The following is a 53,958-nucleotide window of genomic DNA, read 5'->3' as shown; positions in this document are numbered from 1 at the left end:
CCCGCTGGAGATCGGCGACCTTGTGCGCGGCGATGGCGAAGACGAAGGCCTCGAAGGGCCGGCCGGTGTCGCGGTAGCGGGGCAGGGCCATCAGGACGGCGACGCAGACTTCCTGCGCGAGGTCCTCGACGAAGTGCCGGGCGTCGCCGGGCAGCCGGGAGAGCCGGGTGCGGCAGTAGCGCAGGGCCAGCGGGTGCACATGGGCGAGCAGGTCGTGGGTGGCCTGCTCGTCGCCCTCCACCGCGCGGCGGACGAGCGCGCCGACGCCGCCGGCGGAGCCGCTCTTGGCGGCGCCGGTGGTGCCTGCGGCCGCGGGGGACCCCAGGGCTTCGTCGTCGCGCATCAATCCATGGTGCCTCGCCGCCGGAGCGTTCGCGGCATCGTGGCCGGTGTTGTGCATCGAAGCGTTATGAGCGGGCGCGCCGGAACCCATCATCTGCGCCCTCCCCTCCCGCTCGCCGGATGGTCCCCGAGGAACCCACATCTCCAAGAATGCGGCACACCTCAAGGATGCGGCATCGCGCACGAAGCGACACGTCCCCCGGATTGTGCCCCGCCAACCCCCCGGTGCGCACCGGGTACGGCGGGTACAGCGGAACCCGAGTGCGCGTCCACCGGTGGGCGGGCGGCCGCACCGCCGCCCCGTCCGTCGCGTCCGGACGGGACCGCCCCGGCCGGACCGCCCACGTCACCCGTCCGGACCAGCCGCCCGGCCCCGTCGCACGGCCACCTGCCCGGGCGACGGGCGGTCCGCCGTCAGCGGACCAGGCCCCAGCGGAACCCGAGGGCCACGGCGTGCGCCCGGTCGGAGGCGCCCAGCTTCTTGAACAGCCGGCGCGCGTGCGTCTTGACCGTGTCCTCGGAGAGGAAGAGCTCGCGCCCGATCTCCGCGTTGGAGCGGCCGTGGCTCATGCCCTCCAGCACCTGGATCTCGCGCGCGGTGAGGGTGGGCGCGGCGCCCATCTCGGCCGAGCGGAGCCGGCGCGGGGCCAGGCGCCAGGTCGGGTCGGCCAGGGCCTGGGTGACCGTGGCCCGCAGTTCGGCGCGCGAGGCGTCCTTGTGCAGATAGCCCCGGGCCCCGGCGGCGACCGCGAGGGCCACCCCGTCCAGGTCCTCGGCGACCGTCAGCATGATGATGCGGGCGCCGGGGTCGGCCGAGAGCAGCCGGCGGACGGTCTCGACACCCCCCAGACCCGGCATCCGTACATCCATCAGAATCAGGTCGGAGCGGTCGGCACCCCAGCGGCGGAGGACTTCCTCGCCGTTGGCAGCCGTCGTCACACGCTCGACGCCGGGCACGGTGGCCACCGCGCGGCGGAGCGCCTCTCGGGCAAGCGGGGAGTCGTCGCAGACGAGGACGGAAGTCATGACCGCCCTCCGCAGCTGCTGATGCGCGTCACCTTGAGCCTCCAGGCTGGTACGTATCGTCACCTGTGCGGTCGATGCTCTCGGACATCTGTCCGGGAACTTCTTCGTTCAACCGCCTTCGCACTCTCAACGATGGTCACTCGAAAGAGTTACGGGTCGGACGGACACCTTCGGCACTCTACGTGAGGAAGCCGTCACGGCGTGGGCAACACAAGCCACATGTCCTCCATCTGGAGCTATGCCCTATTTGGCGGCTTTCCTTCCGTTTGCCATGTGTCTGAGGCTAGATTCACATCAGTCATATTTACGTCTGATCTGATCGTAGATGTGGCCGCATGGACCGTATCCGCCTCAGTACCGGCTGAACGAGGACTAGCAATGGCAGATTTCTCCCGCCTCCCCGGACCGAACGCCGACCTCTGGGACTGGCAGCTCCTCGCCGCCTGCCGCGGGGTCGACAGCTCCCTCTTCTTCCACCCGGAGGGCGAGCGGGGCGCGGCCCGGAGCGCGCGCGAGGCCTCGGCTAAAGAGGTCTGCATGCGATGCCCGGTGCGCGCGGAGTGCGCCGCGCACGCTCTCGCCGTCCGTGAGCCCTACGGCGTATGGGGAGGCCTCACCGAGGACGAACGCGAGGAGCTCATGGGCCGCGCCCGCCACCGCCTGATCCCGGCGACCAGTGTGAGCAGGAACGAGTGACCCCCACCGGCCGGCCGCTCCACCGGCCGACCGCTCCACCCGCCGATCCACCCACCGATCCACCCGAGAACTGACCGCCCCACCGACAGAAGGAACGTTTCCTCGAATCCGGCGCGACCGGCCCGCCGCCACCCGGGCGGAGGGCCGGCGCGCGGGGGTCAGCGCGCGGCGGCCCGCTCCAGCTGCGCCAGCGTGGCGGCCACCGCCGGTACGCGCGCCAGGTCCGGCAGGGTCAGCGCCACGACCTCGCGCTCCACGGCGGGCCGGACCGCCAGCGTGCTCACGCCCTTGGCCCGTACGGACTCCACCGCGAGCTCGGGCAGCACCGCCACCCCCAGGCCCGCCCCGACCAGCCCGACCACGGCCGGGTAGTCGTCCGTCGCGAAGTCGATGCGCGGGGTGAACCCGGCGCGCTCGCACACCTCGACCAGATGGCGGCGGCAGCGCGGGCAGCCCGCGATCCACGGCTCGCCGGCCAGCTCCGCCATGCCCACCTCGGCGGCGCCGGCCAGCCGGTGCCCCTCGGGGACCAGCCCGACGAGCCGGTCGGTGAGCAGCGGGCGTACGACGAAGTCCTCCCAGCCCTCCCCCTCCGCGCCGGCGGACGGGGGCCCGGCGTAGCGGAAGGCGAGCGCCACGTCGCAGTCGCCCTCGCGCAGCATCTCCACCGAGCGCGGCGGCTCCGCCTCGACCAGCGAGACGCGGGTACCGGGATGGGCGGCGCGCAGCGCGGCGAGCGCGGTGGGCACGAGCGTGGAACTGCCGCTGGGGAAGGAGACCAGCCGGACCCGGCCGGCCCGCAGGCCCGCGATGGCGGCGACCTCCTCCTCGGCGGCCGTCAGCCCCGCCAGGATCCCGGCGGCATGGCGCACCAGGGCCTCACCCGCCTGGGTCAGCCGCATCTCGCGGCCGGTGCGGATGAGCAGCGGGGTACCGGCGGACTGCTCCAGCGCCTTCATCTGCTGGGAGACGGCCGGCTGGGTGCAGCCCAGTTCGCGGGCGGCGGCGGAGAAAGACCCGGTGCCGGCCACGGCGCGCAGGACCCGGAGATGACGTGCCTCGATCACCCTATGATCATAAGGGCGACTTTGACGATCGCGCCAATATCGCCGGGATCCTTTGGGGCCCCGCGGGTTAGCGTGGCCGTATGAGCATCCGCACCGGCAAGGTCCTCTCCGTCAACGTCGGCCGTGCGACGGCCGTGCCGTACACCGACAGCGAGGGCGGCATGACGGGCATCGGCAAGCGGCCCGTGACCGGCCCGGTCCAGGTCTCCGTCCCCGGCCCCAAGGGCACCGCGGGCGGCGGCGTCGAGGGCGACGCGATCTGCGACCTGCGCTTCCACGGCGGCCCCGACCGGGCCGTCTACGCGTACGCGCGCGAGGAGCTCGACCACTGGGAGCGCGTGCTGGACCGGCCGCTGGCCAACGGCCTGTTCGGGGAGAACCTCACCACCCTCGGGCTGGACGTGGAGGGCGCGCTGGTCGGCGAGCGCTGGCGGGTGGGCGGCGCGCTGCTGGAGGTCACCGGCTGCCGGATCCCGTGCCGGACCTTCGCCGGCGCGGTCGGCGAGCCGTCCTGGGTGCGCCGGTTCACGCAGCGGGGCGCGTCGGGCGCGCTGCTGCGGGTGATCGAGCCGGGCGCCTTCGCGGCCGGGGACGCGGTCACCGTCGAACACCGCCCCGGCCACGACATCAGCGTCTCGCTGCTGTTCCGGGCCGCCACGCTGGAGCGCGGGCTGCTGCCGCGCACGCTGGCGGCGGCCGACTGGATGGAGTCGGACCTGCTGGGGGTGGCCCGCGCGTACACCGCCAAGTACGGCGACGCCCCGGGGCATTAGGTTGCGCACATGACGACTGCGCTGATCACAGGATCCACGGCGGGCATCGGCGCCGCCTTCGCCCGGCGGCTGGCCGCCCAGGGACACAACCTGGTGCTGGTGGCCCGCGACACCAAGCGGCTCGGCGAACAGGCCACCGAGCTCCACGACCGGCACGGCATCGAGGCCGAGGTGCTGACGGCGGACCTGTCGACCGACGAGGGCATCGGTGCCGTCGAGCAGCGCCTGAGCGACCGTACGCACCCGGTGGACCTGCTGGTCAACAACGCGGGCTTCGGCAACAAGGGCCGCTACCTGGACGTCCCGATGGCCGACGAGCTGACCATGCTCAAGGTGCACATCGAGGCCGTGCTGCGGCTGACCTCGGCGGCCACGGAGTCCATGCGCTCGCGCGGCCGGGGCGGCGTGATCAACGTGGCGTCGGTGGCCGCGTTCCTGCCGCGCGGGACGTACGGGGCGAGCAAGGCCTGGGTCGTGCAGTTCACGCAGGGCGCGGCGAAGGACCTGGCGGACTCGGGCGTCCGGCTGATGGCGCTGTGCCCCGGCTTCGTGCGGACGGAGTTCCACGAGCGGGCCGGCATGGGCACCGACAACATCCCCAACTGGATGTGGCTGGACGCCGACAAGCTGGTCGCCGCGGCCCTCGCCGACCTCGGGCGGGGCAGGACGGTCTCGATCCCGGACCCGCGGTACAAGGCGCTGATGGGCGTCGTGAAGCTGACGCCGCGCGGCCTGCTGGGCGGGGTGTCGTCCCGCACGGGGCGGAAGTACGGACCCCAGTAGCGGACATTCCGGAATAAACTGGGCACGTCTCATCCATCCGGGAGGACCGCCATGACATTCGTACAGATAATCGATTACAAGACTCGCCGGTACGACGACCTGTCCGACCTCATGGACCGGTACGTCGCCCAGAGCCAGGGCCGCAGGACCGTCGTCCACAGCCTGATCGGAAAGGACCGCGACGACGCGGACCACTACGTCGACGTCGTCGAGTTCCCGTCGTACGAAGACGCCATGCGCAACTCCAATCTCCCGGAGACGGACAAGATGTTCCAGGAGATGATGGCCCTCTGCGACGGGATGCCGAAGTTCACCAACCTGGACGTGGTCCGGGACGAGCAGCTCAACAAGCACCTGGTGAACCGGGTGTTCGAGGACGTCATCATGAACGGCAACATGGCCGTCCTCGAGGAGTGCGTCGCGACGAACTACATCGACCACGACGCCAGCAAGGTGGAGTCCACCGTCATCGGGCGCGAGAGCATGCGCTCCGACATCGAGGGCTGGCGCGGCGGCTTCGACATGACCTTCGAGCCGATGGCCCAGATCGCCGAGGGCGACTTCGTCACCACGGTGTGGAAGTGGCACGGCAAGCACACGGGCCAGTTCATGGGCGCGGCCCCGACCGGCAAGACGTACGAGATGTCGGGCACCACCACGTTCCGCTGCGAGAACGGTGAGATCACCGAGGGCTGGTGGCACTACAACATCGGTGAGCTGCAACGCCAGATGGGCGTCACCGGCTCGCCGTACGAGTCGTGATCCGGCCCCTACGACACGGGAAGGCCCCGTTCCGCAGCTGCGGAACGGGGCCTTCCGAACGCCGGGGGCGATCCGTGGCGCTACGGGTCAGTGGCTGTGGCCGTGACCGTGGCCGTGACCGTGGGCGTCGGCCTCCTCCTCGGCCGGCTTCTCGACGACCAGGGTCTCGGTCGTGAGCAGCAGGGAGGCGATGGAGGCGGCGTTCTCCAGGGCGGAACGGGTGACCTTCACCGGGTCGATGACGCCGGCCTTGACCAGGTCGCCGTACTCGCCGGTGGCGGCGTTGAAGCCCTGGCCCTTGTCGAGCTCGGCGACCTTCGAGGTGATGACGTAGCCCTCGAGGCCGGCGTTCTCGGCGATCCAGCGCAGCGGCTCGACGACGGCGCGGCGGACGACCGCGACACCGGTGGCCTCGTCGCCCTCCTTGCCGAGGTTGCCCTCGAGCACCTTGGCGGCGTGGACCAGAGCGGAGCCACCACCGGAGACGATGCCCTCCTCGACCGCGGCGCGGGTCGCGGAGATGGCGTCCTCCAGACGGTGCTTCTTCTCCTTCAGCTCCACCTCGGTGGCGGCGCCGACCTTGATCACGCACACGCCGCCGGCGAGCTTCGCGAGGCGCTCCTGGAGCTTCTCGCGGTCCCAGTCGGAGTCCGTGGCCTCGATCTCGGCCTTGATCTGGTTGACGCGGCCGAGGACGTCCTCGGAGGAGCCGGCGCCGTCCACGATCGTGGTGTCGTCCTTGGAGACGGTCACGCGGCGGGCGGTGCCCAGCACGTCCAGACCAGCCTGGTCGAGCTTGAGGCCGACCTCCTCGGAGATGACGGTGGCACCGGTGAGGGTGGCCATGTCCTGGAGCATCGCCTTGCGACGGTCACCGAAGCCCGGGGCCTTGACGGCGACCGCGTTGAAGGTGCCGCGGATCTTGTTGACGACGAGGGTGGAGAGGGCCTCGCCCTCGACGTCCTCGGCGATGATCAGCAGCGGCTTGGAGCCACCCGCCTGGATGACCTTCTCCAGCAGCGGCAGGAGGTCCTGGATGGAGGAGATCTTGCCCTGGTTGATCAGGATGTACGGGTCGTCGAGGACGGCCTCCATGCGCTCCTGGTCGGAGACCATGTACGGCGAGAGGTAGCCCTTGTCGAAGGCCATGCCCTCGGTGAACTCCAGCTCCAGGCCGAAGGCGTTGGACTCCTCGACGGTGATGACACCGTCCTTGCCGACCTTGTCCATCGCCTCGGCGATGAGCTCGCCGACCTGCTGGTCCTGCGCGGAGAGCGCGGCCACGGCGGCGATGTCGGACTTGTCCTCGATCGGGCGGGCGGTCGCCAGGAGCTCGTCGGACACGGCCTTGACCGCGGCGTCGATGCCCTTCTTCAGGGAGGCCGGGGAGGCGCCGGCGGCGACGTTGCGCAGGCCCTCGCGGACCAGCGCCTGGGCCAGCACGGTGGCGGTGGTGGTGCCGTCACCCGCGATGTCGTTGGTCTTGGTCGCCACCTCCTTCACGAGCTGGGCGCCCAGGTTCTCGTACGGGTCGTCGATCTCGACCTCACGGGCGATCGTGACACCGTCGTTGGTGATGGTGGGCGCACCGAACTTCTTGTCGATGACGACGTTGCGGCCCTTGGGGCCGATCGTCACCTTGACCGTGTCGGCAAGCTTGTTGACGCCGCGCTCGAGGGCGCGACGGGCGTCCTCGTCGAACTTCAGGATCTTCGCCATGGGAGCGGTTCAGCCCTCTCGGAAACTCGGGTTCAACGAACCGCGCCCCTCGCCGCCCGGCAATCAGCGGGGTGACCAGGGGCGCAGCTCAAAAGCAAAACTTCAGAGGTGATTACTTCTCGACGATCGCGAGCACGTCGCGAGCCGAGAGGACGAGGTACTCCTCGCCGCTGTACTTCACCTCGGTGCCGCCGTACTTGCTGTACAGCACGATGTCGCCGACCTGGACGTCCAGCGGGAGACGCTGGCCGTCCTCGAAGCGACCCGGGCCCACGGCGAGGACGACGCCCTCCTGGGGCTTCTCCTTCGCGGTGTCCGGGATGACCAGGCCGGAAGCCGTGGTCTGCTCGGCGTCGAGCGGCTGGACCACGATGCGGTCCTCGAGCGGCTTGATGGCAACCTTGGAGCTGGCGGTCGTCACGATCCGACCTCCCCCTTCGGAGATCTCACGGGGTTAACTGTCTGAGTGTGGCGACCAGGTCGATCCGTCGTCGCGGGTGCCGGACCTGCCCGTCGCTGTGTTGGCACTCACCAGCGGCGAGTGCCAGGCCCGAGACTATTCCGGCGATTAGCACTCGGTCAAGCGGAGTGCCAATTCACGCCCGGTCGCGTCTGATGCATGGTGCCGGGCGGGGTGTTGGGCGCCGATAAGTTCCCGATCATGGACAGCTCATGCAGCGGCGGGTGAGGGCCCGCGGCGGCGGGCCGGTGGGTGATTGTGGCCGGTATGTGACAGTTGAGCGGTGCGCATCCTCGTGGTCGAAGACGAAGAAGGCCTCGCCGAGTCCCTCCGGCGGGGCCTGTCGGCGCAGGGCCACTGGGTCGAGACCGCGTACGACGGCCACCGCGGCCTGGAGCTCGCGCTCAGCGGCGGCCCGTACGACGCCGTCCTGCTCGACCTGATGCTCCCCGGCCCGGGCGGGCACGAGATCTGCCGAAGGATGCGCGCCCACGGCGACCCCACCCCGGTCCTGATGCTCACCGCCAAGGACGGCGAGTACGACGAGGCCGACGGCCTGGACTCCGGCGCCGACGACTATCTGACGAAGCCCTTCTCGTTCGTCGTGCTCGGCGCCCGGCTGCGCGCGCTCGCCCGCCGCGCCGGCACCGCCGCCCGGCCGAGCACGCTCCAGGCCGGCGACCTCACCCTGGACCCCGGCGCCCGGCGCTGCCGGCGCGGCGAGCGGGAGGTCGAGCTCACCGCCCGCGAGGTGGGCGTGCTCGCCTGCCTGATGGAGCAGCCGGGCCGGGCGGTCGCCAAGCGGGACATCCTCGACGAGGTGTGGGACTCCCCCGACGCCGTCGATCCCAACATCGTCGAGGTCTACGTCTCCTCGCTGCGCAGGAAGATCGACACCCCCTTCGGCCGCCGGTCCATCGTCACCGTGCACGGCGCCGGCTACCGGCTGGCCCCGGACGGCGGGTGACGGCGGTGGCGAGCACCCTGCGCGCGCGGGCGGCGGTCGCCGGCGCCCTCGCCATGACGGCCGTCCTGGCCGCCGGGGGGCTCTGGCTGCACACCCTGCTGCGCGCCAACCTGCTGGAGAACACAGGCGGCCGCGCCGAACTCGCCGCCCGCAAGGTCGCCGCGCAGATCGACGGGCACGCCCTGCCGCCGGGCGGCCGGCTGCCCGCGCCGGAGGGCGGGGTCGACCTGGTCCTCGTACGCGACGCGCGGGGCAGGACGGTGGCGACGAGCGGGGCCGGGAACGAGGACGGGAACGGGAGCGGAAACGGAGACGGGGCGGGCGGGGCGACGCTGCCGGAGCCGGCGGGCGGCGACGCCCGCTCGGCCGTGCTGCCGCCGGCCCGCCCCGGCGGCGAGCGGCGCCTGGTGGTGGCCGTGGCGGCGCCGGGCCCGCCGGAGGCCCACGATCCGCACACCGTGTACGCCATGACGGTGCTCGGTGACGTCGACGACGCCACCCGTGCCGTCGCGGTCGGCCTGCTCGCCGGCGCGCCCCCGCTGATCGCCTTCGCGGCGGTACTGGCGTGGTGGGTGACCGGGCAGGCGCTGCGCCCGGTCACCGCGATCCGTACCGCGCTGGCGGCGGTCACCGCCAGCGCACTGGACCGGCGGGTTCCCGACCCGGGCGGCGCCGACGAGATCGCCCGGCTCGCCCGGACCGTCAACGCGACCCTCGACCGGCTGGAGGCCGCCGACGCCCGGCAGCGCCGGTTCACCGCGGACGCCTCGCACGAGCTGCGCAATCCGCTGGCCACCGTCCGCTCCCGGCTGGAGGTGGCCCTGGACCGCCCCGACCGCGCCTCGGTCGCGGCCGCGCTCGCCGACACCGAACGGCTCCAGCGGATCGCGGCCGACCTGCTGCTCCTGGCCCGCCTCGACGGCCGGCCGGCGCCGCCGCGCGCCGAGCCGGTCGACCTCGCGCTGCTGGCCGCCGAGGACGCGGCGCGGCGGCGGGCGCCGCGGGTGCGGCTGCGCGTGGCGGCGCCCGCGCCGGTCCCGGCCGCCGGGGATCCGGCCGGCCTGGAGCGGGCGCTGGCGAACCTGGTCGACAACGCCCTGCGGCACGCCCGCACCGAGGTCGCCGTCCGGGCGTACGCGCAGCCGGGGCGGGCGGTGCTCGTGGTCACGGACGACGGCCCCGGGATCCCGGCGGCCGACCGCGACCGGGTCTTCGAACGGTTCGTACGGCTGGACGCCGGCCGCGGCCGCGCGAGCGGCGGCACCGGGCTGGGCCTGGCGATCGCCCGCGAGATCGCGCGGGCGCACGGGGGCGAGGTGACGGCGCAGGCGGCGGGGGCGGCCGAGGGCGGCGGCGCCCGCTTCGTGCTGCACCTGCCGGTGGCGTAGGACGGCGCAAGAGCATCCCCCGCTGAAGGGGCTTTCAGGATCTTCAGGTTTCCCTCAGCGGCCGCGGCCCAGCATCGACTGCCATGAGCGCGCACCGGAGGAAGACGACGAGCAACCGGCGCCGGCCCCGGTCCGGGCGGCGGTCCGCACCGCCGACCAGGCGGCAGCGGCTCGGCCGCACGCTGCTGGCCACGGGCTGCGTGCTGACCGTACTCGTGGGTGGCACCGCCTGGTACGTGTACGACGACCTGGCCTCCAGCATCGGCAGCTCGAAGGCGCTGCGCGGCGGCGAGAAGTCGCGGCACGGCGACCTCAACATCCTGCTGATGGGGCTGGACAGCCGCCGCGACCAGAACGGCGAGCCGCTGCCCGAGGAGGTCCTGGACAAGCTGCACGCCGGCAGCTCCGACATCGGCGGCTACAACACCAACACGCTGATCCTGCTCCACGTACCCGGCGACGGCGGCAAGGCGCGGGCGTTCTCGGTGCCGCGCGACGACTTCGTGGAACTGAAGGGCGTCCCCGGCTTCTCCGGCAAGGACAAGATCAAGAAGGCGTACGGGCTGGCGAAGGCGCGGCGCGAGGAGGAGCTGTCCGCGCGGGGCGTCGAGGACAAGCGGGAGCTGGAGCGGGAGGGGCGGGAGGCGGGCCGCAAGGCGGAGATCGAGACCGTCCGCGCCTTCCTCGGCGTGCCGATCGACCACTTCGCCGAGCTGAACCTGGCCGGTTTCTACCACCTGGCCGACGCGCTGGGCGGCGTACCGGTGTGCCTGAACAAGCCGGTGAAGGACAAGAACTCGGGCGCCGACTTCCCGGCCGGGCGGCAGACGCTCGACGGGCAGCAGTCGCTGGCGTTCGTGCGGCAGCGGAACGGGCTGGAGATGGGGGACCTGGACCGGACGAAGCGGCAGCAGGCGTTCCTGGCGGGGGCGACGTACAAGCTGAACCAGGCCGGGACCTTCACCGATCCGGTCAAGCTGCTGCGGCTGATCGACGCGGCGAAGCAGGACGTGGTGACGGACGAGGGGTGGGACCTGCTGTCGTTCGTCAAGCAGGCCAGGAACCTGTCGGGCGGCAAGGTGGAGTTCACGACCCTGCCGGTGGAGCGGTTCGGAAGGAACCATGGGGAGGACATCAACGTCGTAGATGATATGAAGATAAAGCGCCTCATTGCCGAGCAGATCGGACCCGAAGCCGCTGCGACCCCCACCGCACCGGGCGCCGCACCCTCATCCCCCGCATCACCGTCATCTCCCGCGTCACCCCCGCCCTCACCCCCCGCCTCCCCCCACCGGAGCAACAGCGGAACCGCCATCGACGGTGGCGGTATCCCGTGCGTGGACTGAGGCCCCTGACGGCGGCGGGCGCCCGCCGCCGTACGGAAGCACTGCTGCTCCTCTTCGTCGTCGCGATCACCGTCTTCGGGCACGCGAGCGCGAGCCTGGCGATGAACGGCGAGCTGCCGACCGACCTCACCGGCTTCACGATCAGCATGACGCTGCTGTCGCTGGTGGCCCACCTGGGCGTACGCCGCTTCGCCGCGTACGCGGACCCGCTGGTCCTGCCGCTGGCGATGCTGCTGACCGGCCTGGGGCTGGTGCTGCTGCACCGGCTGGACCAGGGGTACATCGAGCGGTACGGCTCGGAGGCGAACGCGCCCGGGCAGCTGCTGTGGACGGTCATCGGCGTGGCGGCGTGCGTCCTGACGGTCGCGCTGCTGCGGGACCACCGCTATCTGCAGCGGTTCATGTACCTGACGATGGCCGTCGCGCTGGTGCTGCTGATCGCGCCGGCGTTCATGCCCGCCGACACGTACGGCGCGAAGCGCTGGATCTACATCGGCCCGTTCTCGGTGCAGCCCGGCGAGTTCGTGAAGATCATGATCGCGATCTTCTTCGCCGGCTACCTGGTCCAGCACCGCGACTCGCTGGCCCTGACGGGACGCAGGTTCCTCGGGATGCGGCTGCCGCCGATGCGCCAGCTCGGTCCGATCATCACGGTGTGGATCCTGGCGATGCTGGTGCTGATCTTCGAGCGCGACCTCGGCACGTCGCTGATCTTCTTCGGTGTGTTCGTGGTCCTGCTGTACGTCGCCACGGAGCGGACGTCGTGGATCGTGTGCGGCCTGGCCATGGCGGCGGTCGGGGCGTTCGCCGTCGGCTCGACCCAGCCGCACGTGAAGAACCGGGTCCAGGCGTGGCTGAACCCGATGGCCATCTACTGGCCGGAGGAGACCCGGCCCAAGGGGCTGACGTCCGAACAGTCGGCGCAGGCCCTGTTCAGCTTCGGCACCGGCGGGATGTCGGGCACGGGGCTGGGACTGGGGCACCCGGAGCTGATCAAGTTCGCGGGCCGGTCCGACTTCATCCTGACGACGGTCGGCGAGGAGCTCGGCCTCGCCGGGGTCATGGCCGTCCTGGTGATCTACGCCCTCCTGGTCCAGCGCGGCCTGCGCATGGCCCTGGGCGCCCGCGACCCCTTCGGCAAGCTCCTGGCCGTGGGCCTCGCCACGGCGCTGGCGCTCCAGGTCTTCGTGGTGGCGGGCGGCGTCACGGGCCTGATCCCGCTGACCGGCAAGGCCCTGCCCTTCCTGGCCAAGGGCGGCTCGTCCCTCCTGGCCAACTGGATCATGATCGCCCTCCTCCTGCGCATCAGCGACAGCGCGGAACGCCAACGGGAGGCGGACGCGCGGGACCCGGCGGAGCCCCCACCGACGGCGGTGGGGGTGAGAGCGGGGGTGTGACGGGGCCGGTGTGGCCGTTTCTTCGGCGTCGGCCGCTTCGTTAGGCCCTCCAGTGGGGCCGGGGGGCCAGGGGGCAGGAGAGCGGGCATGCGCTGGGAGTGGATTCCCGTTTGCCCCATGTGTGAACGGAGACGTCTCTGTGCGAATCACCGATATCCAGCGCTGCGAGATCCGGCCGGGGCTGCTCGTCGAGTGGGCGCTCGACCCGGCGACCGTCGCGGCGGCGCGCGGCCTGCCGGAGGACTCCCGGCCGCCGGCGTACGTCCAGGAGGCGCACATCCGTACGGCGCGGACCGTGCGCCAGGACGGGCTGTTCGTCCCGACCTGGGTCGGCGCGGCCTTCGACCTGCCGGGCCCGGTCGATCTCGACGTCCTGCAGGACGTCCTGCGCAGCTGGACGCTCCGGCACGAGACGCTGCGCAGCGGCTTCCGCTGGGACGGCGACGAGATGCGCCGGTTCACGCTCGACGCCGGGGACGTGGCGCTGCGGCGCGACGTGATCGGTGAGTTCCCCGACGCGGCGGAGCTGGTGGAGCACCTCCAGGACCGCTTCGACGTCGTGGCCGACGCGCTGTGCTGGCCGAACTTCCTGTACACGGCCGTCGTTCGGGACGACTGCACGAGCGTGTACATGGCCTTCGACCACAGCAACGTCGACGCGTACTCCGTGCAGCGCATCCCCGCCGAGATCCACGAGCTGTACGCGGCGGGCATCGAGGGCCGCGTCCTCGATGCCCCGGCGGTGAGCAGCTACGTCGACTTCTGCGGGATCGAGCGCGCGGAGGCGGACGGGATCGACGGGACACACGAGATCATCGGCCGCTGGCGGGAGTTCATCCGGCGCTGCGACGGCCGGCTGCCCGGCTTCCCCGTCGATCTGGGCCTGGGGGGCGGCGAGGGGCTGCCGCCCCAGAAGCTCATGCAGGAGATGCTGGTCGGTCCCGAGGATGCGGCCGCGTTCGAGGCGTACTGCCGTCCCTTCGGCGGGAGCATGACCGGCATCCTCGCGGCGACGAGCCTGATCGTGCACGAGCTGGGCGGGCAGCCCGTCTACCGCACGGTCGTGCCCTTCCACACCCGGGTGAAGTCCCAGTGGCGGGACTCCGTGGGCTGGTACGTCGGCGGCGCGCCGATCGAGATCCACACGGCGCAGGCGCCCGACTTCCGCAGCGTGCTGGAGATGGTGCGCGCCGCGCTGCGCGCCAACCGGTCGCTGGCCCGCATGCCCATCGCCCGGGTCCTGCGCCTGCTCGGCGCGGACTTCCGCCCGACGTCGCCGGACCTGTACTCGATCGTCTCGTTCGTCGACGCCCGCGTCGTGCCGGGCTCCGCCGACTGGACCGCCCAGAAGGCGTACGGCCTGCTGAGGGTCTCCTACGGCGACCAGGTCTGCGTCTGGATCAACCGCCTCGACGAGGGCCTCCAACTGGCCAGCCGCTACCCGGACACGGACGTCGCGTACAAGAACATGCGCCTGTACGTGGAACAACTCCGCGACCTGATCCTCGCGGTCTCCCGCCGGCCCGCCGGTCCGGGCGGGTCGGCGGCGGGGGCTTACACGTAGTCCTCCAGGCGGCCTATCCGGAAGCCCTGGTCCTGGATGTGCCGGAGCATGCGCGTCGTCATCTGGATCTCCGTCGAACCCTTGAGTTCGGAGCGGCCCCGGAAGTGGGCCAGGATGATGTCGCCCGGCTTGAGGGCGTTGCCCTCGGCGTACTGGAAGTTGTTGATCTGCATCGACACCCGCCACAGGACCAGCGACGAGACGCCGCATTCGGACGCCGCGCGCAGGGTGTCGTCGTTGTAGTTGCCGTACGGCGGGCGGAACAGGCGGGGGCGCTCGCCGAAGCGCTGCTGGAGGTGGTCCTGCTGGCCGCAGATCTCGCGCTTCTGCGCGGCGTACGGCAGGGTCCGCAGGTTGGGGTGGGACAGCGTGTGGTTGTTGATCACACTGCCGTTGCCCATGTCACGCAGCTTCTGGAAGTAGCCGTAGTCCGCCGACGCGATGTTGTCCGTGAGGAACATGCTGATCGGCAGTTTGAGGTCGGCCGCCATCTTCAGGAACTCGGGGTCCTTCTCTGCGCCGTCGTCGAAGGTCAGGAAGACGACCTTCTCGCCGGCCGGCACGGGTATTCGGTCCACCACCGCGACCTTGCCCGCGGGTGCGGCCGGCAGTTTGGGCTTCTCCGCCGGCTTCGGGGCGAACTCCAGGGGGCGGCTCAGCCCCCACTTGCGGTACGCCTCGTCGGACGCGCCGCCCGAGGGCGGGGGCGAGGCCGGGGCCGAGGGAGCCGCCGAGGCGCCCGGCCCCGGCGCTCCGGACGCCTCGTCCTGGACCTCCTGGGTCGTCTTGCGGCCCAGCCGTTCGATGGGTTCGACGCTCTCCCCGCACCCCGCCAGGGAGAGCGCGAGCGCGCCGGCCGCCAGCGTTCCGGCCACCGACCGGCGCGCGTACCTCACAGGTAGTCCTCCAAGCGGGCCACGGCGTATCCCTTGTCCGTGACGGTCTTCATGACCTGACGGATCATGTCAGGCATGGTTCCCTTCCAGTCCTCCCGGCCCCGGAAGTGGGTCAGGATGATGTCCCCGGGGTGCAGGTCGCGGTCCCACTCCCGGTAGTCCATCTTGTCCGGGAAGGCTTCGGCGTTCCAGAGCGGGGCGTACTTGATGCCGCAGGACTTCGCCGCCTTCAGGGTGTCCTCGTTGTAGTTGCCGTACGGCGGCCGGAAGACGGTCGGCGCCTTGCCGAACTCCTTGTGGATGGTGTTCTGCTGGCCGCAGATCTCCTGGCGCTGTTTCTCGTACGACAGGGCCGGCATGTACCGGTGGTTGAGGGTGTGGTTGTTGATGGTGACGCCGGAGGCCTGCATCTCCTTGAAGTACGCGTAGTTGTCGCGGATGACGTAGTCGCTGACGAACGCCGTGTACGGGATCTTCAGCTCCTTCATCATCTTCAGGAACTCGGGATCCTTCTCCGCACCGTCGTCGATGGTGAGGAAGACGACCTTCTCCTCGGTCGGAATGGTCGTGAAGACCGGGGGCAGGCCCAGCTCCTCGTGGTCCTCCACCTCGAAGCCGTCGCGGGTGGTGATCTCCGGCTTGGCCGTGGGTGCGGCGGGCGCGGTGAGCGGCACCTTGGCCAGGCGCCACTTCTTGGTGGCGGCGACGAGGGCCTGCCGCTGCTGCTGGGGGGTCAGGGCGGGGGCGCCGCCCTGGGCGCCGCTGCCGGTCTTGGGTTTCTCGGGCTTGGTGGCGGGCCTTCCGCCCTCGCCCGAGCCGCAGGCGGTGCCGAGGGCGGCGACCATGAGCGCGGCCAGCGCCACCCCGTACCGGCCGCGCGTGCGTGCGGGAGGGCGGGCAGTTTTTCCTGATTGTCCTACTAGCTTCATAGTTGCGGATGGTGGCAGGCGGAAGCCGCGCCGCTACGCCGACACCGCGACCGGACGGTCCACTTCCACCGAGTGGCCCACACTGGCCGACAATGAACCGGTGAACCACGACGACTTCGCCGCCCTCCTGACCCCCGAGGGCCAGGCCCTGCTCGCCGGCCTGCGCGACTACGACCCCGCCAGGGAACTCGCCACCGCCACCCGGCTGCGCCGCGAGCACCCGGCCGCGCTGGTCTCCGCCGCCCTCGGCCAGGCCCGGCTGCGCGGGCGCGCGGTGGCGAAGTTCGGCGAGCGGGACGCGTACCGGATGTACTTCACGCCGGGCGGCGGCGAAATGGCCACCCGCGCCTCGGTGGCGGCGTACCGCGCCGAGCGGATCGCCGCGCTCGGCGTCCGCAGCCTGGCCGACCTGTGCTGCGGCATCGGTGGCGACGCGATCGCGCTCGCCCGCGCCGGCATCCGCGTCCTGGCGGTGGACCGGGACCCGCTGACCGCGGCCGTGGCGCGGGCCAACGCCGAGGCGCTGGGGCTGTCGGAGCTGATCGAGGTCCGTGAGGCGGACGTGACGGAGGTGGACACGAGCGGGTACGACGCCGTGTTCCTGGACCCCGCCCGCCGGGGCGGCCGGGGGCGGATCTTCGACCCCGAGGCCTATTCGCCGCCGCTGTCCTGGGCCGTGGAGACCGCCCGGGCGGCGCGGTACGCCGCCATCAAGATCGCCCCGGGTATCCCGCACGAGGCGGTCCCCGCCGAGGCCGAGGCCGAGTGGATCTCGGACGCCGGCGACGTGAAGGAGGCGGTGCTGTGGTTCGCCGCCGCACCGGAACCGGCCCCCGGCGCCGGCACCGCCACCGCCACCACCCCCGCCGTCACCCCCGGCGCCGTGCGCGCCACCCTGCTGCCCGGGCCGCACTCCCTGCGGACCACCGATCCGCTGCCCGACCCCGGGACCGGCCCGGTGGGGCGCTACCTCTACGAGCCCGACGGCGCGGTGATCCGCGCGCACCTGGTGGCCGAGGTCGCGGCCGACCTCGGCGGCCGGCTGATCGACCCGACCATCGCGTACGTCACGGCCGACGAGCTGCGCGCGACGCCGTACGCCACGGCGTACGAGATCACCGACGTGCTGCCCTTCGGCCTGAAGAAGCTCAAGGCGCTGCTGCGCGAGCGCGAGGTGGGCGTGCTGACGGTCAAGAAGCGGGGTTCGGCGATCGAGCCGGAGGAACTGCGCAAGAAGGTGAAGCCGCAGGGGAAGAACGCGGCGACCGTCTTCCTCACCCGTGTGGCGGGAGCCCCGTCGATGCTGATCGGCTTCCCCGCCCCGGCGCCCGCCCCGGCTACCGGCCCGGCTGCCGTCCCGCCGGCCGCCCCGGCGCCGTGAGCACGCGCAGCGCCCAGCGGTAGTGGGCGGCGGCCTTGCCGACGCCCAGCAGCCCCGTGATCCACAGGATCATGCCCAGGCCCATGTAGTACGCGACCTCGCCGTACGTCTCGCTGCCCGGCCGGGCCGTCGCCGCCGCACCGAAGGTCACCCACAGACCCAGCGCGCACAGCCCCAGCGAGGGCAATAGCCAGCCCAGGCTCAGCCCGGGCGCCCGCAGCCGGGCGTCGGCCACCGGGTCCGGTTCGAACTCGACCCATGCGTACAGCAGTTGACGTACCTGCCGGTCCCGCCGGGCGCCCCACGCCAGCCAGAATCCGGCGGGCACCAGCACACCGGCGCCCAGGGCCGCGTACACGGCGCCGAAGAGGTCCTCCAGGGCCCGGTCCTGCTCGAAGGACATCAGGGCCATGCCGACGAACGACCAGCCGAACGCGAAGACGGCCGCGATGGCCCAGAGCAGCAGCAACCGCCCCGGGCCCAGGCTGCGCCGCCCGAGGTCCGCCAGGAACCGGGCGCGGTCGGCCCGTACGACGCTGTCGTCGAGCCAGGCGCGCAGGTGCGCGGGCGGCGGCAGGGGCGGCAGGTCGCGACGAGGCATGGCCATGACGATAGCGCCAGCCGGGCGACCCCGACCGCCCGCCCCGGGGCCGTCGCTAGGGTTTCCCGACTGTTCCCCGGAGCGTTCCCCCGGCCGCGCCCTCGACCGACTCGAAACGCCAGCGGTGTACCGGACGGGTGATCAGATCGGCTGCGGGCTCGGGGAGTTCGGGCAGATCGGCCGAGAGGGCCGGGGCGTGCCACCAGGTGATGACGAGCACGCGGTCCTGCGGGGCGCGCAACACCTCGCGGTGCACCGGCTCGTGGGCGAGGACCTGCGAACGGGCCCACTCCAGGAGCTCGTCCCCCCGCCCGGCGGTCGCCCGCGCCTCCCACATCAACGCGACGGTGAGGCTCATGAGTAGAGGTTGTCCTTGCTGAGCTCGTGCACGTGGTCGTGGTCGTGCGCGTGGCCGTGGCCGTGTCCACCGCCGTTCCCGTGGCCGTGCCCCTCGCCGTGCTCGTGCTCGTGACCGGCGCCCGGCACGTGCGGGTCCGTCACCGGCAGCGAGGAGTCCGCCGACAGGTCCCAGTCCGAGGCCGCCCGGTTCCGCTTGACCATCTCCGCGCCCAGCGCCGCCACCATCGCGCCGTTGTCGGTGCACAGCTTCGGCCGCGGCACCCGCAGGATGATCCCCGCGTCGTCGCAGCGCTCCTGCGCCAGCGCCCGCAGCCGGGAGTTGGCGGCCACGCCGCCGCCGATCATCAGGTGGTCGACGCCCTCGTCCTTGCACGCGCGGATCGCCTTGCGGGTGAGCACGTCGACCACGGCCTCCTGGAAGGACGCGGCCACGTCGCGCACCGGCACCTCCTCCCCCGCGTTCCGCTTCGCCTCGATCCAGCGCGCCACGGCGGTCTTGAGCCCGGAGAAGGAGAAGTCGTACGCCGGGTCACGCGGCCCGGTCAGCCCGCGCGGGAAGTGGATCGCCGTCGGGTCGCCCTCCTTGGCGAGCCGGTCGATCACCGGGCCGCCCGGGAAGCCCAGGTGCAGCACCCGCGCGATCTTGTCGAAGGCCTCGCCCGCCGCGTCGTCGATGGTCGCGCCCAGCGGCCGGACGTCGGAGGTGATGTCGGGGGCGAGCAGGAGCGAGGAGTGCCCGCCGGACACCAGCAGCGCCATGGTCGGCTCCGGCAGCGGCCCGTGCTCGAGCTGGTCCACGCAGATGTGCGAGGCCAGGTGGTTCACGCCGTAGAGCGGCTTGCCGAGCGCGTACGCGTACGCCTTCGCCGCCGATACGCCGACCAGCAGGGCGCCGGCCAGGCCGGGCCCGGCGGTGACCGCGATGCCGTCGAGGTCCTTGGCGCTGACGCCGGCCTCCTTCAGGGCCCGCTCGATGGTGGGGACCATCGCCTCCAGATGGGCGCGGGAGGCCACCTCGGGCACGACGCCGCCGAAGCGCGCGTGCTCGTCGACGCTGGAGGCGACCGCGTCCGCGAGCAGCGTGGTGCCGCGGACGACGCCGACGCCGGTCTCGTCGCAGGAGGTCTCGATGCCGAGGACGAGGGGTTCGTCAGCCATGGGTGTCAGATCCTTGTACGGAGCGTGCGGGGTCGGAAAGGCGCATGACGAGCGCGTCGACGTTGCCGGGCTGGTAGTAGCCGCGCCGGAAGCCGATGGGCTCGAAGCCGAAGCGCTCGTAGAGCTTCTGGGCGCGGGTGTTGTCCACCCGTACCTCCAGCAGCACCTCGGCGCACTCGAACGCGGTAGCGGCGCTCAGCAGGTCGGTGAGCAGCCGGGCACCGAGCCCGGTGCCCCACTGGTCGCGGGCGGCCGCGATGGTCTGTACGTCGCCCAGGTCGCCGGCGGCGGCCAGGCCCGCGTAGCCCACGACCCGGCCGCTGCCGGGGTCCTCCGCCACGATGTAGCGGCGGGTGGCGTGCGGGCCGCGCGCGTGGGCGAGCTCGGACCAGAACATGCCGGCGGACCAGGCGTCCTCGGGGAACAGCTCGTGCTCCAGTTCCAGCACGGGCTCGATGTCCCACCAGCGCATGTCGCGCAAGACGGCCGTCGTCACTTCGGAGTGACCACCTTGTAGTTCTTGGGGACCTGCGCGTCGGGGCGGCGCAGGTACAGCGGTGTCGGAGGCAGGAACTCCGCCCCCGCCGCCAGCCGTTCCGCCGCCAGGGAGGCCAGGGCCGCCGCCGACTGGTGCTCGGGGCCGCGGGCGCCGGGGAAGACCTCGGGGTAGAGCAGCGCGCCGGCGCCCACCGCGGGCAGTCCCGCGACCTGGTCGGCGATGTCGGCCGGCCGGTCCACGGCCGGCTCGCCGGCCCGCGTGCGCGGGTCCTCGTAGCGGGCCCAGTAGACCTCCTTGCGGCGCGCGTCGGTGGCGACCACGAAGGGGCCCTCGATCCCGGCGGTCCCGGCGGCGTACGCGAGGCCGTCGAGGGTGCACAGGCCGTGCACCGGGACACCGAGGACGGCGGCGAAGGTGGAGGCGGTCACGAGGCCGACGCGCAGTCCGGTGTACGGGCCGGGGCCGACGCCCACGACGATGCCGGTCACGGCGTCGAGCCGGAGCCCCGCCTCGGCGAGCACCTTGTCCACCGAGGGCAGCAGCAGCTCCCCGTGGCGGCGGGCGTCGACCTGGTGGGACTCGGCGACGACGGAGTCGCCGTCGTGCAGGGCGACGGTGACGGCGGGCGTGGCGGTATCTACAGCGAGCAAGAGCACGCGAACAGCCTACGACTCCTGGCACCGGGCCCGGTGCGGACCGATCGTCACCGCCCCGGCTGCTACCTTCGATCACGTATCCAGGGTCAGGAGCCGGGGGAAGCCCGGGGAAGGCGGCGCAAGGTGGCACGCAGCAGCTCGGGAATCGTGGCCGGGCTCACCGCCGCGGCACTCGCCATGGTCGGGTTCCTCGCGTACCAGGCGTCCGCGACCGCGCCCGCCCGTCCCGCCGCCGGGGCGAAGGCCGAGCCGTCGCCGGCCGCCAGCCAGCCCCAGCAGCCCGCCGCGCCGCAGGGCGGCCCCGCCAAGCCGGGGCCGCTGCCGGCTGACTCCGGGACCGGAACCCGGGTGGTCTACTCGGTGGGCCAGAAGCGGGTGTGGCTGGTGGGTGAGCCGGGCAAGCCCGAGCCGCGCACCTTCGCCGTGATGCCGAGCACCGTGCAGCCCAAGGCGGGCAACTACGTGGTCAACTCGCGCTCGGGCGCGGTGACCGGCTCGGACGGCGTGCCGGTCGAGCACGTGGTGCGGTTCGCCACGTCGGACGGTGTGGTGGTCGGCTTCAGCGCCCGGCTGGACGGCGCGCTGCCGGAGCCGGACCCGAAGAAGAAGACCGGCGGCATCCGCATGTCGCGCGCGGACGGCGACGCGATGTGGAACTTCGCGACGATCAACACGAAGGTGGTCGTCGTCCCGTAGTCACCCGAACGGGTCAGCCGCCGCCGCGGCGCGGCGTGGACTCAGGCCGCTCCGGACGCTGGACTCAGGCCGCCTCGGACTCCGGAGCGGCCTGTCCGCGTACGGCGGCCGGCCCGCGCGCCGGGCCCTGTCCCAGCCCGTGCCCCGGCCCCTGCTCCCGGTCCCGCGCCGGCTCGCGGCGCGGCGGGGTGGAGACGGCGGTCGCGGCCGCGCACGAGGCGAGCAGCGCCTGCATGGACGGCCCGGACGACGGCACGGCGTAGGGGCGACGGGGTGCGTCTTCGCGCTCTGCTGCCGACATGGCTGCCCTCCTGAGGACCCGGGACGCCGGACCGAGGCCTGACTTAGGTAGACCTAACCGACTCTCGGTACCATGTCATCACGCACCCCACCGTGGGCGCAATATCTTCCCGACGGGTTGTCGGTACGTTTACGCGAGCTTCGCCAGCTCGGCCGCGTCCCAGCGGCCGCCGATGCCCGTCACCGACACCTCGCGCACGTCGTCGAGGACCTCCTCGTGGCCCACCGCCCGCGCGATCACCACGTGCAGCCGGTCGTCCGAGAGCTCCTCCACCTTGCCGTCGCCCCACTCCACGACGACCACGGACTCGGGCAGCGAGACGTCGAGGTCCAGGTCCTCCATCTCGTCCAGGCCGCCGCCCAGCCGGTACGCGTCCACGTGGACCAGCGGCGGGCCGTCCACCAGCGAGGGGTGCACCCGGGCGATCACGAAGGTCGGCGAGGTCACGGCCCCGCGCACGCCCAGGCCCTCGCCCAGGCCCCGGGTCAGGGTGGTCTTGCCCGCGCCGAGCTCGCCGGTCAGCAGGACGAGGTCGCCGGGGCGCAGCAGGGCGGCGATCCGCCGGCCCAGGTCCTGCATCCGCTCGGGCGAATCGACGGTGATGACGGCCGAGGCCTCAGTCCCGGCCACGGTGGTGCGGGGGTGCGCTGCGTGCGGTGCTTCCATACGCGCCAACGTTAGCCGCTGCGGGCACCGCGCCCGTGCGGGCCAGCAGGTCGGTCAGCAGCCCGGTGACGGTCTCGGGGTGCTCCAGCATCATCAGGTGTCCGGCGCTCTCCAGCACCGTCAGCTCGGCGGCCGGGAGTTCGGCCTTGATGGCCACGCTGTGCCCGGGCGGGGTGATCATGTCGTGGTCCCCGGCGATCACGGTGACCGGGATGTCCGCGAACCGCTGGAGGGCGGCGGTCTTGTCGTGGGTCTGGAAGGCCGGGTAGAACTCCGCGACCACGTCGATCGGGGTGGCCTCGATCAGGCGCTCCGCGAACCGGGCGACGGCCGGGTCCACGTCGCGCGAGGCGAACGAGTACCGCTTGACGGTCCCGGCGAACAGGTCGGCGGTGGCCCGCCGGCCCCGCTCCACCAGCTCCGCCTGCGAGCCCAGCGCCTTCAGCACGCCCGGCAGCACCCGGCGCACCGCGCTCACCCCGGCGGCCGGCAGCCCGAACGTGACCTCGTCCATGCGGCCGCTGGAGGTCCCGATGAGGGCGACGCCGACGACGCGGTCGCGCACCAGCTCGGGGAACCGCTCGGCGAGCGCCATGATCGTCATGCCGCCCATGGAGTGCCCGACGAGGATCAGCGGGCCCTCGGGGGCGGCGGCGTCGATGACCGCCTTGAGGTCGCGGCCGAGCTGGTCGATGGTGACGGGCTCGCCGTCGGCCTGGGCCAGGCCCCGGTCGGAGCGGCCGTGGCTGCGCTGGTCCCAGTAGACGGCGCGGACCAGGCCGCGCAGCGCGGCCCGCTGGAAGTGCCAGGCGTCCTGGGCCAGGCAGTAGCCGTGGCAGAACACGACGGTGGCGGGCGGGGCGGCCTTGCGGCGCAGCCGGCGGCGCTTGGGGGTGCCCTCCTCGCCGATCTCGTCGACCTCGTAGTGGAGCGCGGTCCCGTCCTCGGCCCGGCAGGTGCCCTCGCGGCCGCGCAGGGAGCCGAACGGGCCGGCGGCGTCGAGGGCCAGGCGGGCCCTCATCCGCATGCCGCGGCCGACGGTGAGCCGCTCGACCGCGACGCCGGCCGCCGCGCCGGCGGCCAGCACGCCGATGGCGGCGCCGGCCCAGCCGGCCCGCCGCCAGTTCCCGGCGGCACCGGGGTTCCCCAGCCCCGTCGGGTCAGACATGGAGGTGGACCCGGGGCACGCGGCCCCCGATGCGCGTGACGATCTCGTAGGCGATCGTCCCGGCGGCCTGGGCCCAGTCCTCGGCGGTGGGCTCGCCGTGGTCACCGGGGCCGAAGATCACGACCTCGTCGCCGGGGCGTACGGCGGCGTCGTCGCCGAGGTCGACGACGAACTGGTCCATCGCGACCCGCCCGGCGACCGTCCGGACGGAGCCGCCGACCAGGACCGGCCCGCGCCCGGAGGCGTGCCGCGGGATGCCGTCGGCGTACCCGGCGGGGATCAGCGCGAGCCGGGTCGCGCCGGGCGTGACGTAGTGGTGGCCGTAGCTGACGCCGTGGCCGGCGGGCACGTCCTTGACCAGCGCGACGGAGGCCTTCAGCGTCATGGCGGGCCGCAGGCCGAGCTGCTGGGCGGTGCCGAGCTCGGGGGCGGGCGACACGCCGTAGACCGCGAGGCCGGTCCGTACGAGGTCGAAGTGGCTCTCGGGGAGGGTGAGCGTCGCCGGGGAGTTGGCGATGTGCCGGACCTCGGGCTCGACGCCCTCCTTCTCGGCGTACGCGAGCATCTCCCGGAAGGCGGTGAGCTGCGGCTGGATGGAGGGGTGGCCGGGCTCGTCGGCGCAGGCGAAGTGCGACCAGATGCCGGTGACCCGGACGGTGCCCTCGGCCTGGGCGGCGACGGCCGCCGTGACGAGGGCGGCCCAGTCGGCGGGCTGACAGCCGTTGCGGCCGAGGCCGGTGTCGGCCTTGAGCTGGATCCGCGCGGTCCGGCCGGCCGCGCGGGCGGCGGCGCGCACCTCGTCCAGGGCCCACATCCCGCTCACGGACACGTCGATATCGGCCTCGACGGCCTCGCGCCAGGGTCCGCCGGGGGTCCACAGCCAGCACATGATCCGCCCGTCGAGGCCCGCCGCGCGCAGGGCGAGGGCCTCCTGGGGCGTGGCCGTGCCGAGCCAGGTCGCGCCGGCCTGCTGGGCGGCGCGGGCACAGGCGACCGCGCCGTGGCCATAGGCGTCCGCCTTGACGACGGCCATCAGCCCGGCCCGGGGTGCCCGGTCGCGCAGTGCGCGCACGTTCCCCCGTACGGCGTCAAGATCGATCTCGGCGTGTACGCGCGGCGGTGTCTCGTTCATCGCCGCCCAGTCTCTCAGAACCACCCACCACCCCCGGCGCACACCTCACCCCGGCGGGCCCCGACCCACGACGCCCCAGGCTGCCACCCGGCCTCGCCGAACACCCACCGGCCCCGTCGCCGCGGCACCCACCCCACCGGCATGTGAGGTGCGGAACCCCGCCACCCACCAGCCCGGCCAGCACTTGAGGCGCGGGGCCCAACCCTCCAGCCCCGCCGGCGTTTGAGGCGTGGGGGTCCCCCCGGACGGAGTCTGGGGGAGGGCCCGGGGCGGAGCCCCGGCACCCACCAGCCCCGCCGGCGCTTGAGGCACGAGGCCCGGGGCGCAGCCCGGCACCCACCAGCCCCGCCGGCGCTTGAGGCACGAGGCCCGGGGCGGAGCCCCGGCACCCTCCAGCCCCGTCGGCGCTTGAGGCGTGGGGGTCCCCCGGACGGAGTCTGGGGGAGGGCCCGGGGCGGAGCCCCGGTTCGGGAAGGGGCGGGGTGGGGAAGGAGCCCCGCGCAGCGGACCCCACGCCGGCGGACCCCCACGGCACCAGGAACCCGGGCGCGGAGCCCCGGGCGGCGGCGGCTCCGCCGGCCCCGGCAGGAGCCACCGGCAAGGGCCCCGGGGTGGGCCTACGGTGGGGAGACCGAGCGCCAGGCGGCCGGCAGGGCGTCCGCGATCTGCTGGGCCAGCAGCGGCGCCCCCGCGGCCGCACGGCGCCCCGCCAGCCCATGGAGGTACGCCGCCACCGACCCCGCGTCCAGCGCCCCCAGCCCGCCCGCCAGCAACGACCCCGCCAGCCCGGACAGCACGTCACCGCTCCCCGCCGTCGCCAGCCACGACGTACCCGTCGGGTTCACCCGGACGGGGGCCCGGCCGCCGTCCGGATCGCACACCACCGTCGTCGAGCCCTTCAGCAGCACCGTCGCCCCGTACCGCGCCGCCAGCTCCCGCGCCGACTCCAGCCGTTCGGCCTCCACCGTCGCCCGGTCCACCCCCAGCAGCGCCGCCGCCTCGCCCGCGTGGGGCGTCAGCAGGGTCGGTGCGGACCGCCCCCGCAGCCCCCGGCCCCCCGCGTCCTGCAGACCGCGCACGGCGCGCAGACCGTCCGCGTCCACCAGCACCGGCACGTCCGACTCCAGCACCCCCGCCACCTCGGCCAGCCGCGCCTCGCCCAGCCCCGGCCCGGCCACCCACGCCTGCACCCGCCCCGGCCCGATCAGCGTCTCCGGGTACCGCGCCAGCACAGCCTCCGCCGCCGGCCCGACGTACCGGACGGCCCCCGCCCCGCCCCGCAGCGCGCCCGCGACCGCCAGCACCGCCGCGCCCGGGTACTGCGCGGACCCGGCCAGCACACCCACCACGCCCCGCCGGTACTTGTCGCTCTCCGCACCCGGTACGGGCAGCAGGGCGGCCACGTCGGCGTGCTGGAGGGCCTCGGCGTCCGCCCGCTCCGGCAGCGTCAGCCCGATCTCCACCAGCCGCAGCGCGCCCGCCCGCTCCGCGCCGGGATCCACCAGCAGCCCCGGCTTGTACGCGCCGAACGTCACCGTCGCGTCCGCCGTCACCGCCGGCCCCACGACCTCCCCGGTGTCCGCGTCCACCCCGCTGGGCAGGTCGACCGCGACCACCAGCGCGCCCGCCTCCCGCGCGGCGGCCGCCTGCGCGGCCAGCGCGGCCGCCGTCGGCCGCAGCCCGCCCCGCCCGCCGATGCCCAGCAGCCCGTCCATGACGAGGTCCACCCGGTCCGGGACCCGCTCGGCCACCCGCCCGCCCGCCGCGCGCAGCGCCGCCAGACCGCCGGGATGCACCCGTTCGGCGTCCAGCAGGACCGCCCGGACGGCCGCTCCCCGGCGCGCGAGCCGCGCCCCCGCGTACAGGGCGTCGCCCCCGTTGTCCCCGGTGCCCACGAGCAGCGCCACGCGCGCCCCCGACACCCGTCCCAGCAGCCCCGCGCAGGTGGCCGCGAGGCCCGCCGCGGCGCGCTGCATCAGCGCGTCCTCCGGCAGCCGCGCCATCAGCTCGCGCTCGGCCGCCCGTACCGTCTCCACGACGTAAGCAGTCCGCATGGGGTCAGCCTTCCAGGTCAGCCTTCCGCGATCACCACCGCCGACGCCACTCCCGCGTCGTGGCTGAGCGAGATGTGCCAGGAGGCCACGCCCAGTTCCGCCGCCCGCGCCGCGACCGTCCCGGACACCCGCAGCCGCGGCCGCCCGCCGTCCTCGACGTACACCTCGGCGTCCGTCCACAGCAGTCCGGCGGGTGCGCCCAGTGCCTTGGCCAGCGCCTCCTTCGCGGCGAACCGTGCCGCGAGCGACGCGATCCCGCGCCGCTCGCCGCTGGGCAGGTACAGCTCCGCCTCCAGGAACAGCCGCTCCGCCAGGTGCGGTGTGCGCTGCATCGCCGCCTCGAACCGGTCGATCTCGGCCACATCGATGCCCACGCCGACAATCACGACTACGCGCCCCTACTCCACCGTTGTTCCACGGCTACTCCACCGTGACCGACTTCGCCAAGTTACGCGGCTGGTCCACCTCGTTGCCGCGCGCGGTCGCCAGCTCGCAGGCGAACACCTGCAGCGGCACCGTCGCCACGAGCGGCTGGAGCAGCGTCGGTGTGGCCGGGATCCGGATCAGGTGGTCGGCGTACGGCACGACCGTCTCGTCCCCCTCCTCCGCGATCACGATGGTCCGGGCGCCCCGGGCCCGGATCTCCTGGATGTTCGACACGATCTTGTCGTGCAGCACCGAGCGGCCGCGCGGCGACGGCACCACGACCACCACCGGCAGGTCGTCCTCGATGAGCGCGATCGGCCCGTGCTTGAGCTCGCCCGCCGCGAAGCCCTCCGCGTGCATGTACGCCAGCTCCTTGAGCTTGAGCGCGCCCTCCAGCGCGACCGGGTAGCCCACGTGCCGGCCCAGGAACAGCACGGTGTCCTTGTCCGCCAGCGAGCGCGCCAGCCGCCGTACCGGCTCCATGGTCTCCAGGACCGCGTCCACCGCGCCCGCGATCTCCGACAGTTCCCGGACGACCGCCCGGATCTCGTCGCCCCACTTGGTGCCCCGCACCTGCCCCAGGTACAGCGCGACCAGGTAGCAGGCCACCAACTGGGTCAGGAAGGCCTTCGTCGAGGCCACCGCGACCTCGGGCCCCGCGTGCGTGTACAGCACCGCGTCCGACTCGCGGGGGATGGTGGAGCCGTTGGTGTTGCAGATGGCGAGCACCTTGGCGCCCTGCTCGCGGGCGTGCCGCAGTGCCATCAGGGTGTCCATGGTCTCGCCGGACTGCGAGATCGCGATCACCAGCGTGCGCCGGCCCAGGATCGGGTCCCGGTAGCGGAACTCGCTGGCCAGCTCGGTCTCGCAGGGGATCCGCGTCCAGTGCTCGATCGCCAGCTTCGCGATCATCCCCGCGTGGTACGCCGTCCCGCACGCGACGATGACGACCTTGTCGACCTCGCGCAGCACGGACGCCGGGATCCGCACCTCGTCCAGGGTCAGCGAACCGCCCGCGTCGATCCGGCCCAGCAGGGTGTCGGCGACCGCCTTGGGCTGCTCGGCGATCTCCTTGAGCATGAAGTAGTCGTAGCCGCCCTTCTCGGCGGCCGAGGCGTCCCAGTCGACGTTGTAGGCCCGTACGTCGGCCGGGCCGCCCGCGAAGTCCGTCACCGTGACCCCGTCCCGGCGCACCTCCACGACCTGGTCCTGGCCGAGTTCGATGGCGGAGCGGGTGTGCGCGATGAAGGCGGCGACGTCGGAGGCGAGGAAGTTCTCGCCCTCGCCGACCCCGACCACGAGCGGGGAGTTGCGGCGCGCGCCGACCACCACGTCGGGCTCGTCGGCGTGCACGGCGACGAGGGTGAAGGCGCCCTCCAGCCGGCGGCAGACCTGGCGCATCGACTCGGCGAGGTCGCCGGTGGAGGAGAAGGCCTCGGCGAGCAGGTGGGCGACGACCTCGGTGTCGGTCTCGGACTCCAGCCGGTGGCCGCGCTCGGCGAGTTCCGCCCGCAGCGCGGCGAAGTTCTCGATGATGCCGTTGTGGACGACCGCCACGCGACCGGAGTTGTCCAGATGCGGATGGGCGTTGGTGTCCGTCGGCCCGCCGTGGGTGGCCCAGCGGGTGTGCCCGATGCCCGTCGCCCCGCTCGGCAACGGGTGGGCGACCAGTTCCTTCTCCAGGTTGACGAGCTTCCCGGCCTTCTTGGCGGCGGCGAGCCCGCCGTCCGCGAGGACGGCGACCCCGGCCGAGTCGTAGCCGCGGTACTCCAGCCGCTTGAGTCCGGCGATGACCACATCGAGCGCCGACTGCGCTCCCACGTAACCCACAATTCCGCACATACGCGGCAGCGTACGCCGAAGTCGGCCGCCCGCCCGGTACCTGAACCAGACGAAAACCCCGCCCGGTGGACACCACCGGAGCGGGGTTGACGGTTCGTCGGCGAGGGTCAGCCGAGCTTCTTCGCCTGCGCGGCGACGGCGGCCTTCGGCTGCTCGGCCGCGCCGCTCAGGCTGAGCGAGGAGAACGTGGCGAGGGTGTTGCCCTTGCGGACGACCACCAGCTGCGTCGTGATCTTCTCGCCGTCGGCGTCGGTGTCGATGGCGTAGGCGACGGCCTCGTCACCGGCGGTGACGGCCTCGCCGGCCGCGACCTTGCTGATCTTGCCGGACTCGGTGCCCTGGGTGGCCGTGTAGCCGCCGGCGCAGGCCGCGCCCGCCGCCTTGACGGCCGCGAAGGCGTCCTGGGCGCCCTTGCCGTCGTACGAGGCGACGGTGACCGCGGTGGCGGTGGTGCCGAGGGCGGCCTTCAGCTTGTCCTCGGGGGAGGCGTCCGCGGCGGGCTCCTTCGGCTTGGCGGCGACCTTGGTGCGGGCGGTGCCGGTCGCGGTGCCGATGGCGGAGAACGACTGGGCCTGGACCAGCGGCTTGCACTCGGCCTTGTCGGTGGTGGCCGTGGCCCCGGCGGCGGCCTCCTGCGGCGTGGCCGCCTTGAAGACGTGGTCGGGCAGGTCGGCCTGGACGATCAGGACCGGGGCCAGCTCGGCGTCGGTCTTGCCCTTCGCCGCGGGCGCGGCGGCCGCGGCCGACGACGACCCGGCGGCCTTCGGCTCGTCCTTCTTGTCGGCCGGCTTGTCCGAGCCGCACGCGGTGACCAGCAGGGCCAGCGACACGGCGGACGCGGTCATGACAGAACGACGGACGATGGTGTTACGCACGGTGAAAGTCCCCCCACGGATGGCGATGTCGCAGTGAAATCTACCGGGCCGCACCGACAGAAGATCACCGAATACGTGCGCCACCTCCGCATCGTGATCCAGGCGAGACCCCTATGTCACCGGGCCGTACCCCACGTGACCGAGCCCACCACCCACATCCGAGCCGGAACGCCGACAATGACGGTGTGATCACTTCGCCGCCACGAAGCACGCCCACGGACCGCCTCCTGGCCCGCGCCGCCGAGCGCCCGCACCGCCGGGCCGAAGGTTCGCCGTACGTGGACCTCACCCGCGCCGAGTGGAGCGCGCTGCGCGAGCGCACCCCGCTGCCGCTGACCGCGCAGGAGGTGGAGCGGCTGCGCGGACTGGGGGACGTCATCGACCTCGACGAGGTCCGCGACGTCTACCTGCCGCTGTCGCGGCTGCTGAACCTCTACGTCGGGGCGACCAGCAACCTGCGCGGGGCGCTCAACACCTTCCTGGGCGACGCGGGCAACGGCCACGGCGCCCAGAGCGGCACCCCCTTCGTCATAGGCGTCGCGGGGTCCGTCGCCGTCGGCAAGTCCACCGTGGCCCGCCTCCTCCAGGCCCTGCTCGCCCGCTGGCCCGAGCACCCGCGCGTGGAGCTGGTCACCACCGACGGGTTCCTCTACCCGATGGACGAGCTCCGCGCCCGCGGCCTGACCTCGCGCAAGGGCTTCCCGGAGTCGTACGACCGGCGCGCGCTGACCCGGTTCGTCGCCGACATCAAGGCGGGCAAGGAGGAGGTCAGCGCCCCGGTCTACTCGCACCTGATCTACGACATCGTGCCCGGTGAGCGGCTCGTCGTACGCCGCCCGGACATCCTGATCGTGGAGGGCCTCAACGTCCTGCAGCCGGCCCTGCCCGGCAAGGACGGCCGTACCCGGGTGGGGCTCGCGGACTTCTTCGACTTCTCCGTCTACGTCGACGCCCGCGCCGAGGACATCGAGCGCTGGTACCTCAACCGCTTCCGCAAGCTCCGCGAGACCGCGTTCCAGAATCCTTTCTCCTACTTCCGCAAGTACACCCAGGTGTCGGAGGAGGAGGCCATGGAGTACGCCCGCACCACCTGGCGGACCATCAACCGGCCCAACCTGCTGGAGAACGTGGCGCCCACCCGCGGCCGCGCCAACCTCATCATCCGCAAGGGCCCCGACCACAAGGTCCAGCGCCTGAGCCTCCGTAAGCTCTGAGGATGCTGCACCTGAGGCTGATCACACCGACCGAACGTACGGAGGCGGTGACCGAGGTCATCGAGGCGACCGTCGGCACCACCCATCTCGTGGTGCTGCCCGGCGCCGCCCGGGACCCGCAGGGGGACCTCGTCCTGTGCGACGTCGCCCGTGAGGCCGGTGACCAGCTGCTGCACGAACTGCGGCAGCTGGGCATCGACCAGGACGGCTCCATCGCCGTCGAGGACATCGACCTGTCGCTCTCCAAGCGCGCCGAGGAGGCCGAACGGGAGGCACCCGGCGAACCGGCGGACGCCGTGATCTGGGAGCAGCTCGCCGAGGCCACCCACGAGGAGTCCACGCTCACCATCACCTACGCCGCGTTCATGATCCTCGCGACGATGATCGCGGCCTGCGGTGTGGTGCTCGACAACGCGGTCCTGATCGTGGGCGCGATGGCGGTCGGACCGGAGTTCGGCCCGCTGGCCGGGGTGTGCACCGGTCTGGTGCAGCGCCGGCGCGGGCTGGCCGGGCGCTCGCTGGCGGCCCTGCTGATCGGGTTCGCCGCGGCCATCGTGGCGACCACCGTGTTCAGTCTGGTGATGGACGCGCTCGGGCTGTTCGGGCCGCACATGCTGGACAACGAGCGGCCGAACACCAGCTTCATCTGGCAGCCGGACCCGTTCTCGTTCGTGGTCGCCGTGCTCGCGGGAACGGCCGGCATGCTGTCGCTGACCTCGGCGAAGGCCGGCGCGCTGGTCGGCGTCGCCATCTCGGTGACCACCGTCCCGGCCGCCGCGAACGCCGCCGTGGCGCTCAGCTACGGGGAGTACGCGCAGATGTGGGGCTCGGCGGCGCAGCTGCTGGTGAACCTGGGCGGGATCGTGCTCGCCGGGGTGGTCACGCTGATCGCGTGGAAGGCCCTGTGGAACACCCAGCGGGGCCGGTGGAAGCGGACCCTGCCCCGGCGCTGACCGGCGGCACAACGGCCGACAGCCGTACGGGCAGCGCCCGTACGGCCGGTCCGGCGGGCGCCCGTCGGCGCCCGCCCGCACTCCTGTGACGAGAGGCCCTAGCCCAGCGCCGACTTCACCGCGTCCGCGAGGCGCCCGGCGACAGCGCGCGCCTGCTCGATGTCGGCGGCCTCCACCATCACCCGGACGAGCGGCTCCGTACCGGACGGACGGAGCAGCACCCGCCCGGTGCTGCCCAGCTCCCGCTCGGCGTCGGCGACCGCCGTCGCCAGCTCGGCGGAGGTGGACACGCGGGACTTGTCGACGTCCGGAACGTTGATCAGGACCTGCGGCAGGCGCTGCATGACACCCGCGAGGTCGGCCAGGGAGCGGCCGGTGGAGGCCACCCGGGCCGCCAGCATCAGGCCGGTCAGCGTGCCGTCACCGGTGGTCGCGTGGTCGAGGATGATCACGTGGCCGGACTGCTCGCCGCCCAGCGCGTAGCCGTTCTCCTTCATCGACTCCAGCACGTAGCGGTCGCCGACGCCGGTCTGGACGAGTTCGATGCCCTCGCGCTCCATGGCCAGCTTGAAGCCCAGGTTCGACATGACGGTGCCGACGACGGTGTCGCCGCGCAGCTGCCCGCGCTCGCGCATGTCCAGCGCCAGCACCGCGAGGATCTGGTCGCCGTCGACCTCGGCGCCGGAGGCGTCCACGGCCAGGCAGCGGTCGGCGTCGCCGTCGTGCGCGATGCCGAGGTCGGCGCCGTGTTCGATCACGGCCGCCTTGAGCAGGTCCAGGTGGGTGGAGCCGCAGCCCTCGTTGATGTTGAGGCCGTCCGGCTCGGCGCCGATCGTGACGATCTCGGCGCCGGCGCGCGCGAAGGCCTCGGGCGAGACACGGGCGGCCGCGCCGTGCGCCTCGTCCAGGACGATCTTCACGCCGTCGAGGCGGTGCGGCAGGACGGCGATGAGGTGGGCGACGTACTTGTCGAAGCCCTCGTCGTAGTCGGAGACCCGGCCCACGCCCGCGCCCGTCGGGCGGTCCCAGGGGGCGCCGGTGCGGTGCTGCTCGTAGACGGCCTCGATCTGGTCCTCCAGCTCGTCGGCGAGCTTGTGGCCGCCGCGCGCGAAGAACTTGATGCCGTTGTCGGGCATGGCGTTGTGACTGGCCGACAGCATCACGCCGAGGTCGGCGCCCAGCGCACCGGTGAGATACGCCACCGCCGGGGTGGGCAGCACACCGACGCGCAGGACGTCCACGCCGGCGCTGGCGAGGCCCGCGACGACCGCGGCCTCCAGGAACTCGCCCGAGGCCCGCGGGTCGCGGCCGACCACGGCGGTCGGCCGGTGTCCCTCGAAGGTGCCCGCCTCGGCGAGCACATGGGCGGCCGCGACGGACAGACCGAGGGCCAGTTCGGCCGTCAGATCCGCGTTGGCGACGCCGCGTACGCCGTCCGTTCCGAAGAGTCGTCCCACAGTTGTCCTCCGAGTTCGCGCTGGGTACATCGTTGTACGTAACCGCGTGTGACAGGTATGTCCCGCCCCGGGCGGTAAACGAACCGCCCCGGACAGCACAGAGTGTGCCGCCGGGGCGGATTCGTGCAGAACAGCGGGCGTGATTAGCGCTTGCTGTACTGCGGAGCCTTGCGGGCCTTCTTGAGACCGGCCTTCTTGCGCTCGACCGCACGGTCGTCGCGGGAGAGGAAGCCGGCCTTCTTCAGCGCCGGGCGGTTGTTGTCCACGTCCGCCTCGTTCAGCGCACGGGCCACGCCGAGGCGCAGGGCGCCGGCCTGGCCGGAGACGCCGCCACCCGCGATGCGGGCGATGACGTCGTAGCGGCCGTCAAGCTCGAGCACCTTGAAGGGCTCGTTGACTTCCTGCTGGTGCACCTTGTTCGGGAAGTAGTCCTCGAGGGTACGACCGTTGATCTTCCACTTGCCGGTGCCCGGAACGATCCGGACGCGGGCGATGGCGTTCTTGCGACGGCCCAGGCCGGCGGCCGGCTGCGGGTCGCCGAAGCGGCCGGCGAGGGACTCGGAGGTGTAGTCACCCTCCGGCGCCTCGGACTCGAAAGTGGTGACAGCGTCGTAGGTCTCGTCGCCCTCGATGGGGGTCTCGACGGTGGTCTCGGCCACGATTCTCCTCAGAATTCTTTACGTCTTAGGGGGTGGCCGGAACTACTGCGCGACCTGGGTGATCTCGAACGGCACCGGCTGCTGGGCAGCGTGGGGGTGCTGGTCGCCCGAGTAGACCTTCAGCTTCGAGAGCATCTGACGGCCCAGGGAGTTCTTGGGGAGCATGCCCTTGATGGCCTTCTCGACGGCCTTCTCCGGGTTGTTCGCCAGGAGGTCGTCGTAGCGCACCGCGCGGAGACCGCCCGGGTAGCCGGAGTGGCGGTACGCCATCTTCTGGGACGCCTTGTTGCCGGACAGGTGGACCTTGTCGGCGTTGACGATGATGACGAAGTCGCCCATGTCCATGTGGGGGGCGTAAGTCGGCTTGTGCTTGCCCCGCAGGAGGGCAGCGGCCTGGGTCGCCAGACGGCCGAGGACAACGTCCTGGGCGTCAATGACGAGCCACTGGCGCGAGATGTCGCCGGGCTTGGGGCTGAACGTACGCACGCGTATGCCTTCGCTTCTTCAGTGGTGGGTCATCCCCAGGGCGTTAGCCCGAGGGGACGGGTCCTGACAAGGGTCACCACGGACGATCACGACAGCCCTGGTGCACTCCGGGGACGCAACCCGTGTGTACCGCTGGTCATCGGCCCGGTGGACCGGCGTAAGGCCCTTTCACGTGAGAATGAGCAAGCCAATACGCATAACGAACCAGCAGGATACCCGGGCTGCCCCGGACGGGTCAAAACGCCGAGCGGGATCCCGCTTCGGCCGGCTCGCCGGCGCGCCGCACGGCACCTGCCGTCGTCACGTCCTCCAGGTTAACCCGGGCCGGACCCAGGCACCTGCGCAGCAGGGTGAGGGCCAGCACACAGAGCGTGAAACAGTCCTTGAAGGCCCGCCGCTCCCCCTCCAGCGCCCGCGGCCACGGCACGCCCGCGATCTGCGGCCCCATGGCCACCCAGAACCACGGCGAGCGCGGCGCCGAACCCTCGCGCACCGCCGAGGCCAGCAGCAGCGGCAGCACCACCAGCAGGTAGTGGTCGAAGGACGGCCGGGACACCAGGAATGCGGCGAGCATCACCATGCAGGCCGTCTCAACCAGCCGCTGCTCCCCCGCGTCCGTGTCGTCCTCGCGCCGCCAGCGCTGCCAGGCCGCCCACAGTCCGGCCAGCGCGCCCACCCCGGCGCACAGCACCGCGACCGGCTCCGGGATCCCCAGCCGGGGCCCGACGGCGATCGGCGAGGCGTCCCAGGGCAGCGCGTACGAGTCCTGGCCCTGGAGCAGGAAGGGCAGCGTCTTGGTGAAGAACAGCGTCGGGCTCGGCATCAGCATCGCGCCGGCCAGCGACATCCCCACCGGCACCAGGACCGCCACGGCCAGCCCCCGCCACTGCCGCGCCAGCAGGAACACCAGCCCCACCGGCACCAGCATCGGCTTGCAGGCGATGGCCAGCCCCACGACGAGACCGGCCGCCCCCCAGTAGCGCCGGTGGGCCAGCAGCAGCGCCAGCGGCAGGGCGGCCGCCGAGATCGAGGTCCAGTTCCCGATCAGGACGAGGTTGAGGTACGGCTTGTAGGCCAGCGCGAAGAGGCCGAGGCCGCCGACCGCGAAGCGGGAGCGCACCGGCACCGAGAACAGCCGCATGGCCGCCCACCAGCCCACGGCCAGCAGCCCGGTCATCCCCATCGGCAGCACCCAGCGCAGCACCTGCGTGGGCAGCAGCGCCTCGGGCACCGCCATCAGCACCGCGCTCGGCAGGTAGAGGAAGCGCTTGTCCTCGTACGGCGAGCCGCCCGCGAGGAGCGTGTCCGCGGCCTTGACCACGAAGGCGTTGTCCGAGCCCCAGTTCTGCCGCAGGCTCGTCGAGACCGCGACGGAGAGCACGATCACGAGGGAGACCGCCTGCACAGAGCGGGGTGCCGGGCGCAGCAGCCAGGCCAGCAGACGGGTCCCCGAGGTGCGCTTCTCCCACTTCATGAGCCAGATGCTAGGGCGCAGCCCCACGACGCCTCCCCCTCGACTCGCTGAGGGGAACCGGAACCCCCTAGCGCTTGCGCTCGACCCTACGTTCGTCCCAGACGGGCGCTTGAGTCTCTCGCACAACACCGTCCGAACCGAAGACCAGATAGCGGTCAAAAGAGCGCGCGAACCACCGGTCGTGCGTGACGCACAGCACAGTCCCCTCGTACGACTCCAGACCGTCCTGGAGGGCCTCCGCCGATTCGAGGTCGAGGTTGTCCGTCGGCTCGTCCAGCAGCAGCGCCGTGGTGCCCGCCAGCTCCAGGAGCAGGATCTGCAGGCGCGCCTGCTGGCCGCCCGAGAGCTTCTCGAACGGCTGGTCGCCCTGGCGCTCCAGCTCGTAGCGGCGCAGCACGCTCATCGCCGCGCCCCGGTCCTTGGCGTGTTCCGTCCACAGGATGTCCACCAGCGTGCGGCCGAAAAGCTCCGGGTGCGCGTGCGTCTGCGCGAAGTGACCGGGCACCACGCGCGCCCCCAGCTTCCAGTTGCCGGTGTGGGCGACCGGGTTCGACGTGTCGCCCGCCAGCAGCCGCAGGAAGTGCGACTTGCCCGAGCCGTTCGAGCCGAGCACCGCGACCCGTTCGCCGTAGAAGACCTCCAGGTCGAACGGCTTCATCAGCCCGGTCAGCTCAAGGTTCTCGCAGGTCAGCGCCCGCACGCCGGTGCGCCCGCCCTTGAGCCGCATCCGGATGTCCTGCTCGCGCGGCGGCTCCGGCGGCGGCCCCGCCTCCTCGAACTTCTGGAACCGGGTCTGCATCGCCCGGTACCGCGAGGCCATGTCGGGGCTGATCGCGGCCTGGTTGCGCAGCCGCAGCACCAGCGCCTTCAGCCGCGCGTGCTCCTCGTCCCAGCGCCGCTTGAGCTCCTCGAAGCGCGCGAAACGCTCCTTGCGGGCGTCGTGGTACGTCGCGAAGCCCGCGCCGTGCACCCACACGTCGGTGCCCATCGGGCTCGGCTCCAGGCTGACGATCTTCTCGGCGGCCCGGGACAGCAGCTCACGGTCGTGGCTGACGAAGAGCACGGTCTTGCGCGTGGCCTTCAGCTGCTCCTCCAGCCACCGCTTGCCCGGGACGTCGAGGTAGTTGTCCGGCTCGTCGAGCAGCAGCACCTCGTCGGGCCCGCGCAGCAGCGCCTCCAGGACCAGGCGCTTCTGCTCACCGCCGGAGAGCGTGCGCACCTCGCGGAACTGCGCCCGCTCGTACGGCACGCCCAGCGCGGCCATGGTGCACACGTCCCACAAGGTCTCCGCCTCGTAGCCCCGCACGTCGGCCCAGTCGCTGAGCGCCTGCGCGTAGGCCATCTGCGCGGCCTCGTCGTCCACCGTCATGATCAGGTGCTCGGCGCGGTCCACGGCCCGGGCGGCCTCGCGGATCCGCGGCTGCGCCACGGAGACCAGCAGGTCGCGGATGGTCGTCTCGTCCCGGACGGAGCCCACGAACTGCGACATCACGCCGAGCCCGCCGCTGACGGTGACGGAGCCGCCGTGCGGCTGGAGCTCGCCGCTGATCAGCTTCAGCAGGGTGGTCTTGCCGGCGCCGTTCGCGCCGACCAGGGCGACGACCGCGCCCTCGCCGACCCGGAAGGAGACGTCGGGCAGCAGGACCCGCCCGTCCGGAAGGTAGTACTCCAGGTGGCCGGCTTCGAGATGTCCCATGCGCCGCATTGTCCCGGTCGGCGGGCGTGCGCCCAAACGGATTAGGGGACCGGGCGGGCTCAGCAGCAGCCGGGGGTCTGCGCGCCGCCGGGCAGGGTCCGCAGGTTGCGCGCCTGCCGGCTGCGCTCGGCCAGCAGTTCGTCGGCCGGGTAGCCGACCTCCTCCAGGGTCAGCCCGTGCGGCCGTACGACGTGCACGGAGGAGTCCCGTACGGCGGCGGCCAGCACCTTGCCGGGCCAGTCGACGGGCCGGTGGCCGTCGCCGACGTGCAGCAGGGCGCCGACGAGCGAGCGGACCATGTTGTGGCAGAAGGCGTCCGCCCGGACGGTCGCGGTGATCACGCCGTCCTCCGCCCGCTCCCAGCTGAGCTGCTGGAGGGTGCGGATGGTGGTGGCGCCCTCGCGCTTCCTGCAGTACGCGGCGAAGTCGTGCTCGCCGAGCAGCGCCTTCGAGGCCTCGTTCATGGCGGCCACGTCCAGCGGCCACTGGTGCCACAGCACGTGCCCGCGGCGCAGCGGGTCCACCCCGCCCCGGTGGTCCCCCACCCGGTAGGCGTAGCGGCGCCAGACGGCCGAGAAACGGGCGTTGAACCCGGCGGGGGCCTCGGCGACCCTCCACACGCGTACGTCGTGCGGCAGCCGCCCGGCGAGCCGCCGCAGGAGCTTGTCGTGGTGCTCGGCCCAGACCTCCTCGGCGAGGTCCACGTGCGCCACCTGGCCGCGGGCGTGGACGCCCGCGTCCGTCCGCCCGGCCACCGTCAGCTCCACCGGCTCGTCGAGCCGCATGACGGTCCGCAGGGCCGACTCCAGCTCGCCCTGCACGGTCCGCCGCGTGCTCTGCTTCGCCCAGCCGGAGAAGTCCTTGCCGTCGTACGACAGGTCCAGCCGCACCCGGACACGGCCGGGCTCCACCTCGTCACTCACCCGCAGATCCTCTCAAGTCGCGCGGAAAAAGCGGAACGGGCCCGCCCCCGTGAGGGGACGGACCCGTTCCAGGCCTTACGGCACCAGGGGGGCTCAGGCCTCCTTGGTCTCCTCGGCCGGAGCCTCGGTCTCGGTGGCCTCGGCCTTGGCCTCGGCCTCCTTCACCGCACGCTTGGTGGCGGCCTCGGCCTCACCGGTGGCCTGCTGGGCCACGGTCAGGGCCTCGACCAGCTCGATGACCGCCATCGGGGCGTTGTCGCCACGACGGTTGCCGATCTTGGTGATGCGGGTGTAACCACCGGGGCGGTTCTCGTACCGCGGGGCGATCTCGGTGAAGAGCGTGTGGACGATGCCCTTGTCCGTGATCGTCTGCAGGACGATGCGACGGTTGTGGATGTCGCCCTTCTTCGCCTTGGTGATCAGACGCTCGGCGACCGGACGCAGGCGGCGGGCCTTGGCCTCGGTCGTGGTGATGCGGCCGTGCTCGAAGAGCGCCTTCGCGAGGTTCGCGAGCAGCAGCTTCTCGTGCGCGGCGGAGCCGCCGAAGCGGGCGCCCTTGGTGGGACGCGGCATGGTGATTCTCCTCGTGTCTGCACCGGCCGTGTCAGGTACCGGTGTCAGTCCCTGCCGACTTTTGCCGGAGGGGGTACGGGGAGCCCGGGCGAGCCCGGGCCCCCGCAAGCCTTATCTCAGTACTGCTCGGTCTCGACGAAACCGGCGTCCGCGTCGTCGTCGGCGCCGAAGGCGTCGGCGGCAGCGGTCGGGTCGAATCCGGGCGGGCTGTCCTTGAGGGCCAGGCCCATGCCGGCCAGCTTCGCCTTGACCTCGTCGATCGACTTCGCACCGAAGTTGCGGATGTCGAGCAGGTCCGCCTCGGAGCGGGCGACGAGCTCACCCACGGAGTGGATGCCCTCGCGCTTGAGGCAGTTGTACGACCGAACGGTGAGCTCGAGCTCCTCGATCGGCAGCGCCAGGTCGGCGGCCAGGGCGGCGTCCGTCGGGGACGGGCCCATGTCGATGCCCTCGGCGTCGATGTTGAGCTCGCGGGCCAGACCGAACAGCTCGACCAGGGTCTTGCCGGCGGACGCCATGGCGTCGCGCGGGCGCATGGCCTGCTTGGTCTCGACGTCGACGATCAGCTTGTCGAAGTCGGTGCGCTGCTCGACTCGGGTCGCCTCGACCTTGTAGGTGACCTTGAGGACGGGCGAGTAGATGGAGTCGACCGGGATACGGCCGATCTCCTGGCCCACCTGCTTGTTCTGGACGGCGGAGACGTAGCCGCGACCGCGCTCGACGGTCAGCTCCATCTCCAGCTTGCCCTTGCCGTTCAGGGTGGCGAGGACGAGGTCCGGGTTGTGCACCTCGACACCGGCCGGGGGCGCGATGTCGGCAGCGGTGACCAGGCCGGGGCCCTGCTTGCGCAGGTACATCACGACCGGCTCGTCGTGCTCCGAGGAGACGACCAGCTGCTTGATGTTGAGGATCATGTCCGTGACGTCTTCCTTGACGCCCGGCACGGTGGTGAACTCGTGCAGGACGCCGTCCACGCGGATGCTGGTGACAGCGGCACCCGGGATGGAGGACAGGAGGGTACGGCGCAGGGAGTTGCCGAGGGTGTAGCCGAAGCCCGGCTCCAGCGGCTCGATCACGAACCGCGAGCGGTACTCGTCGACGACCTCTTCGGTCAGCGAAGGACGCTGAGCGATAAGCATGTCTTTTCCTTCAGTCGTGGACGCCCACTATTTGACGCCCGACATGTACTGCTGGGTACTGCAAGGGTACGGGCGGCACGGCCCCCGAAGGGGTCGTACCGCCCGGACACTCAAAGACGCACAGGTGCGTCCGCTGCGTCAGACGCGGCGGCGCTTCGGCGGACGGCAGCCGTTGTGCGGGGTGGGGGTGACGTCCTGGATCGAGCCGACCTCGAGGCCGGTGGCCTGGAGGGAGCGGATCGCGGTCTCACGGCCGGAGCCGGGACCCTTGACGAAGACGTCGACCTTGCGCATGCCGTGCTCCTGCGCGCGGCGGGCGGCCGACTCGGCGGCCATCTGCGCGGCGAAGGGGGTGGACTTGCGCGAGCCCTTGAAGCCGACGTGGCCGGCGGAGGCCCAGGAGATCACGTTGCCGGACGGGTCCGTGATCGAGACGATCGTGTTGTTGAACGTGCTCTTGATGTGCGCGTGGCCGTGAGCGACGTTCTTCTTTTCCTTGCGGCGCACCTTCTTGGCAGCGCCCTGACGACCCTTGGGGGGCATCTAAATCTCCTACGGGAGGTGGTCGGTCCTACAGCGCAAGACCGCTGAACAGGACTACTTCTTGCCCGGCTTCTTCTTACCGGCGATCGCGCGACGCGGGCCCTTGCGGGTACGCGCGTTCGTGCTGGTGCGCTGACCGTGCACCGGCAGGCCACGACGGTGGCGGATGCCCTGGTAGCACTGGATCTCGATCTTGCGGCGGATGTCGCCCTGGATCTCGCGGCGGAGGTCACCCTCGGTGCGGAGGTTGGCGTCCACGTACTCGCGGATCTTGACGAGGTCCTCTTCGGCCAGGTCACGAACGCGGGTGTTCGGGTTCACGCCGGTGGAGGCGAGGATCTCCTTGGACCGGGTGCGCCCGATACCGAAGACGTAGGTGAGTGCGATCTCCACACGCTTTTCGCGCGGGATGTCAACACCGGAAACGCGTGCCATTCAATGGCTCCTGTGTGTTCGGGGGTCTTCCGCAGAGCCGCTCCCGGTAGGCCGTACGAGGTACCAGTCGGGTCTCCGGCCCCCGCCGGAGGTGCCGCCGACCCTTGCGGGCTGGGCGGGCTCTGCGTATGTACGTATTACGTGCGTCGCGCGAAGAACTGCGAAAGTTGCAGGTCGGTCGGCGTGCGTCAGCCCTGGCGCTGCTTGTGGCGCAGGTTGTCGCAGATGACCATGACCCGGCCGTGACGGCGGATCACCTTGCACTTGTCGCAGATCTTCTTGACGCTCGGCTTGACCTTCATGTTGGTGAGGTTCTCCGGGTCAGTGCCACCACCCGCACCGGGACCGATGCCCAGGCAGGAGTGAAAGCAAGATCTACTTGTATCGGTAGACGATCCGGCCACGCGTCAGGTCGTACGGAGAGAGCTCCACCACGACCCGGTCATCGGGGAGGATACGGATGTAGTGCATCCGCATCTTGCCGCTGATGTGCGCGAGGACCTTGTGACCGTTCTGGAGTTCCACCTTGAACATGGCGTTCGGGAGGGACTCGATCACGGTGCCCTCGATCTCGATGGCACCTTGCTTCTTGGCCACGCTTCGCCTTTCGAATCGGCTACCTTGATCGGCTGACGGGCATGGGAATGCACGTGAGCCGACGAGTCAGTCTACGTCAGGGCACCCAGAAAGACGAATCCGGAAAGTTTGCCCACGAGTCTAGATCATTACGCCGACATGTCGACGGGGCCGGGGGCCGCTCAGCCCAGGGGGTCGGGCGCCGTCGTCACGCCGTACTCCGCGAGCTTGGCCTTCCCGCAGTCCGGGGACGTCAGGACGATCGGGCCGGCCTCCGTCAGGGCGACCGAGTGCTCCCAGTGGGAGGACCAGGTGCCGTCGGTGGTGATGACCGTCCAGTCGTCCGCGAGGACCTCGGTACGGGGCGTGCCCAGGGAGACCATCGGCTCGATGGCCAGGCAGACGCCCGGGACCAGCTTGATGCCCTTGCCGCGCTTGCGCGAGACGTAGTTCAGCAGGTGGGGGTCCATGTGCATCTCCGAGCCGATGCCGTGGCCGCCGTACTCCTCGATGATCCCGAACTTGCCGAGGCTGTGGTCGCCGGCCGCCGGCCGCGGCTGGCGCTTGATGTAGGCCTCGATCGCCCGCGAGATGTCGACCAGGCGGTTGCCGGCCTTCATCGCGGCGATGCCCGCCCACATCGACTCCTCGGTCACCCGGGAGAGCTCGATCAGCTCCGGGGCGTGACCGGTGCCCACGAAGGCCGTGTACGCCGCGTCGCCGTGCCAGCCCTCCACGATCGCGCCCGCGTCGATCGAGATGATGTCGCCGTCCTTGAGGACCGTCTTGTCGTCCGGGATGCCGTGCACGACGACCTCGTTCACCGAGGTGCAGATGGTCGCGGGGAAGCCCCCGTACCCCAGGAAGTTCGACTTCGCCCCGTGGTCGGCGATCACCTTGCGGGCGACCATGTCCAGATCCCGCGTCGTGGCGCCCGGCACGGCCGCCTCCCGGGTCGCCGCGTGAATGGCGGCGACGACCAGACCGGCCTCCCGCATCTTCGCGATCTGCTCGGGAGTCTTCAGCTGGACCATGGACGTGTGCCTTCCACCTTCGGGAGTACGGGGTACCGGGTACGGAGTACGGGGTAAACGGGGATGAGCCGTATCAACAGTACGGCCGCGGCGTCCGGTGGACACCGCGGCCGTACAGCGCTACAGCGCGGAACTACTTCTTCAGCGCTTCCATGGCGCGCTTCGTGACGTCCTGCACCTCGCCGAGGGCGGCGATCGTCACGAGCAGGCCCTGGGCCTTGTAGTAGTCGATGATCGGCTCGGTCTGCGTGTGGTAGACCTCCAGCCGAGTGCGGACGGTCTCCTCGGAGTCGTCGCCGCGCTGGTACAGCTCGCCGCCGCAGACGTCGCAGACGCCCCCGGTCTTCGGCGGGGCGTACGTCACGTGGAAGACGTGCGCGGAGTCGTTGCGGCAGATCCGGCGACCGGCGATCCGCTTGACCACCTCGTCCTCCTCGACCTCCAGGTCGAGGACGGCGTCCAGCTTCATGCCGGCGGCCTGGAGCATGCCGTCCAGCGCCTCCGCCTGGGAGACGTTGCGCGGGAACCCGTCCAGCAGGAAGCCGCCGACGGCGTCGGGCTGCTCCATGCGGTCCTTCGCCATCCCGATGGTCACCGTGTCCGGGACCAGGTCGCCGGCGTCCATGAACGCCTTCGCCTGCTTGCCCAGCTCGGTGCCCTGGCTGATGTTCGCGCGGAACAGGTCGCCCGTGGAGATGTGCGGGATGTTCAGGTTCTTGGCAAGGAACGCGGCCTGCGTTCCCTTGCCCGCACCGGGAGGCCCGACGAGGACGATACGCATCAGCGGAGGAACCCTTCGTAATTGCGCTGCTGGAGCTGGCTCTCGATCTGCTTCACGGTTTCCAGACCCACACCCACGATGATCAGGATGCTCGTCCCGCCGAACGGGAAGTTCTGGTTCGCCCCGAAGCCCGCCAACGCCATCGTCGGCACAAGAGCGATGAGACCCAGGTACAGCGACCCCGGCCAGGTGATCCGGTTGAGCACGTAGCTCAGGTACTCGGCAGTAGGACGGCCCGCCCGGATACCCGGGATGAAGCCACCATACTTCTTCATGTTGTCCGCTACTTCCTCGGGGTTGAACGAAATCGCCACGTAGAAGAACGCGAAGAAAACGATCAGGATGAAGTAGACGGCGATGTAGTAGGGGTGGTCGCCCTTGACGAAGTGCTTCTGGATCCAGGTGGCCCAGCCGGCGGTCGAACCGCTGAACTGCACGATGAGCGCCGGGATGTACAGCAGCGACGAGGCGAAGATGACCGGAATGATGCCGGCCTGGTTCACCTTGAGCGGGATGTAGGTCGACGTGCCGCCGTAGGCACGACGGCCGATCATGCGCTTCGCGTACTGGACCGGGATGCGGCGCTGCGCCTGCTCGACGAAGACCACCAGGCCGACCATCGCGAGGCCGACGAGCATGACGACGCCGAACTCGACCCAGCCGTCGGCGATCTTGCCCTGGAGCTTGATCTGCCACAGCGCGCCGATGAAGCCGGCGGCGATCGAGATGAACATGAGGATCGACATGCCGTTGCCGATGCCGCGGTCGGTGATGAGCTCGCCGAGCCACATGACGACACAGGTACCGGCGGTCATCGTGATGACCATGACGACGGTGGTGAAGATCGTCCGGTCGGGAACGATCTGGCTGGCGACCTGGCAGCCCTGGAAGAGCGCACCGGAGCGGGCCGTGGCGACGAGGCCGGTGCCCTGGAGGATGGCGAGGGCGACCGTCAGGTAACGCGTGTACTGCGTGATCTTCGCGGTACCGGCCTGCCCCTCCTTCTTCAGGTTCTCCAGCTTGGGAATGACCACGGTCAGCAGCTGCAGGATGATGCTCGCCGTGATGTACGGCATGATGCCGAGCGCGAAGATCGTGATCTGCAGCAGCGCACCGCCGCTGAACATGTTCACCAGACCGAACAGGCCGTTGGAACTGCCGGCCTGGTCCACGCAGATCTGGACGTTCTTGTAGCTCACGCCGGGTACCGGGATGTGGGACCCGAGCCGGAACAGCACGATGATGCCGAGCGTGAAGAGCAGCTTCTTGCGCAGGTCGGGCGTCTTGAACGCCCGGGCGAACGCGGTGAGCACGGTGCCTCCTGCGACCCCCGCGCTACTGCGTCAGAGGTGACGGTCTGAAGGAATCGACGTATACGACAAAGCAAAGGTGCAGGCCACCTTACCGGCGACTGCGCCCCCCGTGGAACGACCAACCGGGGATGCCCCATTTGTGAGGCATCCCCGGTCGGTTTTATTCGCTATGAGCCACTGAACTCGTCTCAGACGAGCTCGGTGACGGTGCCGCCCGCAGCGGCAATCTTCTCCTTGGCGGAGCCGGAAACGGCGTCAACCGAAACCTGCAGCGCCACGGAGATCTCGCCCTGGCCCAGGACCTTGACGAGGCTGTTCTTGCGAACGGCGCCCTTCTCGACCAGCCCGGCCACGGTGACCTCTCCACCCTCGGGGTAGAGCTCGGCCAGCTTGGCCAGGTTGACGACCTGGTACTCCGTACGGAACGGGTTCTTGAAGCCCTTCAGCTTCGGGAGGCGCATGTGGAGGGGCATCTGCCCACCCTCGAAGCGCTCCGGAACCTGGTAACGGGCCTTGGTGCCCTTGGTACCACGACCGGCCGTCTTACCCTTCGACGCCTCACCGCGACCCACACGGGTCTTCGCGGTCTTGGCGCCCGGGGCGGGACGGAGGTTGTGGATCTTGAGCGGGTTGTTCTCCGCCATGATCAGTCGACCTCCTCAACCGTCACGAGGTGGCGGACGGTGTGCACCATGCCGCGGAACTCGGGGCGGTCCTCCTTGACGACCACGTCGTTCAGGCGCTTGAGCCCGAGCGAACGCAGGGTGTCGCGGTGGTTCTGCTTGCTACCGATGTACGACTTCGTCTGCGTGATCTTGAGGCGAGCCATTACGCACCCGCCCCAGCACGCGCACGAAGGAGAGCCGCGGGGGCGACGTCCTCGAGCGGCAGACCGCGGCGGGCCGCGATCTCCTCGGGACGCTGCAGGCCCTTGAGGGCCTCCACGGTCGCGTGCACGATGTTGATCGCGTTGTCGGAGCCGAGCGACTTCGACAGGATGTCGTGAACGCCGGCGCACTCCAGAACGGCGCGCACCGGGCCACCGGCGATAACACCGGTACCGGGGGAAGCAGGCTTCAGCAGGACGACGCCCGCCGCCTTCTCACCCTGGATGGGGTGCGGGATGGTGCCCTGGATACGGGGGACCTTGAAGAAGTGCTTCTTGGCCTCCTCCACACCCTTGGCGATGGCGGCCGGCACCTCCTTGGCCTTGCCGTAACCGACACCTACGGTGCCGTCACCGTCACCCACCACGACGAGCGCGGTGAAGGAGAAACGACGACCACCCTTGACAACCTTGGCGACGCGGTTGATCGCGACAACGCGCTCAACGTACGCGGTCTTCTCGGCGGCAGCAGCGCCACCGTCGCGACCCTTCCGGTCCCGCCGCTCGCCGCCACCGGCACCGCTGCCGCGGCGCTGGGGTCCAGCCATTGGATTACCTCTCTCTGTTACGTCCGTTAGTCCCGGAACCGGGGCTTAGAACTTCAGCCCGGCTTCGCGGGCGGCGTCAGCCAGAGCGGCAATGCGCCCGGCGTACCTGTTGCCACCACGGTCGAACACGACGGCCTCGACGCCGGCGGCCTTGGCGCGCTCAGCGACCAGGGCACCGACCTGCTTGGCCTGCGCGGACTTGTCACCCTCGCCACCGCGGATCGAAACGTCCAGGGTCGACGCGGACGCCAGGGTGTGACCCTGGAGGTCGTCGATGACCTGAGCGACGATGTTGCGGTTGGAACGCGTCACGACGAGGCGCGGACGCTCCGCCGTACCCGACACGTTCTTGCGGATGCGGATGTGGCGGCGAGCCTTGGCCGCACGCTTGTAAGCGTCGCCCTTGGCGATCTTCACACCGTATGCCATGGCTTACTTACCAGCCTTTCCGACCTTGCGGCGGATGACCTCGCCGGCGTACTTGACGCCCTTGGCCTTGTACGGGTCGGGCTTCCGCAGCTTGCGGATGTTCGCCGCGACCTCGCCGACCTTCTGCTTGTCGATGCCCTCGACCGAGAACTTGGTCGGCGACTCGACCTTGAAGGAGATGCCCTCGGGGGCCTCCACCAGGATCGGGTGGCTGTAGCCGAGCTGGAACTCCAGGTCGGAGCCCTTCGCGGCGACGCGGTAACCGACACCGCTGATCTCGAGCGCCTTGGTGTATCCCGTGGTCACACCGGTGATCATGTTGGCCACCAGCGTGCGGGACAGGCCGTGGAGGGCCTTGTTCTGACGCTCGTCGTTCGGACGGGTGACGTTCAGAACGCCGTCCTCGCCCTTAACGATCTCGATGGGGGCGGCAACGGTGTGCGTCAGGGAGCCCTTGGAGCCCTTGACGGTGACCGTGCGGCCATCGATGGTGACGTCCACGCCGGCGGGAACCGGGATGGGGAGCTTGCCGATACGAGACATAGCTTTTCCTCCGTTCCCGACTACCAGACGTAGGCGAGGACTTCCCCACCCACGCCCTTCTTCTGCGCCTGCTGGCCGGTCAGGAGACCGTGGGACGTGGAGATGATCGCCACGCCCAGGCCACCGAGAACCTTCGGCAGGTTGGTGGACTTCGCGTACACGCGCAGACCCGGCTTCGAGATGCGCTTGATGCCGGCGATCGAGCGCTCGCGGTTCGGACCGAACTTCAGCTCGAGAACGAGGTTCTTACCGACCTCGGCGTCCTCGACCTTCCAGCCGGTGATGAAACCCTCCTGCTTGAGGATTTCCGCGATGTGCGACTTGATCTTGCTGTGCGGCATCACGACCTGGTCGTGGTACGCCGAGTTTGCGTTACGCAGACGAGTCAGCATGTCTGCGATCGGGTCAGTCATGGTCATGAATCGGCCTTCGGCCTCTCTCGCCGGGGTTTCCTGTATGCGCCATCCCTCTCCCCACACAGGGGCGGGACGGGTGCGGCGCGGGGACCTACGGCGTAGTAAGTCGGTAGGGCGGCGGACGCCCAACCCCACAAGCCTACGGCATGCGGGATGGGCGGTCCGCCGACCTGATGCTTACCGAGAGCGTCTGGAAGCCTCAACACCCAAAGGGTGAAGGGACTACCAGGAGCTCTTGGTCACGCCCGGCAGCTCGCCACGGTGAGCCATCTCACGAAGGCACACGCGGCACAGGCCGAACTTGCGGTACACGGAGTGCGGGCGGCCGCAGCGCTGGCAGCGGGTGTACGCACGCACACCGAACTTGGGCTTACGAGCAGCCTTGGCAATGAGAGCCTTCTTCGCCATCTCGCTTACGCCTCCTTGAAGGGGAAGCCGAGGTGACGGAGGAGCGCGCGGCCCTCAGCGTCGTTGGTCGCCGTGGTGACCACGGTGATGTCCATACCCCGGACGCGGTCGATCTTGTCCTGGTCGATCTCGTGGAACATGACCTGCTCCGTGAGACCGAAGGTGTAGTTGCCACGGCCGTCGAACTGCTTCGGCGACAGGCCGCGGAAGTCGCGGATGCGCGGCAGCGCGAGCGACAGGGTGCGGTCCAGGAACTCCCACATGCGGTCGCCACGCAGGGTGACGTGCGCACCGATCGGCTGGCCCTCACGCAGCTTGAACTGCGCGATGGACTTGCGGGCCTTGGTGACGGCCGGCTTCTGACCGGTGATCGTGGTGAGGTCGCGAATGGCGCCGTCGATCAGCTTGGAGTCGCGGGCGGCGTCGCCCACACCCATGTTGACCACGATCTTCACGAGGCCGGGAACCTGCATGACGTTCTCGTAGGAGAACTCCTCACGCAGCTTGCCCGCGATCTCCTCGCGGTACTTCGTCTTCAGACGCGGAGTGGTAGCCATCAGATGTCCTCACCCGTGCGCTTGGCAACGCGGATCTTGTTGCCCTCGTCGTCGAAGCGGTAACCGACGCGGGTGACGACCTTCTTGCCGTCCTTCTCCACGACCAGCTGAACGTTGCTGACGTGGATCGGGGCCTCGGTGATCACAATGCCACCGGCCTGCGAACCACCAGCGGTCTGACCAGCCTTGGTGTGCTTCTTGACCCGGTTGACACCCTCGACCAGGACGCGGTTCTCAGTCGGCATGGCCTGGATGACCTTGCCCTGCTTGCCCTTGTCCTTGCCGGTGATGACCTGAACCAGGTCGCCCTTCTTGATCTTCATGCTTACAGCACCTCCGGCGCGAGCGAGATGATCTTCATGAACTTCTTCTCGCGCAGCTCACGGCCGACGGGGCCGAAGATACGGGTGCCGCGAGGGTCGCCGTCGTTCTTCAGAATGACGGCGGCGTTCTCGTCGAAGCGGATGTACGAGCCGTCCTGGCGGCGGCGCTCCTTGACGGTGCGAACGATGACCGCCTTGACGACGTCACCCTTCTTCACGTTGCCACCGGGGATCGCGTCCTTGACGGTGGCGACGATGACGTCACCGATGCCCGCGTAGCGGCGACCCGAACCACCGAGAACACGGATGCAAAGGATCTCCTTGGCACCAGTGTTGTCGGCGACACGCAGTCGCGACTCCTGCTGGATCACGTCTATCTCCTGTTTGTCTGCCGGTTCCCGGCCGGGGCTTCGGTGAAGCCCCGGCCGAGCCTGGCGGAACGAATCCGGGGGAAACCCCCCGGACTAATTACTTGGCCTTCTCGAGGATCTCGACGACGCGCCACCGCTTGGTGGCGGACAGCGGCCGGGTCTCCATCAGGAGGACGCGGTCGCCGATGCCGGCGGCGTTCTGCTCGTCGTGCGCCTTGAGCTTGTTCGTACGGCGGATGACCTTGCCGTACAGCGCGTGCTTGACGCGGTCCTCGACGGCGACGACGACGGTCTTGTCCATCTTGTCGCTGACGACCAGACCCTCACGGGTCTTGCGGAAACCGCGCTCGGTCTTGTTCTCAGTCACGTTGTTCTCGCTCATCAGGCGCTCTCCACCGTCTCGATGCCGAGCTCGCGCTCGTGCATCAGGGTGTAGATCCGGGCGATGTCCTTGCGGACGGCCTTGAGCCGGCCGTTGTTCTCCAGCTGACCCGTGGCCGCCTGGAAACGGAGCTTGAACAGCTCTTCCTTGGCCTCACGCAGCTTGGCAACGAGCTCCTCGTTGCCGAGCTCGCGCAGTTCCGACGCCTTGGTACCGGCCGCCATCACGACTCACCTGCCTCGCGCTTGACGATCCGGCACTTCATCGGCAGCTTGTGGGCCGCACGAGTCAGAGCCTCACGCGCAATCTTCTCGTTCGGGTAGGACAGTTCGAACATGACCCGGCCCGGGTGCACGTTCGCGATCCACCACTCCGGGGAACCCTTACCGGAACCCATGCGGGTCTCGGCGGGCTTCTTCGTCAGCGGACGGTCCGGGTAGATGTTGATCCAGACCTTGCCGCCACGCTTGATGTGGCGGGTCATCGCGATACGAGCCGCCTCGATCTGGCGGTTCGTCACGTAGGCCGGGGTCACCGCCTGGATGCCGTACTCGCCGAATGCGACCTCAGTGCCACCCTTCGCCATACCGCGACGCTTCGGGTGGTGCTGCTTGCGGTGCTTGACCCTACGAGGGATCAGCATGTCGGTCAGGCCTCCGTTCCGGTGCTCTCAGCCGGAGCGGCGGCAGCGGCCTCGGCCTTGGGGGCCTCGGCAGCAGCAGCCTGCTGCGGCTTGCGGCCGCCACGGCCGCCACGCTCGCCACCGCGACCACCACGGCCACCGGCCGGACGGTCGGCGCCACCACGGGCCGGGCGGTTGCCCGCGCGGGCCGCAGCGTTCTCGGCGCGAACCTCGGCGATGTTCTTGACATCGCCCTTGTAGATCCAGACCTTCACGCCGATGCGGCCGAAGGTGGTCTTGGCCTCGAAGAAGCCGTACTCGACGTTCGCGCGCAGCGTGTGCAGCGGCACACGACCCTCGCGGTAGAACTCCGAGCGGGACATCTCGGCGCCGCCGAGACGGCCGCCACACTGGATCTTGATGCCCTTGGCGCCGGCCTTCATGGCGGACTGCATGCTCTTGCGCATGGCCCGACGGAAGGAGACGCGGGAGGACAGCTGCTCGGCGACGGCCTGGGCCACCAGCTGAGCGTCGACCTCGGGGTTCTTGACCTCGAGGATGTTCAGCTGGACCTGCTTGCCGGTCAGCTTCTCCAGGTCGCCGCGGATGCGGTCGGCCTCGGCGCCGCGGCGGCCGATGACGATGCCCGGGCGAGCGGTGTGGATGTCCACGCGGACACGGTCACGGGTGCGCTCGATCTCAACCTTCGAGATACCGGCGCGCTCCATGCCGGACGTCATCATCCGACGGATGGCGACGTCTTCCTTGACGTAGTCCTTGTACAGCTTGTCGGCGTACCAACGCGACTTGAAGTCGGTGGTGATGCCGAGCCGGAACCCGTGCGGGTTTACCTTCTGGCCCATTACCGGGTTCCTTCCTTGCTGCTGACGACCACGGTGATGTGGGAGGTCCGCTTGCGGATCCGGTAGGCACGGCCCTGGGCGCGCGGACGGAACCGCTTCAGGGTCGGACCCTCGTCAACAAACGCCTCGCTGATGACCAGCGAGGAGGCGTCCGTGTGGTTGTAGTTGTGCGCGGCGTTGGCGATGGCGCTGTCAAGCACCTTGCCGACCGGCACAGACGCGGCCTGCGGGGCGAAACGCAGGACCGCCTGGGCCTCCGTGGCGTCCATGCCACGGATGAGGTCCACCACACGGCGGGCCTTCATGGGCGTGACGCGGATGTACCGCGCCTGGGCCCTGGCTTCCATGGTTGTCCCTTCGATGTAAGTCATTAGTCAGTCCACCCCGCGATTAGCGGCGCTTCGACTTCCGGTCGTCCTTGACGTGGCCGCGGAAGGTGCGAGTCGGCGAGAACTCGCCGAGCTTGTGGCCGACCATGGACTCGGTGACGAACACCGGGACATGGGTCTTGCCGTTGTGCACCGCGATGGTGTGACCCAGCATGCTGGGGATGATCATCGAGCGACGGGACCAGGTCTTGATGACGTTCTTGGTGCCGGCTTCGTTCTGGGCGTCCACCTTCTTTACGAGGTGGTCGTCGACGAAGGGCCCCTTCTTGAGACTGCGCGGCATCTAAACCCGCTCCTAGCGCTTCTTGTTCGTCTTGCGGCGGCGGACGATGTACTTGCTCGAAGCCTTCTTCGGCGAGCGAGTACGACCCTCCTTCTGACCCCACGGGGAGACCGGGTGGCGACCACCGGAGGTCTTGCCCTCACCACCACCGTGCGGGTGGTCAACCGGGTTCATCGCGACACCGCGGACGGTCGGGCGGACGCCCTTCCAGCGCATGCGGCCGGCCTTGCCCCAGTTGATGTTCGACTGCTCGGCGTTGCCGACCTCGCCGACGGTGGCGCGGCAGCGCACGTCGACCAGGCGGATCTCACCGGACGGCATACGGAGGTGCGCCATGGCACCTTCCTTCGCCAGCAGCTGCACGGAGGCGCCCGCGGAACGGGCGAACTTGGCACCGCCACCGGGACGGAGCTCGATCGCGTGGATCGTGGTACCGACCGGGATGTTGCGGAGCGCCAGGTTGTTACCGGGCTTGATGTCGGCCGTCGGGCCGTTCTCGATCCGGTCGCCCTGGTTCAGGCCGCGCGGAGCGATGATGTAGCGCTTCTCGCCGTCCGCGTAGTGCAGAAGAGCGATGCGAGCGGTGCGGTTGGGGTCGTACTCGATGTGCGCGACCTTGGCCGGCACGCCGTCCTTGTCGTGACGACGGAAGTCGATCACTCGGTAGGCGCGCTTGTGTCCGCCACCCTGGTGGCGAACGGTCACACGACCGGCGTTGTTACGGCCGCCCTTGCTGTGCAGGGGGCGGACCAGCGACTTCTCCGGCGTGGACCGCGTGATCTCGACAAAGTCGGCGACGCTGGAGCCACGACGGCCCGGAGTCGTCGGCTTGTACTTGCGGATACCCATTTCTCAGTCCTCGTCCGATATTCGGACCAGGGCGCTCCGTTAGGAGGCCTGGCCGAAGATGTCGATACGGTCGCCCTCGGCAAGGGTCACGATGGCGCGCTTGGTGTTGGCACGCTTGCCGAACCCCGTCTTGGTGCGCTTGCGCTTGCCCTGGCGGTTGATCGTGTTGACCCCGGTGACCTTGACCGAGAAGACCGCCTCGACGGCCTGCCTGATCTGGGTCTTGTTCGCACGCGGGTCGACGACGAACGTGTACTTGTTCTCGTCCAGCAGCGCGTAGCTCTTCTCGGAGACGACCGGCTTGATCAGCAGGTCGCGCGGGTCCGTGAAGGTCTTGCTGGTGATCGTGGCCTCAGACATCAGCCCTCGTTCCCTTCGGTCTCAGCGGCCTTGGGGCCAGACACGAAGGACTCGAGAGCGGCCTGGGTGAAGACCACGTCGTCCGAGACGAGCACGTCGTACGTGTTCAGCTGGCCCGGCTCCAGGATGTGCACCTGGGGCAGGTTGCGGGCGGACAGCCACGCGGCCTCGTCGGCGCGGTCGACGACCAGGAGCAGGTTCTTGCGCTCCGAGATCTTGCCGAACAGCGTCTTGGCGGCCTTGGTGGAGGCGGCACCCTCGACCACGCCGGAGACGACGTGGATGCGGGAGTGACGGGCCCGGTCGGTGAGGGCGCCACGCAGAGCGGCGGCCTTCATCTTCTTCGGGGTCCGCTGCGAGTAGTCACGCGGCACGGGGCCGTGGACGACGCCACCGCCGGCGAACTGCGGCGCACGGGTCGAACCCTGACGGGCGCGGCCGGTGCCCTTCTGGCGGTACGGCTTCTTACCACCACCACGGACCTCGCCACGCGTCTTGACCTTGTGCGTACCCTGACGGGCAGCGGCCAGCTGCGCGACGACG

67 protein-coding genes (2 of these 67 cut by a window edge) are annotated in these 53,958 nt (G+C 70.9%); 13 read left to right on the top strand and 54 right to left on the bottom strand.

What is annotated here, in order from left to right; all coding sequences use genetic code 11:
- Both ACZ6KO_RS14610 and ACZ6KO_RS14605 read right to left on the bottom strand, forming a co-directional pair.
- A protein-coding gene (locus ACZ6KO_RS14610) for a sigma-70 family RNA polymerase sigma factor (RefSeq protein WP_469304328.1) crosses the window boundary here: on the bottom strand, nt 1–343 show its 5' portion. The gene continues 287 nt to the left of window position 1, outside the view; 343 of the gene's 630 nt are visible here — the first part of the coding sequence; the start codon lies at nt 341–343; its stop codon lies beyond the left edge, outside the window.
- A gap of 413 nt (nt 344–756) precedes the next feature.
- Nucleotides 757–1,368 (bottom strand): response regulator transcription factor, encoded by a 612-nt coding sequence (locus ACZ6KO_RS14605; protein WP_003948568.1) that lies wholly within the window; start codon nt 1,366–1,368, stop codon nt 757–759.
- 378 nt (nt 1,369–1,746) lie between these two features.
- Between ACZ6KO_RS14605 and ACZ6KO_RS14600 the strand changes: the two genes are divergently transcribed.
- The gene (locus tag ACZ6KO_RS14600; protein ID WP_469304327.1) at nt 1,747–2,064 is read left to right on the top strand and encodes a WhiB family transcriptional regulator; all 318 of its coding nucleotides are present in this window, start codon (nt 1,747–1,749) and stop codon (nt 2,062–2,064) included.
- Between the two features lie 158 nt (nt 2,065–2,222).
- On the opposite strand, the gene ACZ6KO_RS14595 is transcribed toward ACZ6KO_RS14600, so the two are convergent.
- Nucleotides 2,223–3,131 carry a LysR family transcriptional regulator gene (locus ACZ6KO_RS14595; RefSeq protein ID WP_469304326.1) on the bottom strand — a complete coding sequence of 303 codons (909 nt, stop codon included), beginning with the start codon at nt 3,129–3,131 and terminating at the stop codon, nt 2,223–2,225.
- A gap of 80 nt (nt 3,132–3,211) precedes the next feature.
- On the opposite strand from ACZ6KO_RS14595, the gene ACZ6KO_RS14590 reads away from it, so the two are divergent.
- From ACZ6KO_RS14590 to ACZ6KO_RS14580, 3 genes are read left to right on the top strand one after another with little or no spacing between them, the layout of a single operon-like run.
- Entirely contained in the window at nt 3,212–3,904 is a 693-nt protein-coding gene (locus ACZ6KO_RS14590) for an MOSC domain-containing protein (RefSeq protein WP_469304325.1), read from the top strand.
- Between the two features lie 9 nt (nt 3,905–3,913).
- Nucleotides 3,914–4,687: an SDR family NAD(P)-dependent oxidoreductase gene (locus ACZ6KO_RS14585; RefSeq protein WP_469304324.1), complete on the top strand. Its 774-nt coding sequence runs from the start codon at nt 3,914–3,916 to the stop codon at nt 4,685–4,687.
- A 51-nt stretch (nt 4,688–4,738) separates the two neighbouring features.
- A complete protein-coding gene (locus ACZ6KO_RS14580) occupies nt 4,739–5,449 on the top strand; it encodes an ester cyclase (RefSeq protein ID WP_469304323.1) in 711 nt (236 codons plus the stop codon).
- 87 nt (nt 5,450–5,536) lie between these two features.
- Here ACZ6KO_RS14580 and groL read toward each other — a convergent pair whose 3' ends face one another.
- A complete protein-coding gene (gene groL, locus ACZ6KO_RS14575) occupies nt 5,537–7,168 on the bottom strand; it encodes a chaperonin GroEL (protein WP_469304322.1) in 1,632 nt (543 codons plus the stop codon).
- A gap of 112 nt (nt 7,169–7,280) precedes the next feature.
- A complete protein-coding gene (gene groES, locus ACZ6KO_RS14570; protein ID WP_401452456.1) occupies nt 7,281–7,589 on the bottom strand; it encodes a co-chaperone GroES in 309 nt (102 codons plus the stop codon).
- A gap of 322 nt (nt 7,590–7,911) precedes the next feature.
- Here groES and ACZ6KO_RS14565 point away from each other — a divergent pair, with 322 nt between their 5' ends.
- The 5 genes from ACZ6KO_RS14565 to ACZ6KO_RS14545 all read left to right on the top strand — a co-directional run bounded on the left by ACZ6KO_RS14565 (nt 7,912) and on the right by ACZ6KO_RS14545 (nt 14,290).
- The gene (locus ACZ6KO_RS14565) at nt 7,912–8,595 is read left to right on the top strand and encodes a response regulator transcription factor (RefSeq protein WP_469304321.1); all 684 of its coding nucleotides are present in this window, start codon (nt 7,912–7,914) and stop codon (nt 8,593–8,595) included.
- A 5-nt stretch (nt 8,596–8,600) separates the two neighbouring features.
- Complete coding sequence (locus ACZ6KO_RS14560; protein WP_469304320.1) at nt 8,601–9,983, top strand: sensor histidine kinase; 1,383 nt, start codon at nt 8,601–8,603, stop codon at nt 9,981–9,983.
- Nucleotides 9,984–10,066: 83 nt separating this feature from the next.
- A complete protein-coding gene (locus tag ACZ6KO_RS14555) occupies nt 10,067–11,329 on the top strand; it encodes an LCP family protein (protein WP_469304319.1) in 1,263 nt (420 codons plus the stop codon).
- Nucleotides 11,317–12,726, top strand: a complete 1,410-nt coding sequence (locus tag ACZ6KO_RS14550; RefSeq protein WP_469304318.1) for an FtsW/RodA/SpoVE family cell cycle protein — start codon at nt 11,317–11,319, stop codon at nt 12,724–12,726. The genes ACZ6KO_RS14555 and ACZ6KO_RS14550 overlap by 13 nt, the downstream gene beginning before the upstream one ends.
- Before the next feature lie 139 nt (nt 12,727–12,865).
- Nucleotides 12,866–14,290: a condensation domain-containing protein gene (locus ACZ6KO_RS14545; RefSeq protein WP_469304317.1), complete on the top strand. Its 1,425-nt coding sequence runs from the start codon at nt 12,866–12,868 to the stop codon at nt 14,288–14,290.
- Here ACZ6KO_RS14545 and ACZ6KO_RS14540 read toward each other — a convergent pair.
- The gene (locus ACZ6KO_RS14540; RefSeq protein ID WP_469304316.1) at nt 14,281–15,186 is read right to left on the bottom strand and encodes a polysaccharide deacetylase family protein; all 906 of its coding nucleotides are present in this window, start codon (nt 15,184–15,186) and stop codon (nt 14,281–14,283) included. The genes ACZ6KO_RS14545 and ACZ6KO_RS14540 overlap by 10 nt on opposite strands.
- Nucleotides 15,183–16,049: a polysaccharide deacetylase family protein gene (locus ACZ6KO_RS14535; RefSeq protein ID WP_469304315.1), complete on the bottom strand. Its 867-nt coding sequence runs from the start codon at nt 16,047–16,049 to the stop codon at nt 15,183–15,185. The genes ACZ6KO_RS14540 and ACZ6KO_RS14535 overlap by 4 nt, the downstream gene beginning before the upstream one ends.
- 166 nt (nt 16,050–16,215) lie before the next feature.
- On the opposite strand from ACZ6KO_RS14535, the gene ACZ6KO_RS14530 reads away from it, so the two are divergent.
- Complete coding sequence (locus ACZ6KO_RS14530) at nt 16,216–17,496, top strand: class I SAM-dependent methyltransferase (RefSeq protein WP_469304314.1); 1,281 nt, start codon at nt 16,216–16,218, stop codon at nt 17,494–17,496.
- Here ACZ6KO_RS14530 and ACZ6KO_RS14525 read toward each other — a convergent pair.
- From ACZ6KO_RS14525 to tsaB, 5 genes are read right to left on the bottom strand one after another with little or no spacing between them, the layout of a single operon-like run.
- The gene (locus ACZ6KO_RS14525) at nt 17,453–18,097 is read right to left on the bottom strand and encodes a hypothetical protein (protein ID WP_469304313.1); all 645 of its coding nucleotides are present in this window, start codon (nt 18,095–18,097) and stop codon (nt 17,453–17,455) included. The genes ACZ6KO_RS14530 and ACZ6KO_RS14525 overlap by 44 nt on opposite strands.
- A gap of 55 nt (nt 18,098–18,152) precedes the next feature.
- Complete coding sequence (locus tag ACZ6KO_RS14520) at nt 18,153–18,455, bottom strand: hypothetical protein (protein WP_401452438.1); 303 nt, start codon at nt 18,453–18,455, stop codon at nt 18,153–18,155.
- Nucleotides 18,452–19,615, bottom strand: a complete 1,164-nt coding sequence (gene tsaD / locus ACZ6KO_RS14515) for a tRNA (adenosine(37)-N6)-threonylcarbamoyltransferase complex transferase subunit TsaD (RefSeq protein WP_469304312.1) — start codon at nt 19,613–19,615, stop codon at nt 18,452–18,454. Before tsaD ends, ACZ6KO_RS14520 begins: the two co-directional genes overlap by 4 nt.
- On the bottom strand, nt 19,608–20,087 hold the full coding sequence (gene rimI, locus ACZ6KO_RS14510; protein ID WP_469304972.1) for a ribosomal protein S18-alanine N-acetyltransferase: 480 nt from the start codon (nt 20,085–20,087) through the stop codon (nt 19,608–19,610). Before rimI ends, tsaD begins: the two co-directional genes overlap by 8 nt.
- Nucleotides 20,088–20,107: 20 nt before the next feature.
- Nucleotides 20,108–20,770, bottom strand: coding sequence for a tRNA (adenosine(37)-N6)-threonylcarbamoyltransferase complex dimerization subunit type 1 TsaB (gene tsaB, locus ACZ6KO_RS14505; protein WP_469304311.1), 663 nt, complete (start codon nt 20,768–20,770; stop codon nt 20,108–20,110).
- A gap of 123 nt (nt 20,771–20,893) precedes the next feature.
- On the opposite strand from tsaB, the gene ACZ6KO_RS14500 reads away from it, so the two are divergent.
- On the top strand, nt 20,894–21,466 hold the full coding sequence (locus tag ACZ6KO_RS14500; protein WP_469304310.1) for a hypothetical protein: 573 nt from the start codon (nt 20,894–20,896) through the stop codon (nt 21,464–21,466).
- 64 nt (nt 21,467–21,530) lie between these two features.
- On the opposite strand, the gene ACZ6KO_RS14495 is transcribed toward ACZ6KO_RS14500, so the two are convergent.
- The 8 genes from ACZ6KO_RS14495 to ACZ6KO_RS14460 form a co-directional block, all read right to left on the bottom strand.
- Nucleotides 21,531–21,767, bottom strand: a complete 237-nt coding sequence (locus tag ACZ6KO_RS14495) for a hypothetical protein (RefSeq protein WP_469304309.1) — start codon at nt 21,765–21,767, stop codon at nt 21,531–21,533.
- A 129-nt stretch (nt 21,768–21,896) separates the two neighbouring features.
- Nucleotides 21,897–22,433, bottom strand: coding sequence for a tRNA (adenosine(37)-N6)-threonylcarbamoyltransferase complex ATPase subunit type 1 TsaE (gene tsaE / locus ACZ6KO_RS14490; RefSeq protein ID WP_469304308.1), 537 nt, complete (start codon nt 22,431–22,433; stop codon nt 21,897–21,899).
- Complete coding sequence (locus ACZ6KO_RS14485) at nt 22,384–23,601, bottom strand: alpha/beta fold hydrolase (protein WP_469304307.1); 1,218 nt, start codon at nt 23,599–23,601, stop codon at nt 22,384–22,386. Before ACZ6KO_RS14485 ends, tsaE begins: the two co-directional genes overlap by 50 nt.
- Nucleotides 23,594–24,733, bottom strand: a complete 1,140-nt coding sequence (gene alr / locus ACZ6KO_RS14480) for an alanine racemase (protein WP_469304306.1) — start codon at nt 24,731–24,733, stop codon at nt 23,594–23,596. Before alr ends, ACZ6KO_RS14485 begins: the two co-directional genes overlap by 8 nt.
- A 617-nt stretch (nt 24,734–25,350) precedes the next feature.
- Nucleotides 25,351–26,787, bottom strand: a complete 1,437-nt coding sequence (locus tag ACZ6KO_RS14475) for an NAD(P)H-hydrate dehydratase (RefSeq protein ID WP_469304305.1) — start codon at nt 26,785–26,787, stop codon at nt 25,351–25,353.
- Between the two features lie 17 nt (nt 26,788–26,804).
- Nucleotides 26,805–27,173, bottom strand: a complete 369-nt coding sequence (locus ACZ6KO_RS14470; RefSeq protein ID WP_469304304.1) for a holo-ACP synthase — start codon at nt 27,171–27,173, stop codon at nt 26,805–26,807.
- Nucleotides 27,174–27,207: 34 nt separating this feature from the next.
- Nucleotides 27,208–29,055 (bottom strand): glutamine--fructose-6-phosphate transaminase (isomerizing), encoded by a 1,848-nt coding sequence (gene glmS / locus ACZ6KO_RS14465; protein ID WP_469304303.1) that lies wholly within the window; start codon nt 29,053–29,055, stop codon nt 27,208–27,210.
- 107 nt (nt 29,056–29,162) lie between these two features.
- The gene (locus tag ACZ6KO_RS14460; RefSeq protein WP_469304302.1) at nt 29,163–29,900 is read right to left on the bottom strand and encodes a hypothetical protein; all 738 of its coding nucleotides are present in this window, start codon (nt 29,898–29,900) and stop codon (nt 29,163–29,165) included.
- 215 nt (nt 29,901–30,115) lie between these two features.
- Here ACZ6KO_RS14460 and coaA point away from each other — a divergent pair, with 215 nt between their 5' ends.
- Together coaA and ACZ6KO_RS14450 are read left to right on the top strand one after the other, a co-directional pair.
- Nucleotides 30,116–31,144: a type I pantothenate kinase gene (gene coaA / locus ACZ6KO_RS14455; protein WP_469304301.1), complete on the top strand. Its 1,029-nt coding sequence runs from the start codon at nt 30,116–30,118 to the stop codon at nt 31,142–31,144.
- A 2-nt stretch (nt 31,145–31,146) separates the two neighbouring features.
- Nucleotides 31,147–32,097, top strand: a complete 951-nt coding sequence (locus tag ACZ6KO_RS14450) for a DUF389 domain-containing protein (protein WP_469304300.1) — start codon at nt 31,147–31,149, stop codon at nt 32,095–32,097.
- 98 nt (nt 32,098–32,195) lie between these two features.
- Here the strand turns inward: ACZ6KO_RS14450 and glmM are convergent, their stop codons facing one another.
- The 34 genes from glmM to rplD form a co-directional block, all read right to left on the bottom strand.
- Nucleotides 32,196–33,554: a phosphoglucosamine mutase gene (gene glmM, locus ACZ6KO_RS14445; RefSeq protein ID WP_469304299.1), complete on the bottom strand. Its 1,359-nt coding sequence runs from the start codon at nt 33,552–33,554 to the stop codon at nt 32,196–32,198.
- Between the two features lie 143 nt (nt 33,555–33,697).
- Nucleotides 33,698–34,213, bottom strand: coding sequence for a 30S ribosomal protein S9 (gene rpsI, locus ACZ6KO_RS14440; RefSeq protein ID WP_401452409.1), 516 nt, complete (start codon nt 34,211–34,213; stop codon nt 33,698–33,700).
- Nucleotides 34,214–34,255: 42 nt separating this feature from the next.
- Complete coding sequence (rplM, locus tag ACZ6KO_RS14435; RefSeq protein ID WP_401452407.1) at nt 34,256–34,699, bottom strand: 50S ribosomal protein L13; 444 nt, start codon at nt 34,697–34,699, stop codon at nt 34,256–34,258.
- Nucleotides 34,700–34,934: 235 nt separating this feature from the next.
- Entirely contained in the window at nt 34,935–36,173 is a 1,239-nt protein-coding gene (locus ACZ6KO_RS14430) for a glycosyltransferase family 87 protein (RefSeq protein WP_469304298.1), read from the bottom strand.
- A 67-nt stretch (nt 36,174–36,240) separates the two neighbouring features.
- Entirely contained in the window at nt 36,241–37,869 is a 1,629-nt protein-coding gene (locus ACZ6KO_RS14425; RefSeq protein ID WP_469304297.1) for an ABC-F family ATP-binding cassette domain-containing protein, read from the bottom strand.
- Between the two features lie 59 nt (nt 37,870–37,928).
- Complete coding sequence (gene truA, locus ACZ6KO_RS14420; protein ID WP_469304296.1) at nt 37,929–38,792, bottom strand: tRNA pseudouridine(38-40) synthase TruA; 864 nt, start codon at nt 38,790–38,792, stop codon at nt 37,929–37,931.
- A 93-nt stretch (nt 38,793–38,885) separates the two neighbouring features.
- On the bottom strand, nt 38,886–39,365 hold the full coding sequence (rplQ, locus tag ACZ6KO_RS14415) for a 50S ribosomal protein L17 (RefSeq protein WP_469304295.1): 480 nt from the start codon (nt 39,363–39,365) through the stop codon (nt 38,886–38,888).
- A 116-nt stretch (nt 39,366–39,481) separates the two neighbouring features.
- Nucleotides 39,482–40,504 carry a DNA-directed RNA polymerase subunit alpha gene (locus ACZ6KO_RS14410; protein WP_401452398.1) on the bottom strand — a complete coding sequence of 341 codons (1,023 nt, stop codon included), beginning with the start codon at nt 40,502–40,504 and terminating at the stop codon, nt 39,482–39,484.
- Between the two features lie 138 nt (nt 40,505–40,642).
- Nucleotides 40,643–41,047 (bottom strand): 30S ribosomal protein S11, encoded by a 405-nt coding sequence (gene rpsK, locus ACZ6KO_RS14405; RefSeq protein ID WP_003956432.1) that lies wholly within the window; start codon nt 41,045–41,047, stop codon nt 40,643–40,645.
- A 54-nt stretch (nt 41,048–41,101) separates the two neighbouring features.
- Nucleotides 41,102–41,482, bottom strand: coding sequence for a 30S ribosomal protein S13 (gene rpsM / locus ACZ6KO_RS14400; RefSeq protein WP_007265919.1), 381 nt, complete (start codon nt 41,480–41,482; stop codon nt 41,102–41,104).
- A gap of 188 nt (nt 41,483–41,670) precedes the next feature.
- Nucleotides 41,671–41,784 carry a 50S ribosomal protein L36 gene (gene rpmJ, locus ACZ6KO_RS14395; protein WP_003956441.1) on the bottom strand — a complete coding sequence of 38 codons (114 nt, stop codon included), beginning with the start codon at nt 41,782–41,784 and terminating at the stop codon, nt 41,671–41,673.
- Nucleotides 41,785–41,857: 73 nt separating this feature from the next.
- Nucleotides 41,858–42,079, bottom strand: coding sequence for a translation initiation factor IF-1 (gene infA / locus ACZ6KO_RS14390; protein WP_003956442.1), 222 nt, complete (start codon nt 42,077–42,079; stop codon nt 41,858–41,860).
- A gap of 161 nt (nt 42,080–42,240) precedes the next feature.
- Complete coding sequence (gene map, locus ACZ6KO_RS14385) at nt 42,241–43,092, bottom strand: type I methionyl aminopeptidase (protein ID WP_469304294.1); 852 nt, start codon at nt 43,090–43,092, stop codon at nt 42,241–42,243.
- Between the two features lie 133 nt (nt 43,093–43,225).
- On the bottom strand, nt 43,226–43,873 hold the full coding sequence (locus ACZ6KO_RS14380) for an adenylate kinase (RefSeq protein ID WP_469304293.1): 648 nt from the start codon (nt 43,871–43,873) through the stop codon (nt 43,226–43,228).
- Nucleotides 43,873–45,186: a preprotein translocase subunit SecY gene (gene secY / locus ACZ6KO_RS14375; protein WP_401452392.1), complete on the bottom strand. Its 1,314-nt coding sequence runs from the start codon at nt 45,184–45,186 to the stop codon at nt 43,873–43,875. Before secY ends, ACZ6KO_RS14380 begins: the two co-directional genes overlap by 1 nt.
- Before the next feature lie 188 nt (nt 45,187–45,374).
- Entirely contained in the window at nt 45,375–45,830 is a 456-nt protein-coding gene (gene rplO / locus ACZ6KO_RS14370; RefSeq protein WP_366474133.1) for a 50S ribosomal protein L15, read from the bottom strand.
- A gap of 2 nt (nt 45,831–45,832) precedes the next feature.
- Nucleotides 45,833–46,015, bottom strand: coding sequence for a 50S ribosomal protein L30 (gene rpmD / locus ACZ6KO_RS14365; protein ID WP_005313525.1), 183 nt, complete (start codon nt 46,013–46,015; stop codon nt 45,833–45,835).
- Nucleotides 46,015–46,620: a 30S ribosomal protein S5 gene (gene rpsE / locus ACZ6KO_RS14360; RefSeq protein WP_030201551.1), complete on the bottom strand. Its 606-nt coding sequence runs from the start codon at nt 46,618–46,620 to the stop codon at nt 46,015–46,017. The genes rpmD and rpsE overlap by 1 nt, the downstream gene beginning before the upstream one ends.
- 45 nt (nt 46,621–46,665) lie before the next feature.
- The gene (gene rplR / locus ACZ6KO_RS14355) at nt 46,666–47,049 is read right to left on the bottom strand and encodes a 50S ribosomal protein L18 (protein ID WP_366474134.1); all 384 of its coding nucleotides are present in this window, start codon (nt 47,047–47,049) and stop codon (nt 46,666–46,668) included.
- 3 nt (nt 47,050–47,052) lie between these two features.
- Nucleotides 47,053–47,592, bottom strand: a complete 540-nt coding sequence (gene rplF / locus ACZ6KO_RS14350; RefSeq protein WP_042812337.1) for a 50S ribosomal protein L6 — start codon at nt 47,590–47,592, stop codon at nt 47,053–47,055.
- Between the two features lie 20 nt (nt 47,593–47,612).
- Nucleotides 47,613–48,011, bottom strand: coding sequence for a 30S ribosomal protein S8 (rpsH, locus tag ACZ6KO_RS14345; RefSeq protein ID WP_079429302.1), 399 nt, complete (start codon nt 48,009–48,011; stop codon nt 47,613–47,615).
- Between the two features lie 219 nt (nt 48,012–48,230).
- A complete protein-coding gene (locus ACZ6KO_RS14340) occupies nt 48,231–48,416 on the bottom strand; it encodes a type Z 30S ribosomal protein S14 (protein WP_003956452.1) in 186 nt (61 codons plus the stop codon).
- Between the two features lie 5 nt (nt 48,417–48,421).
- Nucleotides 48,422–48,973, bottom strand: a complete 552-nt coding sequence (gene rplE / locus ACZ6KO_RS14335) for a 50S ribosomal protein L5 (RefSeq protein ID WP_469304292.1) — start codon at nt 48,971–48,973, stop codon at nt 48,422–48,424.
- A complete protein-coding gene (gene rplX / locus ACZ6KO_RS14330; protein WP_401452384.1) occupies nt 48,973–49,296 on the bottom strand; it encodes a 50S ribosomal protein L24 in 324 nt (107 codons plus the stop codon). The genes rplE and rplX overlap by 1 nt, the downstream gene beginning before the upstream one ends.
- A 2-nt stretch (nt 49,297–49,298) precedes the next feature.
- The gene (gene rplN, locus ACZ6KO_RS14325; protein WP_003956455.1) at nt 49,299–49,667 is read right to left on the bottom strand and encodes a 50S ribosomal protein L14; all 369 of its coding nucleotides are present in this window, start codon (nt 49,665–49,667) and stop codon (nt 49,299–49,301) included.
- Nucleotides 49,668–49,764: 97 nt separating this feature from the next.
- Entirely contained in the window at nt 49,765–50,049 is a 285-nt protein-coding gene (rpsQ, locus tag ACZ6KO_RS14320) for a 30S ribosomal protein S17 (protein WP_401452382.1), read from the bottom strand.
- Nucleotides 50,049–50,273 carry a 50S ribosomal protein L29 gene (rpmC, locus tag ACZ6KO_RS14315; RefSeq protein ID WP_030773828.1) on the bottom strand — a complete coding sequence of 75 codons (225 nt, stop codon included), beginning with the start codon at nt 50,271–50,273 and terminating at the stop codon, nt 50,049–50,051. The genes rpsQ and rpmC overlap by 1 nt, the downstream gene beginning before the upstream one ends.
- The gene (rplP, locus tag ACZ6KO_RS14310) at nt 50,273–50,692 is read right to left on the bottom strand and encodes a 50S ribosomal protein L16 (protein ID WP_469304291.1); all 420 of its coding nucleotides are present in this window, start codon (nt 50,690–50,692) and stop codon (nt 50,273–50,275) included. Before rplP ends, rpmC begins: the two co-directional genes overlap by 1 nt.
- 5 nt (nt 50,693–50,697) lie before the next feature.
- Complete coding sequence (rpsC, locus tag ACZ6KO_RS14305) at nt 50,698–51,534, bottom strand: 30S ribosomal protein S3 (RefSeq protein ID WP_401452378.1); 837 nt, start codon at nt 51,532–51,534, stop codon at nt 50,698–50,700.
- Nucleotides 51,534–51,881, bottom strand: a complete 348-nt coding sequence (gene rplV, locus ACZ6KO_RS14300) for a 50S ribosomal protein L22 (protein WP_226734108.1) — start codon at nt 51,879–51,881, stop codon at nt 51,534–51,536. Before rplV ends, rpsC begins: the two co-directional genes overlap by 1 nt.
- Before the next feature lie 43 nt (nt 51,882–51,924).
- A complete protein-coding gene (gene rpsS / locus ACZ6KO_RS14295) occupies nt 51,925–52,206 on the bottom strand; it encodes a 30S ribosomal protein S19 (RefSeq protein WP_007265903.1) in 282 nt (93 codons plus the stop codon).
- A 12-nt stretch (nt 52,207–52,218) separates the two neighbouring features.
- Complete coding sequence (gene rplB, locus ACZ6KO_RS14290) at nt 52,219–53,055, bottom strand: 50S ribosomal protein L2 (protein ID WP_150209239.1); 837 nt, start codon at nt 53,053–53,055, stop codon at nt 52,219–52,221.
- A gap of 39 nt (nt 53,056–53,094) precedes the next feature.
- Entirely contained in the window at nt 53,095–53,415 is a 321-nt protein-coding gene (gene rplW, locus ACZ6KO_RS14285; RefSeq protein ID WP_469304290.1) for a 50S ribosomal protein L23, read from the bottom strand.
- Nucleotides 53,415–53,958: the 3' portion of a 50S ribosomal protein L4 gene (rplD, locus tag ACZ6KO_RS14280; protein ID WP_469304289.1), read on the bottom strand. Its footprint extends 107 nt past the window's final position; only the last 544 of its 651 coding nucleotides appear in the window; its start codon lies beyond the right edge, outside the window; it ends in the stop codon at nt 53,415–53,417. Before rplD ends, rplW begins: the two co-directional genes overlap by 1 nt.

This window comes from Streptomyces sp. NPDC042102 (genome assembly GCF_055582305.1).
This window is presented reverse-complemented; position numbering and strand designations above follow the sequence as displayed.

Coding starts and splice junctions, on each gene's coding strand:
- rpsM (WP_007265919.1), bottom strand. CDS start 41,482: ATGGCACGCGTTTCCGGTGTTGACATCCCGCGCGAAAAGCGTGTGGAG.
- tsaE (WP_469304308.1), bottom strand. CDS start 22,433: ATGGAAGCACCGCACGCAGCGCACCCCCGCACCACCGTGGCCGGGACT.
- ACZ6KO_RS14425 (WP_469304297.1), bottom strand. CDS start 37,869: ATGGGACATCTCGAAGCCGGCCACCTGGAGTACTACCTTCCGGACGGG.
- ACZ6KO_RS14485 (WP_469304307.1), bottom strand. CDS start 23,601: ATGTCTGACCCGACGGGGCTGGGGAACCCCGGTGCCGCCGGGAACTGG.
- rpsK (WP_003956432.1), bottom strand. CDS start 41,047: ATGCCCCCCAAGGGTCGTCAGGGCGCTGCCAAGAAGGTGCGCCGCAAG.
- rplO (WP_366474133.1), bottom strand. CDS start 45,830: ATGGCGGAGAACAACCCGCTCAAGATCCACAACCTCCGTCCCGCCCCG.
- rpmC (WP_030773828.1), bottom strand. CDS start 50,273: ATGGCGGCCGGTACCAAGGCGTCGGAACTGCGCGAGCTCGGCAACGAG.
- rplX (WP_401452384.1), bottom strand. CDS start 49,296: ATGAAGATCAAGAAGGGCGACCTGGTTCAGGTCATCACCGGCAAGGAC.
- ACZ6KO_RS14585 (WP_469304324.1), top strand. CDS start 3,914: ATGACGACTGCGCTGATCACAGGATCCACGGCGGGCATCGGCGCCGCC.
- rplP (WP_469304291.1), bottom strand. CDS start 50,692: ATGCTGATCCCTCGTAGGGTCAAGCACCGCAAGCAGCACCACCCGAAG.
- ACZ6KO_RS14555 (WP_469304319.1), top strand. CDS start 10,067: ATGAGCGCGCACCGGAGGAAGACGACGAGCAACCGGCGCCGGCCCCGG.
- ACZ6KO_RS14460 (WP_469304302.1), bottom strand. CDS start 29,900: ATGACCGCGTCCGCCGTGTCGCTGGCCCTGCTGGTCACCGCGTGCGGC.
- ACZ6KO_RS14430 (WP_469304298.1), bottom strand. CDS start 36,173: ATGAAGTGGGAGAAGCGCACCTCGGGGACCCGTCTGCTGGCCTGGCTG.
- ACZ6KO_RS14495 (WP_469304309.1), bottom strand. CDS start 21,767: ATGTCGGCAGCAGAGCGCGAAGACGCACCCCGTCGCCCCTACGCCGTG.
- rpmJ (WP_003956441.1), bottom strand. CDS start 41,784: ATGAAGGTCAAGCCGAGCGTCAAGAAGATCTGCGACAAGTGCAAGGTG.
- rplE (WP_469304292.1), bottom strand. CDS start 48,973: ATGGCTACCACTCCGCGTCTGAAGACGAAGTACCGCGAGGAGATCGCG.
- rpsC (WP_401452378.1), bottom strand. CDS start 51,534: ATGGGCCAGAAGGTAAACCCGCACGGGTTCCGGCTCGGCATCACCACC.
- ACZ6KO_RS14475 (WP_469304305.1), bottom strand. CDS start 26,787: ATGCGGACTGCTTACGTCGTGGAGACGGTACGGGCGGCCGAGCGCGAG.
- rplW (WP_469304290.1), bottom strand. CDS start 53,415: ATGTCTGAGGCCACGATCACCAGCAAGACCTTCACGGACCCGCGCGAC.
- groL (WP_469304322.1), bottom strand. CDS start 7,168: ATGGCGAAGATCCTGAAGTTCGACGAGGACGCCCGTCGCGCCCTCGAG.
- ACZ6KO_RS14580 (WP_469304323.1), top strand. CDS start 4,739: ATGACATTCGTACAGATAATCGATTACAAGACTCGCCGGTACGACGAC.
- rpsS (WP_007265903.1), bottom strand. CDS start 52,206: ATGCCGCGCAGTCTCAAGAAGGGGCCCTTCGTCGACGACCACCTCGTA.
- ACZ6KO_RS14605 (WP_003948568.1), bottom strand. CDS start 1,368: ATGACTTCCGTCCTCGTCTGCGACGACTCCCCGCTTGCCCGAGAGGCG.
- rplF (WP_042812337.1), bottom strand. CDS start 47,592: ATGTCTCGTATCGGCAAGCTCCCCATCCCGGTTCCCGCCGGCGTGGAC.
- rplR (WP_366474134.1), bottom strand. CDS start 47,049: ATGGCATACGGTGTGAAGATCGCCAAGGGCGACGCTTACAAGCGTGCG.
- ACZ6KO_RS14450 (WP_469304300.1), top strand. CDS start 31,147: ATGCTGCACCTGAGGCTGATCACACCGACCGAACGTACGGAGGCGGTG.
- rpsH (WP_079429302.1), bottom strand. CDS start 48,011: ATGACCATGACTGACCCGATCGCAGACATGCTGACTCGTCTGCGTAAC.
- map (WP_469304294.1), bottom strand. CDS start 43,092: ATGGTCCAGCTGAAGACTCCCGAGCAGATCGCGAAGATGCGGGAGGCC.
- ACZ6KO_RS14410 (WP_401452398.1), bottom strand. CDS start 40,504: ATGCTTATCGCTCAGCGTCCTTCGCTGACCGAAGAGGTCGTCGACGAG.
- ACZ6KO_RS14590 (WP_469304325.1), top strand. CDS start 3,212: ATGAGCATCCGCACCGGCAAGGTCCTCTCCGTCAACGTCGGCCGTGCG.
- rplB (WP_150209239.1), bottom strand. CDS start 53,055: ATGGGTATCCGCAAGTACAAGCCGACGACTCCGGGCCGTCGTGGCTCC.
- rpsQ (WP_401452382.1), bottom strand. CDS start 50,049: ATGAGCGAGAACAACGTGACTGAGAACAAGACCGAGCGCGGTTTCCGC.
- rplQ (WP_469304295.1), bottom strand. CDS start 39,365: ATGCCGCGTCCCACCAAGGGCGCCCGCTTCGGCGGCTCCGCCGCGCAC.
- ACZ6KO_RS14600 (WP_469304327.1), top strand. CDS start 1,747: ATGGCAGATTTCTCCCGCCTCCCCGGACCGAACGCCGACCTCTGGGAC.
- rpsE (WP_030201551.1), bottom strand. CDS start 46,620: ATGGCTGGACCCCAGCGCCGCGGCAGCGGTGCCGGTGGCGGCGAGCGG.
- ACZ6KO_RS14520 (WP_401452438.1), bottom strand. CDS start 18,455: ATGAGCCTCACCGTCGCGTTGATGTGGGAGGCGCGGGCGACCGCCGGG.
- rpmD (WP_005313525.1), bottom strand. CDS start 46,015: ATGGCTCGCCTCAAGATCACGCAGACGAAGTCGTACATCGGTAGCAAG.
- ACZ6KO_RS14340 (WP_003956452.1), bottom strand. CDS start 48,416: ATGGCGAAGAAGGCTCTCATTGCCAAGGCTGCTCGTAAGCCCAAGTTC.
- ACZ6KO_RS14525 (WP_469304313.1), bottom strand. CDS start 18,097: ATGCCTCGTCGCGACCTGCCGCCCCTGCCGCCGCCCGCGCACCTGCGC.
- rimI (WP_469304972.1), bottom strand. CDS start 20,087: ATGCGCTGGTGGGACATCGAGCCCGTGCTGGAACTGGAGCACGAGCTG.
- ACZ6KO_RS14380 (WP_469304293.1), bottom strand. CDS start 43,873: ATGCGTATCGTCCTCGTCGGGCCTCCCGGTGCGGGCAAGGGAACGCAG.
- tsaD (WP_469304312.1), bottom strand. CDS start 19,615: ATGGCTGACGAACCCCTCGTCCTCGGCATCGAGACCTCCTGCGACGAG.
- rplV (WP_226734108.1), bottom strand. CDS start 51,881: ATGGAAGCCAGGGCCCAGGCGCGGTACATCCGCGTCACGCCCATGAAG.
- glmS (WP_469304303.1), bottom strand. CDS start 29,055: ATGTGCGGAATTGTGGGTTACGTGGGAGCGCAGTCGGCGCTCGATGTG.
- alr (WP_469304306.1), bottom strand. CDS start 24,733: ATGAACGAGACACCGCCGCGCGTACACGCCGAGATCGATCTTGACGCC.